47 protein-coding genes and 7 pseudogenes (2 of these 54 only partly in view) are annotated in these 57,671 nt (G+C 69.0%); 23 read left to right on the top strand and 31 right to left on the bottom strand.

What is annotated here, in order from left to right; translation table 11 throughout:
- The 3 genes from ACWY4P_RS47085 to ACWY4P_RS47095 form a co-directional block, all read right to left on the bottom strand.
- Positions 1-1,330, bottom strand: partial view of a phage tail protein gene (locus ACWY4P_RS47085; RefSeq protein WP_456206949.1) — the beginning only. It extends 3,032 nt beyond the left edge of the window; 1,330 of the gene's 4,362 nt are visible here — the first part of the coding sequence; its start codon is at positions 1,328-1,330; the stop codon falls past the left edge of the window.
- A gap of 697 nt (positions 1,331-2,027) precedes the next feature.
- Positions 2,028-3,086 (bottom strand): helix-turn-helix domain-containing protein, encoded by a 1,059-nt coding sequence (locus ACWY4P_RS47090; protein WP_456206950.1) that lies wholly within the window; start codon positions 3,084-3,086, stop codon positions 2,028-2,030.
- A 550-nt stretch (positions 3,087-3,636) separates the two neighbouring features.
- Positions 3,637-6,597: an AfsR/SARP family transcriptional regulator gene (locus tag ACWY4P_RS47095; protein ID WP_456206951.1), complete on the bottom strand. Its 2,961-nt coding sequence runs from the start codon at positions 6,595-6,597 to the stop codon at positions 3,637-3,639.
- 170 nt (positions 6,598-6,767) lie between these two features.
- Here ACWY4P_RS47095 and ACWY4P_RS47100 point away from each other — a divergent pair, with 170 nt between their 5' ends.
- From ACWY4P_RS47100 to ACWY4P_RS47110, 3 genes are read left to right on the top strand one after another with little or no spacing between them, the layout of a single operon-like run.
- Positions 6,768-7,676 carry a hypothetical protein gene (locus ACWY4P_RS47100; RefSeq protein WP_456206952.1) on the top strand — a complete coding sequence of 303 codons (909 nt, stop codon included), beginning with the start codon at positions 6,768-6,770 and terminating at the stop codon, positions 7,674-7,676.
- Between the two features lie 18 nt (positions 7,677-7,694).
- Positions 7,695-9,911: a protein kinase domain-containing protein gene (locus ACWY4P_RS47105; protein ID WP_456206953.1), complete on the top strand. Its 2,217-nt coding sequence runs from the start codon at positions 7,695-7,697 to the stop codon at positions 9,909-9,911.
- Positions 9,908-12,019, top strand: coding sequence for an outer membrane protein assembly factor BamB family protein (locus tag ACWY4P_RS47110; RefSeq protein WP_456206954.1), 2,112 nt, complete (start codon positions 9,908-9,910; stop codon positions 12,017-12,019). The genes ACWY4P_RS47105 and ACWY4P_RS47110 overlap by 4 nt, the downstream gene beginning before the upstream one ends.
- A 288-nt stretch (positions 12,020-12,307) precedes the next feature.
- On the opposite strand, the gene ACWY4P_RS47115 is transcribed toward ACWY4P_RS47110, so the two are convergent.
- Positions 12,308-12,544 carry an NAD(P)-dependent oxidoreductase gene (locus ACWY4P_RS47115; protein ID WP_456206955.1) on the bottom strand — a complete coding sequence of 79 codons (237 nt, stop codon included), beginning with the start codon at positions 12,542-12,544 and terminating at the stop codon, positions 12,308-12,310.
- Between the two features lie 2 nt (positions 12,545-12,546).
- Here ACWY4P_RS47115 and ACWY4P_RS47120 point away from each other — a divergent pair.
- Positions 12,547-12,687 (top strand): annotated as a pseudogene (locus ACWY4P_RS47120) (integrase core domain-containing protein); the annotation flags it as partial.
- An 81-nt stretch (positions 12,688-12,768) separates the two neighbouring features.
- On the opposite strand, the pseudogene ACWY4P_RS47125 reads toward ACWY4P_RS47120, so the two are convergent.
- From ACWY4P_RS47125 to ACWY4P_RS47180, 12 genes and pseudogenes are all read right to left on the bottom strand, one after another.
- Positions 12,769-12,839: pseudogene (locus ACWY4P_RS47125) on the bottom strand (cell division protein SepF); the annotation flags it as partial.
- A gap of 154 nt (positions 12,840-12,993) precedes the next feature.
- The gene (locus ACWY4P_RS47130; RefSeq protein WP_456206956.1) at positions 12,994-14,142 is read right to left on the bottom strand and encodes a Glu/Leu/Phe/Val family dehydrogenase; all 1,149 of its coding nucleotides are present in this window, start codon (positions 14,140-14,142) and stop codon (positions 12,994-12,996) included.
- Between the two features lie 275 nt (positions 14,143-14,417).
- A complete protein-coding gene (locus ACWY4P_RS47135; RefSeq protein ID WP_456206957.1) occupies positions 14,418-15,350 on the bottom strand; it encodes an ornithine cyclodeaminase family protein in 933 nt (310 codons plus the stop codon).
- A complete protein-coding gene (locus ACWY4P_RS47140; protein ID WP_456206958.1) occupies positions 15,347-16,474 on the bottom strand; it encodes an aminotransferase class I/II-fold pyridoxal phosphate-dependent enzyme in 1,128 nt (375 codons plus the stop codon). Before ACWY4P_RS47140 ends, ACWY4P_RS47135 begins: the two co-directional genes overlap by 4 nt.
- 46 nt (positions 16,475-16,520) lie before the next feature.
- Positions 16,521-17,510 (bottom strand): aldo/keto reductase family protein, encoded by a 990-nt coding sequence (locus ACWY4P_RS47145; RefSeq protein WP_456206959.1) that lies wholly within the window; start codon positions 17,508-17,510, stop codon positions 16,521-16,523.
- Positions 17,507-19,594 carry a molybdopterin-containing oxidoreductase family protein gene (locus ACWY4P_RS47150; RefSeq protein WP_456206960.1) on the bottom strand — a complete coding sequence of 696 codons (2,088 nt, stop codon included), beginning with the start codon at positions 19,592-19,594 and terminating at the stop codon, positions 17,507-17,509. The genes ACWY4P_RS47145 and ACWY4P_RS47150 overlap by 4 nt, the downstream gene beginning before the upstream one ends.
- On the bottom strand, positions 19,591-20,517 hold the full coding sequence (dapF, locus tag ACWY4P_RS47155) for a diaminopimelate epimerase (RefSeq protein ID WP_456206961.1): 927 nt from the start codon (positions 20,515-20,517) through the stop codon (positions 19,591-19,593). Before dapF ends, ACWY4P_RS47150 begins: the two co-directional genes overlap by 4 nt.
- Positions 20,518-20,537: 20 nt before the next feature.
- Complete coding sequence (locus tag ACWY4P_RS47160) at positions 20,538-21,239, bottom strand: 2OG-Fe dioxygenase family protein (RefSeq protein ID WP_456206962.1); 702 nt, start codon at positions 21,237-21,239, stop codon at positions 20,538-20,540.
- 18 nt (positions 21,240-21,257) lie between these two features.
- Complete coding sequence (locus ACWY4P_RS47165) at positions 21,258-22,313, bottom strand: iron-containing redox enzyme family protein (protein WP_456206963.1); 1,056 nt, start codon at positions 22,311-22,313, stop codon at positions 21,258-21,260.
- A 268-nt stretch (positions 22,314-22,581) separates the two neighbouring features.
- Entirely contained in the window at positions 22,582-23,595 is a 1,014-nt protein-coding gene (locus tag ACWY4P_RS47170) for a DMT family transporter (protein WP_456206964.1), read from the bottom strand.
- A 506-nt stretch (positions 23,596-24,101) separates the two neighbouring features.
- On the bottom strand, positions 24,102-24,326 hold the full coding sequence (locus ACWY4P_RS47175) for a helix-turn-helix domain-containing protein (RefSeq protein ID WP_456213293.1): 225 nt from the start codon (positions 24,324-24,326) through the stop codon (positions 24,102-24,104).
- Positions 24,221-24,931, bottom strand: a complete 711-nt coding sequence (locus ACWY4P_RS47180; RefSeq protein ID WP_456213294.1) for a type II toxin-antitoxin system RelE/ParE family toxin — start codon at positions 24,929-24,931, stop codon at positions 24,221-24,223. Before ACWY4P_RS47180 ends, ACWY4P_RS47175 begins: the two co-directional genes overlap by 106 nt.
- 143 nt (positions 24,932-25,074) lie before the next feature.
- Here ACWY4P_RS47180 and ACWY4P_RS47185 point away from each other — a divergent pair, with 143 nt between their 5' ends.
- A complete protein-coding gene (locus tag ACWY4P_RS47185) occupies positions 25,075-25,998 on the top strand; it encodes an alpha/beta fold hydrolase (protein WP_456206965.1) in 924 nt (307 codons plus the stop codon).
- A 156-nt stretch (positions 25,999-26,154) separates the two neighbouring features.
- Here the strand turns inward: ACWY4P_RS47185 and ACWY4P_RS47190 are convergent, their stop codons facing one another.
- Both ACWY4P_RS47190 and ACWY4P_RS47195 read right to left on the bottom strand, forming a co-directional pair.
- Complete coding sequence (locus ACWY4P_RS47190) at positions 26,155-26,727, bottom strand: TetR/AcrR family transcriptional regulator (RefSeq protein WP_456206966.1); 573 nt, start codon at positions 26,725-26,727, stop codon at positions 26,155-26,157.
- 458 nt (positions 26,728-27,185) lie between these two features.
- Positions 27,186-27,584: pseudogene (locus ACWY4P_RS47195) on the bottom strand (winged helix-turn-helix transcriptional regulator); the annotation flags it as partial.
- 45 nt (positions 27,585-27,629) lie between these two features.
- Between ACWY4P_RS47195 and ACWY4P_RS47200 the strand changes: the two are divergent.
- Positions 27,630-27,770, top strand: a pseudogene (locus tag ACWY4P_RS47200) (aromatic compound degradation protein PaaI); the annotation flags it as partial.
- A gap of 279 nt (positions 27,771-28,049) precedes the next feature.
- On the opposite strand, the gene ACWY4P_RS47205 reads toward ACWY4P_RS47200, so the two are convergent.
- From ACWY4P_RS47205 to ACWY4P_RS47225, 5 genes are all read right to left on the bottom strand, one after another.
- Positions 28,050-29,117, bottom strand: a complete 1,068-nt coding sequence (locus ACWY4P_RS47205; protein WP_456206967.1) for an alkene reductase — start codon at positions 29,115-29,117, stop codon at positions 28,050-28,052.
- A 367-nt stretch (positions 29,118-29,484) separates the two neighbouring features.
- Positions 29,485-29,736, bottom strand: a complete 252-nt coding sequence (locus tag ACWY4P_RS47210; RefSeq protein WP_456206968.1) for a hypothetical protein — start codon at positions 29,734-29,736, stop codon at positions 29,485-29,487.
- A 49-nt stretch (positions 29,737-29,785) separates the two neighbouring features.
- Positions 29,786-31,678 (bottom strand): propionyl-CoA synthetase, encoded by a 1,893-nt coding sequence (locus ACWY4P_RS47215; RefSeq protein WP_456213295.1) that lies wholly within the window; start codon positions 31,676-31,678, stop codon positions 29,786-29,788.
- Positions 31,679-31,862: 184 nt separating this feature from the next.
- A complete protein-coding gene (locus tag ACWY4P_RS47220) occupies positions 31,863-32,903 on the bottom strand; it encodes an alpha/beta hydrolase (protein ID WP_456206969.1) in 1,041 nt (346 codons plus the stop codon).
- Positions 32,904-33,117: 214 nt separating this feature from the next.
- On the bottom strand, positions 33,118-34,131 hold the full coding sequence (locus ACWY4P_RS47225) for an NADP-dependent oxidoreductase (RefSeq protein ID WP_456206970.1): 1,014 nt from the start codon (positions 34,129-34,131) through the stop codon (positions 33,118-33,120).
- 232 nt (positions 34,132-34,363) lie between these two features.
- Between ACWY4P_RS47225 and ACWY4P_RS47230 the strand changes: the two genes are divergently transcribed.
- The gene (locus ACWY4P_RS47230) at positions 34,364-34,837 is read left to right on the top strand and encodes a winged helix-turn-helix transcriptional regulator (protein ID WP_014173802.1); all 474 of its coding nucleotides are present in this window, start codon (positions 34,364-34,366) and stop codon (positions 34,835-34,837) included.
- Between the two features lie 35 nt (positions 34,838-34,872).
- On the opposite strand, the gene ACWY4P_RS47235 is transcribed toward ACWY4P_RS47230, so the two are convergent.
- From ACWY4P_RS47235 to ACWY4P_RS47245, 3 genes and pseudogenes are all read right to left on the bottom strand, one after another.
- Positions 34,873-35,412 (bottom strand): CGNR zinc finger domain-containing protein, encoded by a 540-nt coding sequence (locus ACWY4P_RS47235; protein ID WP_456206971.1) that lies wholly within the window; start codon positions 35,410-35,412, stop codon positions 34,873-34,875.
- A 41-nt stretch (positions 35,413-35,453) separates the two neighbouring features.
- Entirely contained in the window at positions 35,454-36,152 is a 699-nt protein-coding gene (locus ACWY4P_RS47240) for an SDR family oxidoreductase (RefSeq protein WP_456206972.1), read from the bottom strand.
- 281 nt (positions 36,153-36,433) lie between these two features.
- A pseudogene (locus ACWY4P_RS47245) lies at positions 36,434-36,613 on the bottom strand (integrase core domain-containing protein); the annotation flags it as partial.
- A 431-nt stretch (positions 36,614-37,044) separates the two neighbouring features.
- Here ACWY4P_RS47245 and ACWY4P_RS47250 point away from each other — a divergent pair.
- Entirely contained in the window at positions 37,045-37,266 is a 222-nt protein-coding gene (locus tag ACWY4P_RS47250) for a hypothetical protein (protein ID WP_456206973.1), read from the top strand.
- A gap of 413 nt (positions 37,267-37,679) precedes the next feature.
- On the opposite strand, the gene ACWY4P_RS47255 is transcribed toward ACWY4P_RS47250, so the two are convergent.
- The gene (locus ACWY4P_RS47255; protein WP_456206974.1) at positions 37,680-38,213 is read right to left on the bottom strand and encodes a GNAT family N-acetyltransferase; all 534 of its coding nucleotides are present in this window, start codon (positions 38,211-38,213) and stop codon (positions 37,680-37,682) included.
- Between the two features lie 225 nt (positions 38,214-38,438).
- On the bottom strand, positions 38,439-39,329 hold the full coding sequence (locus ACWY4P_RS47260) for a helix-turn-helix domain-containing protein (protein WP_456206975.1): 891 nt from the start codon (positions 39,327-39,329) through the stop codon (positions 38,439-38,441).
- A 135-nt stretch (positions 39,330-39,464) separates the two neighbouring features.
- On the opposite strand from ACWY4P_RS47260, the gene ACWY4P_RS47265 reads away from it, so the two are divergent.
- Positions 39,465-40,484 carry an NADP-dependent oxidoreductase gene (locus tag ACWY4P_RS47265; protein ID WP_456206976.1) on the top strand — a complete coding sequence of 340 codons (1,020 nt, stop codon included), beginning with the start codon at positions 39,465-39,467 and terminating at the stop codon, positions 40,482-40,484.
- A gap of 11 nt (positions 40,485-40,495) precedes the next feature.
- Here ACWY4P_RS47265 and ACWY4P_RS47270 read toward each other — a convergent pair.
- Positions 40,496-40,726, bottom strand: a pseudogene (locus ACWY4P_RS47270) (ISAzo13 family transposase); the annotation flags it as partial.
- Positions 40,727-40,966: 240 nt separating this feature from the next.
- On the opposite strand from ACWY4P_RS47270, the gene ACWY4P_RS47275 reads away from it, so the two are divergent.
- The gene (locus tag ACWY4P_RS47275) at positions 40,967-41,299 is read left to right on the top strand and encodes a hypothetical protein (RefSeq protein WP_456206977.1); all 333 of its coding nucleotides are present in this window, start codon (positions 40,967-40,969) and stop codon (positions 41,297-41,299) included.
- Positions 41,300-41,613: 314 nt separating this feature from the next.
- Here the strand turns inward: ACWY4P_RS47275 and ACWY4P_RS47280 are convergent, their stop codons facing one another.
- The gene (locus ACWY4P_RS47280) at positions 41,614-42,669 is read right to left on the bottom strand and encodes a nucleoside hydrolase (RefSeq protein ID WP_456206978.1); all 1,056 of its coding nucleotides are present in this window, start codon (positions 42,667-42,669) and stop codon (positions 41,614-41,616) included.
- A gap of 631 nt (positions 42,670-43,300) precedes the next feature.
- Between ACWY4P_RS47280 and ACWY4P_RS47285 the strand changes: the two genes are divergently transcribed.
- The 13 genes and pseudogenes from ACWY4P_RS47285 to ACWY4P_RS47345 all read left to right on the top strand — a co-directional run.
- Positions 43,301-44,338 (top strand): TIM barrel protein, encoded by a 1,038-nt coding sequence (locus tag ACWY4P_RS47285; protein WP_456206979.1) that lies wholly within the window; start codon positions 43,301-43,303, stop codon positions 44,336-44,338.
- A complete protein-coding gene (locus ACWY4P_RS47290; protein WP_456206980.1) occupies positions 44,335-45,243 on the top strand; it encodes a transketolase in 909 nt (302 codons plus the stop codon). The genes ACWY4P_RS47285 and ACWY4P_RS47290 overlap by 4 nt, the downstream gene beginning before the upstream one ends.
- Positions 45,240-46,193 carry a transketolase family protein gene (locus tag ACWY4P_RS47295; RefSeq protein ID WP_456206981.1) on the top strand — a complete coding sequence of 318 codons (954 nt, stop codon included), beginning with the start codon at positions 45,240-45,242 and terminating at the stop codon, positions 46,191-46,193. Before ACWY4P_RS47290 ends, ACWY4P_RS47295 begins: the two co-directional genes overlap by 4 nt.
- Positions 46,193-47,662, top strand: coding sequence for an FGGY family carbohydrate kinase (locus ACWY4P_RS47300; protein WP_456206982.1), 1,470 nt, complete (start codon positions 46,193-46,195; stop codon positions 47,660-47,662). Before ACWY4P_RS47295 ends, ACWY4P_RS47300 begins: the two co-directional genes overlap by 1 nt.
- Positions 47,659-48,333 (top strand): DUF2291 family protein, encoded by a 675-nt coding sequence (locus ACWY4P_RS47305; RefSeq protein WP_456206983.1) that lies wholly within the window; start codon positions 47,659-47,661, stop codon positions 48,331-48,333. Before ACWY4P_RS47300 ends, ACWY4P_RS47305 begins: the two co-directional genes overlap by 4 nt.
- Positions 48,334-48,356: 23 nt before the next feature.
- Complete coding sequence (locus ACWY4P_RS47310) at positions 48,357-49,904, top strand: sugar ABC transporter ATP-binding protein (RefSeq protein ID WP_456206984.1); 1,548 nt, start codon at positions 48,357-48,359, stop codon at positions 49,902-49,904.
- Positions 49,897-51,057 carry an ABC transporter permease gene (locus ACWY4P_RS47315; protein WP_456206985.1) on the top strand — a complete coding sequence of 387 codons (1,161 nt, stop codon included), beginning with the start codon at positions 49,897-49,899 and terminating at the stop codon, positions 51,055-51,057. Before ACWY4P_RS47310 ends, ACWY4P_RS47315 begins: the two co-directional genes overlap by 8 nt.
- A gap of 82 nt (positions 51,058-51,139) precedes the next feature.
- On the top strand, positions 51,140-52,105 hold the full coding sequence (locus ACWY4P_RS47320; RefSeq protein WP_456206986.1) for a substrate-binding domain-containing protein: 966 nt from the start codon (positions 51,140-51,142) through the stop codon (positions 52,103-52,105).
- Between the two features lie 159 nt (positions 52,106-52,264).
- Positions 52,265-53,197, top strand: coding sequence for a sugar-binding transcriptional regulator (locus ACWY4P_RS47325; RefSeq protein ID WP_456206987.1), 933 nt, complete (start codon positions 52,265-52,267; stop codon positions 53,195-53,197).
- 76 nt (positions 53,198-53,273) lie between these two features.
- On the top strand, positions 53,274-53,480 hold the full coding sequence (locus ACWY4P_RS47330; protein ID WP_456206988.1) for a hypothetical protein: 207 nt from the start codon (positions 53,274-53,276) through the stop codon (positions 53,478-53,480).
- 384 nt (positions 53,481-53,864) lie between these two features.
- Complete coding sequence (locus tag ACWY4P_RS47335) at positions 53,865-54,098, top strand: MbtH family protein (protein WP_014173963.1); 234 nt, start codon at positions 53,865-53,867, stop codon at positions 54,096-54,098.
- Positions 54,099-54,113: 15 nt separating this feature from the next.
- Positions 54,114-55,499, top strand: coding sequence for a hypothetical protein (locus ACWY4P_RS47340; protein ID WP_456206989.1), 1,386 nt, complete (start codon positions 54,114-54,116; stop codon positions 55,497-55,499).
- Positions 55,500-55,601: 102 nt separating this feature from the next.
- Positions 55,602-57,239 (top strand): annotated as a pseudogene (locus tag ACWY4P_RS47345) (non-ribosomal peptide synthetase); the annotation flags it as partial.
- Positions 57,240-57,463: 224 nt separating this feature from the next.
- Here the strand turns inward: ACWY4P_RS47345 and ACWY4P_RS47350 are convergent.
- Positions 57,464-57,671, bottom strand: partial view of a BTAD domain-containing putative transcriptional regulator gene (locus tag ACWY4P_RS47350; protein ID WP_456206990.1) — the 3' end only. The gene runs 860 nt beyond the window's last position; only the last 208 of its 1,068 coding nucleotides appear in the window; the start codon falls outside the window, past its right edge; it ends in the stop codon at positions 57,464-57,466.

A 57,671-nucleotide genomic window follows, 5' to 3' on the forward strand; every position in this document is an offset into this window, starting at 1 on the left:
GCTGGGTGCCCTTGTCGTCCACGGACTGGGTGAGTTCGTCGAACTTGTCGGTGAACTCGGCGGCCGCCTGCTGCCCGATGGACCGCAGATCGGCCGGGAGCTTGCGCACTGCGGCCTGCAACTCGGTCCGGCCGTCGGCGATGCGCCGCTTCGCCCGGTTCAGCTCGCTGCCGATGGTGTCGGCGACGTCGGAGATGACCTGCCGCATCCGGCGGACGTAGTTGTCGCGGGCCTCTTCGAAGATCTTGTCGGCTTCGGCGGGCAGCCCGGCGAACAGGTCCCGCACCCAGCGCAGTTTGCCCATCGCACCCGAGTACCGCCGGTCCTTGTACTCCTCCATCTTCCGCTTGTGCTCGGCGGTGAACGCGTCCCGCGCCGCCTTCTCTTCTCTGCCGAACTGGTCGTCGACCCGCTTGTCGAGGCCGTCGAGAATCGCCTCGACGTCCTTCTTCATCGTGTCGAAGACGCCTTGCAGGACCGCCGTGACCTGGGCCCGCTTCTCCTCGTCCCGGCTCTTGGCGCCGCCCTTGCCCGCACCGACTTGCTGCCCGGTCCGCACCCGTTGGGCGCCCATTGCGCCCATGGCGGCGGAGCCGAGCCGCTGCGCCTGTGCGGTGGCGGCGCGCAGTTCCTTCTTCTCGTGCCCCCGCACCCGGCCGGGGGCCACCGCGGAGTGCTGCTCGGCGGTCTTCTTCTCGCCCAGGGCGTTCTTGAACGTCGGCTCGTTGGACTCCTTCAACTGCGTCTCGGTGACCTGCGCGTCCGCCATCTGCCGGTCGACCTGGGCAGGCCCTGCGGACATGTCGGTGGCCGACGTCGGCAGCTTGTCCGGTACGGCGTTCGCCGGATTCGGCGTACCCGGGGTCCCGGGGGGCCGGTCCGCGGTCATGGGAACGACCTTCTTGGGCACGGCCGCCGAGGTGTCCGGCGGCGCCGCGGTCGTCGTGGCGATCTGCTCGGCCGAGTCCGCCTTGCCCTCGCCGACCTTGCCGTGCACTTCCGCGCGGACCTCGTCGGCCTTGCCGGAGTCGGCGAACTTGTCGGCCTCGTCCAGGTTCTTGGGCGCCTTTTCGGCGATCGCCTTCTCGACCGCTCTGATGAACGCGTCCTTGTCGAAGTCCTTCGGCTTGGCCTCGTTCATCTTCTCCGCGTTGGCGGTCTTGCCCTGTGCCTCTTCGTCGTCCCTGGGCGGCCGGGCCGCGTCCTGCGCCGCCGTCGCTTCCGTCCTGGGGGGTGGGTGCGAGCTCGCTACCGATTGCTTCTTGCGCCGCACGTCCTTCTTCAGCGTCGCGAACTTCGGATCCGCACCCGGGCCAGGCCGTGCCTTCACGTCAGGCGCGGCACCGGAGGCCGCAGGCGCCGCCTCCACCGTGTCCACCGGTGCCGGCTCGGCCGCAGGCGGCTGCCCAGGGCCGAGCTCAGTACGGCGAGCCTCGGTACTGCGAGCCGCCGCGACCGCACCATTGCCGATCATGTCCTGCCCGGCAGGCGGCAACCGGGCTGATAAAGGCGGAAGCGGCGCTGGTCCACGTCCGCCGGCCAAAGCGGCCGTTACCGCGGCGTTGGACGGAGGGAACTGGGGGCGTGCGGGGCTACGCACTTCCGGCCGATCCTGTGTTGGGACAGGTACCGTCTTCGATGCCATTGGCCGCAGCGCGAGAGCCTTTGGCGGTGGCATCGGACGGAACCCCTCCCACGGCATGTCGGTGCCGACAGGAACTCGGTGTCCTGTTGACACTCCCTGATGAAGGGTGGCAGCACGGGCGTGACGAGACCGTCACTCCCTTGTTTCCGAAGCGTCTCCAGAAGGTCGGAGAAGCGGACGAGTGGGGATGCTGGCGGGTTCCGGACAAGGCCGCGGTCTTCCGCGCCCTGCGCGACTCTCCGTACAAGATGCCACCACTGACATTGCATCGTGGACGCCCCCCGCGGGCGCGTGGCGTGCCTGTACCCGCGGGGGGCGTCGGCGGATCAGAGACCCTCGTGGTGCGTCGTGGTGCGTCGGCGTCAGCAGCGACGCGTGGCCGTCATGACTGGCCCTTGGACATCAGCCGCCACTCGTGGTCGTCAGTGGGAGAGCACGTATAGATGCCCAGACGTGCGTCGTTGCCGCTGAAGTCGGGCTTCTCGCCCCAGACCTCCAGGCACCGCTGATCGCTGGCGTAGTTGTGGATCCAGAACGTCCGGTTGCCGCCCCGGTTCTCGACCCACCACAGCTGGTTGTCCTGGAGCGTGAGGTTGCAGTGGGTCTGGCTGAGCGCGGTCCTGCTCGGCTGGCTGCCGCGTTGGGGCAGGTCCAGGCACAGGCCGCTCTTCTTGTTCTTGATCACGACGAGATTGCGGCCGTTGGGTCCCTTGCCCTTCTGTGCCAGGACGAAGTCCCAGACCTGGTTGTCCGCGTCCCAGTCGTCCAGGCAGTCGTGCTGGAGGACCGCGCCGTCGAGTTTGCCCTTGCCCATGCCGGGCAGGTCCGCGCACCGGCCGGTCGTTACGTTCTTGAGCTGGAAGTTCGTACGCTGCTCCGGGGCGGCGATGGTGTTCCCGACGGCCGTCCGTTCACCGTCGTCGCCTCCGGAGAACGGCAGACTCGCGATGAGCGTGACGGTTCCCAGAGCGGCGGCCGCGGCGACGGAGGCGATGAGCGCGGTGCGGCGCCGGCGGGGGCGCGCGGGGGCGGGCGGCACGGCGCCGCTGACGACTGGTTCGTCATTTTCGCTCGGTTTGCGTGGTTCGCTGCTGGTGGATGCCGGCGCCATTCTCTCCGGGCCCGCCCCGCCCGGCCCCGTTCCCTCCAGCTCTGTTCCGTCCGGACCCGGCCCCCTGCGCGCCCGCGCCGCATCCGCCAGAATCCACCTCCGGTGCAGCTCGACCAGCTCCTCGCCGGTCGCCCGGCACACCCGGGCGAGCCGCTCAACCGGCGCGTAGTCGGCCGGCACCGCGCTGCCATTGCAGTAACGGTGCAGCGACGAGGTGCTCATGCCCAGCCGCTTGGCAAGTGCCCCATAGCTCAGCCCCGAGCGTTCCTTGAGCGCCCGCAGCAGCTCCGCGAACGCTTCCGCGTCCTCGGCGGGCCCGGTGGACCCCATCGACCCTGACACCGTTCCTCCCCTGCCCCGCGTGGCCCGCCGTGCCCCGTTCCCGCATTCCAGGCTCCCTGGATCTCTCCTGGTCAAAGCCCGTTTCCGCGTCCCAGCCTATCCAGTCGCCCGCCGTTCCTAGCGGCTGGGATGGATCACCCCACACACTCCGGTCGTCCAAGCACCCTGGACTGTGGGGCTCGAATAATCGTTGCTCGGGCGGTGCGCACGCTGTACAGCAAGGACACGATCACGGAAGACATCATCCCAGCGGACTGACCGCTACCCTGCCTACCTGCGGCGATGACCTTTCGAGCGGCACAGGCATGCGCACCGGCGGCGGCACAACTTACCGATCCCAGCACGCGCAGCGCCCGACCGATCATGCGGTCCCTTCCACTCATGCCGGCGCCGGGGAAAGTGGCGCGAGCCTGATAATGCCCTTGGGGACCCGTCTCCCGGACTGCCATGGGGTGTGCGAGGGCGCGACGCGCTACGCCGTAGGTCTGCTCCAGACCTACGGTCAAGAGGTCTGGAGCAGACCTGCGCGGGTGCGCCGCTACCTCGTGTTCGGGTCGTTCACGGACGCGGAGGAGGGACACCTCCGCTCCTCGGCTCCGGTCAGGGAGTGGGCGATGTGGAACTGCTGCCGTGCCTCGGCACTGCGGCCCGCCGCCGCGTAGGTGTTCCCGAGACGGCGGCGGACCTCCGCCTCCAGCGGCGTGCTTGTGTGCTCGGTGAGCGTGGACAGGGCCTCGTGGTGGAGGGCGACGGCCAGGCGCAGGTCTCCCTGACCTTGTTCCGCGGCGCCGAGCAGGGACAGGCTCCCCGCGAGCAGTTGCAGGTCCGCGACCTCCCGGGCCAGGTCGGCCGCCCGTCTCAGCAGGCTCCTGGCCTCCACGTGCCGCCCGAGCGCCAGGTGGGCCTCGGCGGCGAAGCCCAGGGTCTTGCTGATCATCCTGGGCCGGCCGATCTTCTCGGCGAAGGCAAGGGAGGTGGCGTAGTACGCGAGCGCCTCCTCGTGCCGCCCCTGTTGGTCGAAGATGGCGCCGAGGTTGCAGTTCGACATCCCGGCCAGCCAGTCGTCGCCGAGTCGGGCCGCGAGCTCCACCACCTTGCTGAGGTGGGCGACCGCCTCCGCGGTGCGGCCCATCGCCCGCTCCGTGGCGCCCAGCCCGGCGATCGCCCGGGCCTGCTCGCGCAGGTCGCCCTGGCGGCGGGCGAGGCGCAGCGCGTCGGCACTCCAGGCGTGCCCCTGTCGGAAGCGTCCCTGGTAGATGTCGGCGATGGCCATGCAGTTCCGCAGCGAGGAAGGCATCCGCTGGTCGGCGGCTACGTCCGCGCAGCGCAGCGCGACCTGCAGGGCCGCCCGGCACTCGTGGAAGCGGCCCTGACGGACCAGGTGGTCGACCAAGCTCTCGGCGATCCAGCAGGCCAGGTCATGTTCCCCGGCGGCGGCGTAGGCCACCACGTCGACCAGTTCACCGCCCGCGGCGTCCAGCCATGCGGCGGCGTCCAGCCAGCGGGGGAAGGGTGAGCCGGAGACGTCCGGGCCGGTCGGAAAACCCTCGGGACCCCAGTCGCTGGCGATCCGGCCGGCGGCTGTGTAGAGGTGCAGCACGGCGGCACGGTCCGCGGCGGCCTCTTCGGGCGCCGCGGCGGCGAGGCGGCGTGTGTGATCCCGTACGAGGTCGTGCAGCCGGTAGCGGCCGGGCTGCGGCTGCTGCAGCAGACTCGCGTCGACCAGGCGCTCCAGGAGATCCTCGGTGTCCTCGCGGGAACGGCCCAGCATGACGGCAGGGGTGAGCGGGTCGAATCCGGCGGTCGGCGAGAGGCCCAACGCGCGGAAAGCCCGCTGCAGTTCGGGCGCGAGCTGGTCGTACGACATCCGGAAGGCGGCCTCCACGCTGCGGTCATCGGCCCGCAGCTCGCCGAGCCGGCGCGCGTCGTCCGACATCCGGTCCACCAGGTGGGCCAGCGTCCAGGACGGGCGGTTCTGCAGCCGGGCCCCCGTGATCCGCAGCGCCAGGGGCAGACCGCCGCAGCGCTGGGCGAGTTCATGCGCGGCCTCTGGTTCCCGCTCGGCGCGCGCCTCACCCAGGAGGTGCGTGAGCAGCGTGACCGCCTCGCCCGTGCTGAGGGGCTCCGCGGTGAGCCGCAGGTCGGCGTCGAGTCCGGACAGACGCTGCCGGCTGGCCACCAGCACCCTGCTGCCCGGACCGGCGGGCAGCAGGGTGCGCACCTGCTCCGCGCTGCGGGCGTCGTCCACGACCAACAGCAGCCGCAGGGAGCTGGTGGCCGCGCGCCAGGCCGTGACCAACTCGTCCAGGTCGTCCGGCAGATCGCCGTCGGCGCCCTTGGCGGCGCGCAGCAGCCGGTGCAGTGCCCGCTGCGGGCGGAGGCTCTCGTGTGCGGCGCTGTGCGCGTGCAGGTCCACGAACAGGCAGCCGTCCGGGTACTGGTCGCGGAGCGTCCAGGCGGCGCGGACCACCAGCGCGGTCTTGCCAACGCCCGCCGTGCCGTCTACGGCCGCCACCGACACGGCCCCGTCGGGCACGGGCGCGGTGAGCAGGGCGAGTTCCGCCTCGCGGCCGACGAGGCAGGCGGTGTCGCCGGGGAGTTCGTTCCGCCGCGCCGGGGGTTGATGGGGTGCGGGCGCCGACCCGGCCGCGCGCTGCCGCGCCGCCTGGCCGAGCAGCAGCAGGTCGTCCCGGCGCAGGACGCCCTGGTGTACCCGGCGCAGTTCCTCACCGGGCTCCACCCCCAGTTCGCCGAGGAGCCGATCCCGTGTCTCCTGGTAAGCGGTGAGCGCCTCGGCCTGCCGGCCGCTGCCGTACAGCGCGCGCATCCGCAGGGCGGCGAGCGGCTCGTCGTACGGCTCCGCCGTGGGCGCGGCCATGAGGTCGTCCAGGGCATCCGTATAGCGGCCGAGGAGCACCAGGCACTCCACCCGCTGTTCGTGGAGTGTGCGCCGCTGCTGGGCAAGACGCTGCCGCGCCGTGTCTGCGAATGGTCCCGGCAGGCCGGGCAGCGGCTCGCCGCGGAACAGCCGCAGGGCTCGGGTGCAGTGGTCGAGGGCGGTGGCGGGTTCGCCCGCGGCCTTCGCGCGCCGGGCACCGACGGCCTGTTCGGCCAGCTGACCGATGTCCGTCCGCGCGCGGCCCGGCACGAAGCGGTAGCCGCCGTGCTCGCCGCGGATCAACGACTCGGCAGGCCGGGCTCCGGGCACGTCCAGTGCCTTGCGCAGCGGGTAGACGTAGCTCGGCAGGACCCGGCGGCCCGTCCCCGGGGGCTCGGTTCCCCATACGTCATCGAGCAGTTGCTGGTGGGTGACCAGTGTCTCCGTACGCAGGATCAGCGCGGCCAGCACCGCCTGCCGTCGTACGGGGCCGATGTCAATCGGCGTCCCGCCCCGGCGGGCTCTGACCGGGCCGAGCAGGTCGATCCGCAGCCGTCCCGTCGCCTCTGCCGAATCCGCTCCCGAATCCGCCGGAACCGCGCCTACCTCGATGTCCCCCATGGTCCCGCAGTCCCCCAAGTCCCTTGCTTCAGCAAGATTTCATCGGCATTGCATCGCCTTCCGAAAGGGTTTTGCAAGTTGTGCCGGGCCCCGGTGCGCCTTCGCTCCGGCCCGGTCGACGGGACGGGCCCTGCCGGTCCCGATGGCGAGAACGGAAAGCGAGCTACCCCGTGAGTAAGACCCCGCGGTCGGACCCCCGGCAGGGCTCCGGCGAGACCGGCCCCACCCAGCCGCTCCCTCAGGGAATGCCGGGGTGGGGTCCTGCGGCGCAGGCTCCGGGGCAGGTGCCGCCCCCGTCGGGCCAGGCACCGCCTCCGGTCCCGCCCCGGTCGCCGGGCACGCCTTCGGCCTGGTCACAGCCGGTCCCGGCGACGCCGCCGCTAAGCGGTGGCCCGGGCTCGGGGCGGCCGCGCGGCGCCCGTACGCGGCCCTGGCTGATCGGTGGCGGTGCGGCCATCGCCGTGGCCGCGATCGTCGGTGTGGCCATCGCCATGTCAGGGGGTGACGGCGAAAGCGCTGCTGAGGGGAAGCAGTCCGGCGCTCCGGGCGGCGCAGCCAAGCCGCAGGCGCCGACGGCGGGGAAATCGTTCACCAAGGTGCCCGAAGGGTGCCGGCTGATCAAGGCGTCCACCATCGCGCGCATCGCACCGGGAACCGAGTGCAAGCCGTCGCAGTTCGACAACGCCACCATGGCAGCGATGATCACCAGGATGCCGAGCTGGGACACGCCGTTCGGCTCGGGCGGCGGGCAGCTGCGCCTGGAGGTGAACCTCACGGTCGGCCCGTCGGCGAGTGGCATGTTCGACGTGCACAAGAAGAGCGCCCTCGGGGCCTTGAAGAAGGTGCGCACGATCACCGACTCCCGGTCGCTCAGCGGGCTCGGCGAGGACGCCTACGTCGTGCATGGTGTGGACAAGGATCCCTTCGACCTGGCGGAGGCTCAGGTGATCGTCCGTGAGGGCAATGCCGAGTTCACTGTGAGCCTCTCCTACGACACCAGGGACTCCGGCAGGAACCAGCAGCAGGCCGAGGACGCCGTCGTCGCCGCCGCGCGCGACGTACTCGGTTCGCTGAGCTGACCCGCGTCCACGATCACGGTGCACACACCGGCGCACGGCGGCAGCGACCCCACGGTCCCGCAGCCGCACACGAAAGTCTTCCAGTCGCACCCGACGGTCCCGCAGCCGCAGGGCCCGGGCCGGATCGGCCCCTACGAGGTCTTCCAGCTCCTGGGCGAAGGCGGCATGGGCCGGGTCTTCCTCGCCAGATCACCGGGATCGCGCCTGGTCGCCCTGAAGGTCATCCGGCCCGAGTACGCCGAGACGCCGAACTTCCGCGGGCGTTTCCGACGCGAGGCCGACGCCGCTCGGAGGGTCAGCGGGTTCTACACCCCGCCGGTGCTCGACGCGGATGCCGACGCCCCGCAGCCCTGGCTGGCCACCGCGTACATCCCCGCGCCGTCCCTGCATGATGTCGTGCGCCACTTCGGCGTGCTGCCCGAGCCGGCCCTGCGGGCCCTGGGCACCGGCCTCGCCGAGGCGCTGCTCGCGATCCACGCCGCCGGAATCGTCCACCGCGACCTCAAGCCCGGCAACGTACTCGTGGCAGAAGACGGGCCCCGTGTCATCGACTTCGGCCTCAGCCGGGCGGCGGACGCGACGCAGGTCACCCGGACGGACGCCGTGATCGGGACGCCCGGGTTCATGGCCCCCGAGCAGATCGTGTCGAGCCGCGAGGCCGGACCGGCGGCCGACGTCTTCTCCCTCGGCTGCGTCCTGGTCTTCGCGGCCACCGGCCGGGGCCCCTTTGGCACCGGAAACACGGCCGAGATCCTCTACCGGGCCGTCCACGCCCCGCCACTGCTGGACGGCGTACCCGAAGCGCTGCGTCCGCTGGTCGCGGCCTGCCTGGACAAGGCCCCCACCCGCAGGCCGCCCACCGGCGCGGTGCTGGCCGCGCTCGGCCCCGCCGAACCGTCCGCGCTGCTCACACCGGGCCTGCGGGACGACCTCGCCACACGCGAGGCGCACGCCGCCGTCCTGGTGGCCGCACCCCCCATGCCCGTGACCTCGCTGACCACGGCGGACCCGAGCAGGCCGAGCCGCCGCCGCTTCGTGTGGATCACCGTGGCCGGTGGCACCGCAGCGGTGGCCGCGGGCGCCGCGGTCGTGGCCGGGCGGCGGTCGGAGCCCGGCCGCACCCCGGGCCGCGGCGGTGGCGCGGGCACCACGGTCCGGCCCCGGGCCAAGGTGCCCGCGGGCCCAAAGCCGCGGTGGTCGAGCCCGCTGCGGCAGGTGGAGAACGGCCAACTACGTCTTCTCGGCTCCACGTTGGTGCATTGGGACAAGCAGACCGCCATCGCCTACGACACCACGACCGGAAAGGAACGCTGGACGGCCAAGGCCCGCATACCGTCCGACGCCTCCAGCGGGCCGGACTGGCTCACGGTCCGGGGCTCGACGCTGTTCGGAACAGCCTGGGCGGGTGAGCGCGGCTACCTGCTCGGTGTGGACGCCAAGGGTGACCTGAAGTTCACCCACACGGTCACCGAGCAGAAGGACACGGAGTCGTACGCCGACCAAGTCCAGGACGTCCTCTGCGTCGCCGGCTCAGTCGCCGTCGTCAGCACCAGCGGCAATCAGGGCTACAGCGTGTGCGCCGTGGACCTCGCCGAGGGGTCGGTGCTCTGGTCCCGCACGGTGAACGGCTCCGACTTCCAGGCCATCGCCGACGGCCGCCATTGCTTTTTGCAGGACAACGGCAACGTCCACAGAATCGAACTGCGTTCCGGCGAGGTCCGCTGGACGGTCCGAGACGTCATCAAGCCCGGCGCCTACCCGAGACTGGCCACCGACGGCAACGCGCTGCTGGTCACCCACGTCAAGGTGCGCGCGTTGAGCACTGCCGACGGTGGCGACCTGTGGACCGCCGTCAACGAGACGACGAACCTGAGCCCCACCACAGTCCAGGGCAACCGGGCCTACGTCGCGGACGGCCAGGGCACCGTCTTCGCCCTCGACCTGCGCCACGGCAGCCAGCTGTGGCACACCCCGAGTCCGCTGCCCCTCGACCCCTGGAGCGCACGCGCCCAGGGCCCCTCCGTCACCGAGTCCCTGGTGGCGCTCTCCCTGTTCGGCGCCGACACCCCGGGCTTCATCGTCCTGCGCGCCTCGGACGGCAAACCGCTGTGGGCGCACCAGGCATCCGGGGCCGAAGCCAGGAACAAGAAGTCCTGGTCGGTGCAGGCCTCCGGCACGACCGTCTACGCCGCGTCCGACACCGCCCTCTACGCCTTCCGGAGCCCCACCCCATGACCACGCAGGGCGACGCCATCACACACATCGGACCGTACCGGGTGATCCGGGAACTCGGCGCGGGTGGCATGGGCCGCGTCCATCTGGCCGCGTCGCGCAGCGGCCGTGCCGTCGCCGTCAAGGTCGTACGCCCCGAACTGGCCGCCGATCCCGGCTTCCGGCGGCGCTTCAAGGCCGAGGTGGACGCCGCCCGCGCGGTCGGCGGCGCCTTCACCGCGCCCGTCGTCGACGCCGACCCCGAGGGGCCGCAACCGTGGCTCGCCACCGCGTACATCCCCGGCCCCTCGCTCACCGACGCCATCGGGGCCCACGGGCCCATGCCCGAGGCCACCCTGCGCGTGTTCGGCGCGGGCCTGGCCGAGGCGCTGGCCGCCATCCACCGCGCCGGACTGGTCCACCGCGACCTCAAGCCGTCCAACATCCTGCTCACCGCCGACGGGCCCAGAGTCATCGACTTCGGCATCAGCCGGGCCGTCGACGGGACCGTGCTCACCGCAGAAGGCCAGATCATCGGGTCGCCCGGCTTCATGTCGCCCGAACAGTCGACGGGAGCCGAGCTCACCCCCGCCAGCGACGTGTTCGCGCTCGGCGCCGTGCTTGCCTTCGCCGCCACCGGCGCCCTGCCCTTCGGCACCGGCGCGGCGCACGCACTGCTCTACCGCGCCGCCCACGAGGAACCGGAGCTGGACGGCGTCCCGCAGGCCCTGCTCGGCATCGTCACCGCCTGCCTCGACAAGGACCCCGCCCGGCGTCCGACCGTCGCGCAACTGCAGGGCCGGCTGCGCCCGGCGACCACCGCGGGCTGGCTCGGCGCGGTCGAGCTGCAGGTGACCGCGGCGCAGCGCAGCCTGCGCGAGGAGGTGCGCACTCCGCTGCTCAGCAGGCGCCGGGTGCTGGCCGGCGGCGCGGTGCTCGCCGTCGCCGCGGCGGCCACGGGCACCGCGCTGATCCTCCGGTCGCGCGACGGGGACGCGACCGCCATCCCCGAACTCTCCTGGACCACGGACCTCCCGCAGCCCGGCATGTCCCTCCTCTCGGTGACACCGTCCACCCTGCTGTGCGCCGGGGAGACCTCGGGGGTCTGCGTCGACCGGGCCAGCGGCAAGCCCCTGTGGAAGGACCTCAGCGGCCAGAACACCGACGTCATCGCCGACAACAAGCGGGTCTACACCGTACGCACCGACGGGAAGGTCCACGCGTTCGACGGCCGCTCCGGGAAGGAGCTGTGGACCGCGTCCCCGACCGGGGCCAGCGCGCCGGAGATCGAGTTCGGAGACGGCCCGCTGCTCGTGACCAGAAGCAACGGGCGCCTCCATGGCATCGACGCGGCTACCGGTGAGGTGCGGTGGCAGACGCCGGACATGGGCGGACCCACGGTCGTCGGCGCCACCCGGGCCGGCCATCTGATCGTCTGGGGCCGCGCGTCGAACACGTCCACGACCGCGATCCTCAACGGATACACCGCCATCGCGTCGGACACGGGCGACCGCCTGTGGTCCAAGGACCTCGTCACCCTCTATCCGCCGTCCGAGGGCGAGGTGCTCTACGCCATCGACGGCGATATGCGGCTGCTCGCCCTCAAGCCGGCCGACGGCGACACGCTCTGGAGCAAGCCCACCGGTCTCCCACCGACGAACAGTGCGATCCTCGGCTGGCAAGGATCCCTGGAGCTGCGCCAGGGGGCCCTGTTCTGCTACCCGGCCACCGGAGCCGCCGGCGCGACCGGCGGGCTGCTCGCCGCCTTCGACCCAAAGACGGGCAAGACCCTGTGGAGCGTGCGGACCGCGGCCCGGGGGATGCGGGGCTACGACCGGTCCGGTGACACCGTCTGCTACCTCGACCAGGTCCTGCACGCCGTCGACGCCCAGACCGGGGCGAAGCGCTGGACGGCAGGCTCCGGCCTCGGTGAGCTGCAGTTCCTGGGCGCCCTACGCGACCTCTTCCTCCTCGCGGGAGAGAAAGGGCTCTACGGCTTCGACGCCGGCACCGGCCAACAGGTCTGGCACCACCCCGTCAGCGGTGGCTCCGGCTCCTGGTCGGCGTTCCCCACCGACGACCACGTCTTCGCCAGCTGGTCCGGCAAGCTCTTCTGCTTCTCGGTGTCCTAAAGGTCTATCGGCGCTACCGGGCCGTACTGAAGACCGACCTGCCAAGCCCTGAGGGGTGTCTTTACTGCCGTACGGTGGCTGACCAGGTGCTTTGCGAGCACCAGAGCGTGGGCATGATCACTGATCGTGGGCCTGTGAGTGCTTTACTTGATCTTCCGCCGGCTGCTGGGCTGCTTCCTCCTGTTGGGCCGTTCGGCTGCCGCTCGACCTGCCGGAGAAGCACGGCGACCTTATGACGAAGTGCGTAATGACACCCTTCAGGTGTCCGGGCTGGAGCAGGTGTATGAGTCAGTAGAACTCGACGGTGTCGACGGTGTTGATGAGAGGCTGGTGCTCGAAAATCCGTCGCGCGTTGGCGACAAACAGGTCGATGATGCGTTTGCCCTCGTCGATCGTCAGGGCCGCCGTGTGCGGGCTGATGAGAACGTTGGGCTGGTTCCAGAGAGCGTCGTCTGGTGACAGCGGTTCATTGGCGACTACGTCAAGCGCCGCGAAGCCGAGGTGTCCGGTCTGCAGCGCTTGCACCAGTGCGGACCGGCAACGGCACAGCCGTCATCCCGACACCGCCGCAAAGCCCCCGGTCCAACGCGTTCGCGGAACGATGGATACGCACAGCCCGCGCCGAATGCACCGACCGCCTCCTCATCACCGGCGAACGACACCTGCGCACGGTCCTCGACCAGTACGCCGAGCACTACAACGCGGGACGGGCCCACCGCAGCCTCGGTCTGATCGGAATGTTGACACCCTTCAGGCGCCGCCCGCGGCCCGGTCAGGACGGCCATGCGTCGCTGCCACGCAGTGGGACAACCTCGGCCAAGCCCTCCTACTGCTCTTCGGTGGGATCACTGGATGCTTCACGGGATGTGCGCACCCCGCGAGTGTAGGGACCATCAGGCCGAAGACCGCAGGATCGCCACGCATTCGAGTGATGTGTCGAACGGATTGGCCAGACATCGGCAGGACAGCGGTGCTCAGGCGAGAGGAATCCGTCCCCTGCTCCGCATCGCGGTGCGGACGCGTTCTTCGGCCAGGGTGCGGCCCGCGGTGTGCGGGGTGGTCTCCCGTCGCCGGGCTTCGTCGAGGACGGTGACGGTGTTGGCTCGCAGTCTGGTCGAGATCGTTTCGAAGATGGTGGTGGTGTCGGGACGGAAGCCGGAGTAGCGGGAGTCCATGGCGAAGGCTGCTGCGACGACGCCTCCGGCGTTGGCGACGAAATCGGGGATCACGGCGATGCCGCGCTCGGCGAGAAGGAACTGGGCTTCAGGGGACGTGGGCAGATTCGCGCCTTCGACGACGAGCCGGGCCTTGATGTGCTGCGCGGTGGTGCGACAGATGACGTCCTGCAGGGCGGCGGGCACGAGGATGTCGCAGTCCACGGTGAGCTCGCTGCCAAGGGGCAGGGGGGTGCCGTGGTAGTGGCGGGTGACGAAGCGGTCGCCGTGCTCGTCGCGGGCCGCAAGGAGGTCCGCGACGTCGAGGCCGGTCGGGTTGTGCAAGGCGCCGTGGGCTGTGGAGACCGCTACGACGGTGGCGCCGAGTTCCGCGAAACGCTGGGCGGCCGCGCTGCCGACGGCGCCGAAGCCCTGGATGGCGACGCGGGAACCGGCCAGGGGCAGTCCCAGGTGCTGGGCCGCGGCGTCGGTGGCCTCGGCGACGCCGTAGCCGGTGACGCCGAGTTTGTCGTAGGCGACGCCGCCGAGGTGTTCGGGGGTGCCGACGGCGGCGCCTCGGTCACCGAGTTCGTCCTGGATGATGGCGGCGTCGCTCTCGGTCAGCCCCATGTCCAGGCCCATCACGTACTCGCGGGGGACCTCGTTGGACAGTGCGCGGGCGAACGCGCGCAGGATCGCTTCCTTGTCGCGGGAGGCGGGGTCGGCGGCGATGCCTGCTTTGGCGCCGCCGTAGAAGAGGTCGACGCCGGCCCACTTCCAGGTCATGACGCGGGCCAGGCGGGCCACTTCGCCGACGGTCACGGTGGGGCTCATCCGGGTACCGCCCTTGCCCACACCCCGGGCGGTGTTGTCGATGACCAGGACACCTTTCATGCCGGTGCGTCGGTGGGAGACGACGACGATCTTCTCGGGGCCCCAGTCGTCGACGAGGGAAAGTGCATCAGTCACGGAAGGTCCTTGTCAGCAGAGATGTCAGCAGAGGTTCAGGCCGGGGAGGCGTTGGCCGGGGGTAGTACGCGGGCGATGAGCTGTGCGACATGTGTGCCGGTGCGGTCGGTCTGCTGGGCGATCTGGGTGCGGCAGCTGAAGCCGTCGGCGAGGATGTACGTGTCCGGGGCGGCCGCGCGTACAGCGGGCAGCAGGCCCGGTTCCTCACGCTTGGCGGCGACGCATCGTGACCCGATGGCCGGGGACGTCGTCAGGTTCCGGTCACCTTCGCGCGCTCACGGGGACCCGTCGACGGCGGCAGCGGCCACCACCAGGTCCTGCCACGCCATGCCCATGCCCTTGAACAGCTTCGGCCGCCGGGGCGCGACGTCCACGGCTCCGCGCACGAGTTCGGACAGGTTGCCCGCGATCACCCCGGTGTCGACGTCGCCCGAGCGCAGGGGGATCAGGAGGTCGCCCGCCTCACGCAGCGCCGCGGTGCGCGCCTCGACGATGACGGTGGCGCGGGCGACGAGGGCGCCGTCCACCTCGCGGGCCGTCGGTTCGTGCGCTCCCATCGCCACGACGACCGCGTGGTCCGCGACCGCCGCGGCGGGGAACAGCGGCGTCCGCGCCGTCGTACAGCAGGCGACCACGTCGGCGGTCGCCACGGCCTGCGGTGGGACGGCCTCCGCGGGCAGACCCGCCGACCGGCAGCGCTCGACCAGTTCGGCCGTCTGCTCCGGACGGCGCGCGACGACTCCGACCGAGGAGATGGGGCGTACGGCCCTGACCGCCTCCACGTGGCCCCATGCCTGCGGTCCGGCTCCGAAGACGACGAGCCGTTCGGCGTCTGCGGCCGCCAGGTGGTCCACGGCCACGGCGGAGACCGCGGGCGTCCGCAGCAGGGTCAGGGCGGAGCCGTCGATCAGGGCTGTCGGGCAGAGCGTGGCCGCGTCCATGAGGAGGTAGGAGGCGACGATGCGCGGCAGGCCGCGGGCGGGGTTGTCGGGCGCGACCGCGGCGAGCTTCACCCCGACGTACGAGGACGACGTGGCGGGCATCAGCAGGAGCTGGCCCGCCTGGACGTCGAGTACGGTGCGCGGGACGTCCGCTTCGGGGTCCAGCCCGGCGCGCAGGGCCCGGTCCAGTGCCGCGATTGCCCGTGGCATGGGCAGGCGGCGCGCCAGTTCCTCGGCGTCGATCAGGGGCAGTTTTGTGGGGTTCACGCGCTCAGTTCCTTCAGGACGTGCGAGGTCTTCTCCAGCGCCGCCGCCAACTGGGCCGGTTCTTGCCCGTAGGTGAACCGTAGGTGGTGCTCGGTTCCGAAGTGGGCCCCGGCGCCGACCAGCACCTTGCCGCGGGCGTGCAGGGCCTCGGCGACGTCGGTGCTGGGCAGGTCCAGGTGGTAGCGGACGAACGCCAGGGAGGTGGCCTGGGGCGGCACGACCGAGAGCAGGTGGTCATGGGAGTCGATCCACTGCTGCATCTGGGTCCAGCTCTCGCGCAGGAAGCCGCGGTAGCGGTCGAGCAGCCGGACGCAGGTGGGCGGCGCGAGCGCCAGTTCCGCCAGCGCCATCGCCGTCCCGGCCGCGGAGAGGGTGGCGTACTCGTGCCGTTGGCGGAGCTGCGGGAGGAGCGCGGGTGGTGCGATCAGCCAGCCGAGGCGCAGCCCCGGCATGCCGAACGCCTTGGAGAGGCTGCCGACGCACACGACGCGGTCGTAGCGGCCCCAGAAGGTGGGGCTGAGCTCGTCGGTGTGGAGTTCGGTGCCGCGGTGGACCTCGTCGGAGAGGATCCAGGCGCCGACCCGGTCGGCGACGGAGACGATCGCTCGTATCTCCTCTTCGGTCAGGACGGTGCCCGCCGGGTTGTTGGGGGTTGTCAGCACGATGGCCCGGGTGTTCGGGCGGACCGCGCGGGCCAGGGCGTCGACGTCGGGTCGCCAGCCGCGCTCCGGGTCCAGGGGGACGTCGTCGACGTCGGCGCCCCGGTTCTGGGCCGCACCCCAGACCTGGCGGTAGCCGGGTGACATCGTCACTACGTGGTCCCCGGGGCGGACGAGGGTGTCGACAGCGACTGTGTTGGCCTCGGCCGCCCCGACGGTGACGATGACCTCCGATGCGTGGTCGGTGCTCCCGGCGTGCCAATGGGCGATCTGCGCGCGCAGGTGGTCGGTGCCGCACGTCGGCGGGTAGCTCAGCTCGCTGTCGAGGAATCGGCTCAGCGCCTGTTCGTCGTCGACCAGCTCGCGCAGCCGGATCGGTCGACAGCCGCTGTCGGCCAGGCTGTATGTGACGGTGGCTCCCCGCTTCTGCAGCCACTCGAGCAGTTCGAACGGGAGGAAGGTCATGGATGTCTCCAGGTGCTCGGCGGAATGGAGGCGGGAAGGGCGGGCTCTATTCGGCGCTGTCCACCTTGGCGGGATCGCGTTCGACGACCGGGCCGAGGACGGTGTCGATGCGCTGCATTACCGCCGGGTCGATGCGGACGCCCGCCGCCTTCGCGCTGTCACAGACCTGCTCCGGCCGGGAGGCGCCCACGATGGCCGCGGCGACGTTCGGGTTCTGGAGCGTCCAGGCGACGGCGAGCTGGGCCGGGGTCAGGTCCAGCTCCCGAGCGATGGGGGCCAGCTGCTGCACCCGCTCCAGCACCTCGTCGCGCAGGAAGGTCTTCACCCAGCGGGCACCCGCCTCGTCCGTGGCGCGCGATCCCGCGGGCGGCGGCCGTCCGGGCAGGTACTTGCCGGTGAGCACGCCTTGGGCGAGGGGTGACCAGACGATCTGGCTGAGCCCTTCCCGTTCGCACAGGGGTACGATCTCCGGTTCGATGACGCGCCAGAGCATCGAGTACTGGGGCTGGTTGGAGACGAACCGTTCCAGGCCGAGTTCGCCGGTGAGCTTCACGGCCCGGGCGATCTGGTCGGCGGTCCACTCCGAGACGCCGATGTAGAGGACCTTGCCCTGCCGCACGAGGTCGTCGAAAGTCCTGAGCGTCTCCTCCAGCGGAGTGCGCTCGTCGAAGCGGTGTGCCTGGTACAGGTCGACGTAGTCGGTCCCGAGCCTGGTCAGCGAGCCGTTGACGGCCTCGGTGATGTGCTTGCGGGACAGGCCGCCGTCGTTCGGTCCGGGGCCGGTCGGGAAGAACACCTTGGTCGAGATCACCAGGGACTCGCGGCGCCGGCCCTGCAGCGCCTTGCCGAGCACGGCCTCGGCGGCCGTGCCCGCGTACATGTCGGCCGTGTCGAAGGTGGTGATGCCGGCGTCCAATGCCGCGTGCACGCACTCCGTGGCCTGGCCGTCGTCGATCTGGGCGCCGTGTGTGACCCAGTTGCCGTAGGCGATCTCACTGACCTGGAGCCCGCTGCGGCCCAGTCGTCGGAACTTCATCCGCCGTCCTCACTGCTGTCGTCCTCGCTCCGGGCAAGGGGCGTGATCCGTACGCGGTTGTCGTGGAAGACCGCTCCGCCGCCCATGTCCGCGTCCCGTTCGTCGACGGTGGCGTTGGGGCCGGAGCCGCCGGTGAACTTGAGCCAGTGGCCCTTCGTCGTCATGGCGACTCCCGGGCGCACCACGTCGTCGATCCTGGCCAGGGCTTCGAAGGCGCCCCGTTCGTTGCTGATCCGAACGCGGTCGCCGGCTGCAATGCCGCTCGCCGCGGCGTCCTCCGGGTGCAGTACGACATACGGCGGGCCGGCCCGGCGGCGCAGTTCGGGTTTGTTCCCGAAGACGGTGTTCAGGAAGAAGTGGTTCGCGACGGAGAGGAGGACGAGGGGCAAGGACCGCGCCCGTTCGGCGTCGTCGGTCTCGCTCGCCGGAACGTATCCGGCCACGGCGTCGTGGCCATCCGCCCGGGCGGTCTCCGAGACGAACTCCAGCTTCCCCGAAGGGGTGGGGAATCCGGTCGCGAAGGGCACGAATGTGTCCGGGTAGGCGAGCCGGGCCCATCCCTTGGTGCGCAGCGTGTCGACGGTGATACCGGCCAAGGACGGGTGCGGGGAGTCGAGGAGTTCGCTCGCCAACTCTTCGTCGCCGGCGTAGAGCGCGGGTTCCGTCAGCTCCATGGCCCGGGCCAGGCGTCGGAAGGTCTCGGTGGTGGACAGGCACTCCCCTGGCGGAGCGACCGCCGGTTCGTTCCAGTTGACGTACAGGTGGCCGTAGCCGTCGTGCACGTCCAGGTGCTCGGTTTGCATGGTGGCGGGCAGCAGGATGTCGGCGTAGTCAGCGGTGTCGGTCTGGAAGTGGTCCATGACCACGGTGAAGAGGTCTTCGCGGGCGAGGCCGCGGCGGATCCGATTCTGGTCGGGGGAGCTGGCCAGCGGGTTGGCGCCGTAGACGACCAGTGCTTCGACGGGCGGATCGTCCACCTCCAGCAGTCCTTCGGCCAGCCGCGTCATGGACAGGGTGCGCACGGGGTGGCGCAGCAGGTCGTCCCGGTAGAGGGCTTCGCGGTTCGCGCCGAAGTAGCCGTCGGTCGAGTAGAGCAGTCCGCCGCCGGGCCGCTGCCAGTCCCCGGTGACGGCGGGCAGGCAGGCAAGGGTCCGCAGGGCGGCGCCGCCGCCGGCGTGGCGCTGGATGCCCTGCGACACCCCCAGGGCGGTGGGCCTGCTGCGGGCGATGCGCCGGCCGAGTCGGACGATCTCCTCCTCGGTCACGCCCGTCTCCCGCGCCGTGCGTTCGGGATCGAACTCCAGCACCCGCTTCCGGAACACCTCCCACCCCACGGTGCGGGCGGCCAGGTACTCCCGGTCCTCGGCGCCCTCTTGGAGCACGACGTACAGCAGGCCCAGGGCGAGCGCGGCGTCCGAGCCCGGGAGGGGCGCGATGTGTTCGTCGGCCTGGGCCGCCGAACGGCTGCGGATCGGGTCGATGACGACGACGTGTGCGCCGTTCCTGCGCGCGCGTTGGATCACCTTCCACAGGTGGTGGCGGCTGGTGAGGGGATTGCTCCCCCACAGCAGGACCAGCCGGGAGTACGCCAGGCTCTCCGGGTCGATCCCCGTACTGACGCCGAGGGTGTACCGGAGGCCGGCGAGACCGGCGATGGAGCAGATCGTCATGTCGTGGCGCGAGGCACCCAAGACGTTCCACAGCCGGCTGCCGGCGCGCCCCTGGAGCCCCTGGAGGAAGCCGAGGGTGCCGGTGCCCTGGTACGGCCAGATCGCCTCGCCGCCGTGGCGTTCGATTGTCTGCTTCAGCCGCTGGGCGATCTCGTCGAGGGCGCTGTCCCAGCTGATGCGCTCGAACCGGCCCTCCCCCTTGCGACCGACGCGCCGCAGGGGGTGGAGCAGCCGGTCGGGGGCGCGGGTGTGCTCCAGGAACTGGTTGACCTTCACACACAGGGTGCCCCGGGTGTAAGGGTGTTCCGGGGTGCCGCGCAGCGCAACGGCTTCGCCGTCCCGGACCGTCACCTGCCAGCTACAGGCGTCCGCGCAGTCCAGCGGGCACGCCCCGGGGACCTGTGTGACGTTCATGTGCCCCTCCTTCCCGACGGCTCGTCGAGCATCGTGCCCCGCTGGGCCAGTTCCTTGAGCAGGGACCGTGAGAGCACTCCTGTCATCACCTCCTGCGCGGTGCCGGCCGAGCTGATCCGGCCGTCCCGCGCCACGCTCACGTCGACCTCGCCACCGGGCATGCGGACCGTCACGTCGGGGCCGACGAGGCCGCGTGCGCGTGCCACGGCCGCCGCGGCGCACGCGCCGCTGCCCGACGCGGGTACGGGGCCGGCGACCCGCTCCCAGACCGCAATGTCCAGCGTGCGGTCGTCGTGGACACGCACGAACTCCACGTTGGTGCCCTCGGGGTGGCGGGGGTGCCAGGCCAGGGCGGGGCCCAGGCGCTGCACCAGCTCACCGTCGATCGCGTCGCTGAGGACGACGGTGTGGGGAACGCCGAGGTGCAGGTCGGTGACGGTGACCTCGTCGCCCGGTCCGGCGCCTGCCAGCGGGACGACGGTGGTTGCCGCGCCACCGTCGTCCGTGCCCCCGCCGGTGGTGAAGCGCGCCCGACCCATGCCCACGGACACCCGCCCGTCGGTGACGTCCGTGATCCGGACCTCCGCGTCGCCGCCGGGCGTGCGTACGGTGAACGGTGTCCCCGTACGCCACTCCTGCACGTAGTGCTCGCCGAGGTACAGCGCGAACATGCGCAGCCCGTTGCCGCTCATCCCGCACTCGCTGCCGTCCGCGTTGAAGATGCGCAGCGGTGCGGCGGTGCCGGGCCGGGGCGTATCCAGCGGTCCGAAGAGCAGTCCGTCGGCGCCGACTCCGCGGTGCCGGTCACAGAGCAGCCGGACGGCCTCGGGGACGGGCTCCGTGCCCAGGGCCGTACCTCCGCCTCGGGGGTCGACGATCAGGTAGTCGTTGCCGAGCGCCTGGTACTTCACGAAGTCGCCCATGAACCGGCCGCCGCGGCGGGTCAGTTCAGCGGGCGGTCGGCGAGGGCCGCCGCTTCGTACTCCTCGCCGTACCACCCTTTTTCCCAGGTGGAGTAGGCGACGATCACGATGTCCCGGTGGCCGGGGCCGCCGTCGGCGGAGGTGACGTCGGTGGCTTCGTGCTTGATCGCCTTGTCGTCCAACAGGACGGCCTGCCCCGCCGCCAGTGTGCCCGTCCAGACCGGCGCGTCGGCGTCCGGCAGCCACAGGCGGGTCTCGCCTCCGGCGACGTTGTTCCGCCGCAGCACGGCGATCATGATGTACTCGTGTCCGTCGCTATGCACGCCCTCCGGGGTTATCGGTGCGCAGCGCTCGCTTTCGGCCCTGCTGCGGTTCTGGTGGATGTTGATCTGCCAGTCATGGCTGCGGTCCAGATCGAGCGCGTCCGCGCCGATGGTGACCAGCGGGGTGAAGTCGACCTCGATCGGCTCGTAGGGGCGGCGGATGCCGCCGGCCACGTTGTTGTACCTTTTGGAGATGATGTAGTCGCGCTGCGGCAGCTTCTCGTAGATCCAGCCCCGGTCGCTTCCGGGCTCCGGCGACAGCTGGTACTGAGTGAACCGCTTGTAGCGTGTGCCGTTGCCCATGAACGGGTCGAGCGGGACGTTGTCGTAGCTGTCCAACGTCTCCGGTGTCGCCGGAGGCAAGTCGATGATCGAGAACCCCTGAGAGCCGATTGCCATGGCACTGAGCCCTTCCTGTCAGACCGGTCGGTGGGTGGCGAGATCGGGCATGCGTTCGTCGAGGTAGCGGGCGGAGGAGTTGAGCCGCCACAGTGTTCCTCGGGCGATCGCCCGCCGCATGCGCTCGGAGGTGGCGGCGGGGACGACCACGTTGTGGAACCAGCCGGCTGCGTGCCGGGAGTCGACGGTGATGTGCAGCTTGTGGTACACGATGCCGACGTCGGGCAGCCCGAGCCGTTCCCAGGCGTGCACGACGTGGACGAAGCGCTCGGGCGCCAGCCATTCGGTCATCCCGAGGAATCCGACGGCTTCCGGATACAGGTGCCGGTACCGGCACAGGAGCACGGCGAGGTTTCCCGACAGCAGGGCGTTGGCGGTGAGTGACCGCTCCAGTTCCTGGGCGGGAATATCGAAGACCCGGAAGATCTGATTGAAGAGATGGGTGTGCACCTGCGAAGGGTCACCATTTCCCATCTCGTCCCAGAAGTTTTCGGCGATCTCCATCTTCGCGTCGCCGCTGGTACCGACCTGCATCGTGGCGAGAAGATCGTCGAATCGACCGTCAACGACCGATTCCTGGATCACGTAGTTCCGTAGATCGTCCGCCGTGGCATGATGGCGGATGAATTCCCGGTAGTACGGGTGCTTGTACACGCGGTGTTCACGCGCGGACTTCTTCAACCAGGACAGGTACGCGGACGGCTCGGTGGGTGCCGCGTCGAGTGCGCCCGACTCCAGCTCGGCGTCCTCGGCGGCCGCGGTGGCCTGCTCCAGCAGGCGAAGCACCTCGTGGACGAACGTGGAGCCTTCGGCAGTGGGTCCCTCGGGGAGCTGGGTGGAGAGCCCGTAGATACGGGAGAGCAACAGTTGCTGGCCGTAGAACGCCGTCGGATCACCGGCTGCCGACCGTGCGTTGAGATCACTGACGGCCGCCCGTAACGCCGCCCGTTCAGCGATGGTCACTGATGCGTCGAGATCTTCTGCCGGACGTTTCAGCAGCGAGGAGACTTCCTCTACCACCGGATAGGCGTCCACACCTGATTTCTGATCTAGTAAGTGAGCTTCTGTACTCACACCGCCTCCTGCCGTATGTCGGATCCCCATGCCAATGGCATGGCCACCCATGAAAACCTAATGCCCAGTCATCTCAGGAGCCACATCGCATTGGGAGGTTGGCGAGAAGGTAGGGGTTGACACACCTTGTATGGGGATGCGATCGCGGCGAAATGACATGGCGCAACACTCATCGACGAACCCGACGAACCTGATGAACCCCACGAAAGGGCAACGGGCGGTGGGCCGAAGGGGCCCACCGCCCAGGTGCATTACCGCGCCCGCGCGATCACTCCTCGGTCCGTGTGGACGGCTGGGGAGCGTGCCTGGCGCGGCCCCGGTCCGGGTCAGGACTCCTTCGGGAGCGCGGTTGTCCGGATCCCTCGCGGGCCGCGAGGAAGAGCACAGCGAAGAGCAGCAGGGCCGTGCCGGTGAGGGCGATCGCGTTCAGCCGCTCGCCGAAGACCAGGACGCCGATGGCCGCCGCAGTGAGCGGATCGACCAGGGCGACCACGGAGGCCGTGGTCGCCCGGACCACCCGGAGGCCGATGAAGAGCAGGATGTACGCCAGCGCCGTCGGCACCGCCCCCAGATAGAGGATCAGGCCAAGGGTCCACGCCGGCCGGTCCATGTCGGGCACCAAGCCCTCCCACACGGCCATCGGTAGGAGACAGAGCATGCCCACGGTGAAGCCGGGCAGCGTGGACTCGAAGGCGCCACTGGCGTTGTCCCGCCCGGCGAAGCGGCCCAGCAGGGTCACACCCGCGTAGCCGGCGGCGGAGAGCAGTGCGTATCCGATGCCCAGGAGGGGATTGGGACCGGTGCTCCCCTCGGCTCCCCCCATCAGCAGCGCCAGGCCGGCAACGCCGCTCACCACCGCGGCAGTTCCGGCGGCGCCGGTGCGCTCGCCCAGGGTCAACCGGGCGCCGGCGGCCACCAGTACCGGGCCCGAGCCCAGGGTCGCCACTGTGCCCACGGCCAGTCCGGCCTGCTGCACGGAGGCGAAGTAAGCGGACTGGGCCACCGCCATCCCGAAGCCCGTGATCAGGGCCCGCCTGGGGTTCGCCGCGAACATCGCGCGCAGCGAGGACACCGTTTCGGGCCGCCTGGCCCGCCAGACGGAGTGGGCCGCCAGGAGCAGCCCGAGTCCGGTCAGGAACCGCCAGAAGGAAACAGCGACGGGACCGATCCCGCCGACGTCGTACATTTCGGTGGCCACAGCACCGCCGGTGCCCCAGGCCGTGGCCGCGATCGCGACGTAAAGGGCGCCCCGCCACACGGGCAGGGCGGAAGAGGACTGCAAAGGAGGTCTCCTCGGTCGATTGCCAACACGAAGTCTTCGTGGGCAACCCACGCAGCAACCCCGGCATCCCGGGACGGCTGTGTGACTGCCCGCCTCAGGCGGCGGGCGGCGGAGGCGTCATCAGCAGATACATGCGGGCATCCTACCGGCGGGAGATGCAGGTGTCCCGGGATGCGCTGCATCCGGCCGGATACGGTCGATCTGGCCGCAGACAGCGGCCGCGGCCTCGCTGACCTCGGCCAGCGGCGGCGGGCCCACCAGCGAAAGGCTCCGAGCCGTCGGCCGACATCGGACCGCACTCGACAGCCTGAACCGGCAGGCCCCGGCGCCGCATCCGCTGATCATGTGACTTACAGCGAGCGCCGTCACGGCACGGGGAGAAACGATGGGGAGGGGCGGGACGGGTGGCGTTCCTGACCGACGAACAACGCCGTGCCGCCTGCTGCCGGCGCGACGCCTTCGCTGCCCGGGTCGCCCCGAGGTGGTCATGTTGCTGGGGCTTGTGGTCAGGCTGCGTGGCCGATGGTGATGTGGAGGGGCCGGCCCAGGGCGGTTGCCACGCGCAGCAGGGTGCGGGTGGAGGGGAGGGTGAGGCTGGTTTCCGGGCGGGCGATGGCGGGCTGGGTCATTCCGGCGCGGCGGGCGAGTTCGGTCTGGGACCAGCCCAGTTCGGTGCGGCGCTGGTAGACGGTGCGGCCGATTTCGATGGCCAGCCCGGTTTCGTCGTAGATCTGCTGAGCCTGGGGGGTGAGACCGGTCTCCTCGTCGGCCAGTTCCTTGGCACGGCGGGTCTTCCACGCGGAGTCTTGTGGAAGACGGTCAGCATGACGATGCGCCGGGCGGGGGCGAGCCAGTAGGTGATGCGTTGTTCGCGGCGGTGCAGGGAGAACCGTAGTTCGCGTAGCTTGCCGCCCAGGTGGCGGGTCTGGGGTTCGCCGAGTGTCTCGGCGTGGTCGGCGAGGAAGTCGGCCGGCTTCATCACGCGCAGGTAGTCGGCGGGTGGGAGCGAGTCCAGCCACTGCTGGACTTCTGCTTCAAGGCCGGTGTCGACGAGGATCGCGTGTCGGCCCCGCGACGCGAAACCGAGAGTTGTCGCACGCTGAGGGAACAAGTGCCGGCCCCAGATGAGTGGGGCAGGTCTTCGGTGACGAGGTCCTCGCCACCGCCATTGTGCTGGAGCCCGTCGGCGATCGCCGACGGGCTCCAGGTCCGGCCCACGGCCGTCGAGGGCACGAGCACCTGCTCTACGACGTGAAGGGTCGAGACCGCCGGCAGAGCCGATTCGCGATTCCGGCGATGATGTCATCTCGTTCGGCTCACCTACTTGCCGCCACATGGGATTACGGTCATAATTTAATCGTCGACGTGATGCCGAGGGGCTCGACCGCTCACGGTTCCGACTCCCACGGCCTTTGAGCGTCGACCCCGCAGACTGCAGCCGCGGCCGGGAGGTGCAGGTAGCCGCTCTGTGCCCCCTCCATGAAGGAGGGGCCGGCGCGCGCTCGCAGAAACCCCCACACCGAAGGACGCGCGACCGTGAATGATTCACAAGAAGTACGAGGCGACGTGGTGACGTCGTACAAGAACGCACCGACCCGCACCACCATCGCCGGGGGAGTGACCTTCGCCTATCGCGAGCTCGGTCCCCAGTCCGGCGTCCCGGTGGTCTTTCTCACCCACCTCGCCGCGGTCCTCGACAACTGGGACCCTCGGGTCGTCGACGGCATCGCAGCCAAGCGCCGGGTCATCACGTTCGACAACAGGGGCGTCGGCGCTTCCACTGGTTCGACGCCGCGCGCCATCCAGGCGATGGCGAAGGATGCCGTCACCTTCATCCGGGCGCTCGGGTTCGAGTACGTCGATCTTCATGGCTTCTCGATGGGCGGCATGATCGCCCAGGTGATCGCGCAGACCGAACCGCAACTCGTCCGCAAGCTGATCCTCACGGGTACCGGTCCTGCGGGCGGCGAGGGCATCAAGAACGTGACCCGGTTGTCCCATCTCGACACCGTCCGAGGACTGCTCACCTTTCAGGACCCGAAGCAGTTCCTCTTCTTCACCCGCACCGCCAACGGGCGTCGGGCCGGGAAGGAGTTCCTGGCCCGGCTGAAGGAGCGCACCCACGACCGGGACGAGGCGATCTCCCTCAGGTCGTATGGTGCCCAGCTCAAGGCGATTCACCGCTGGGGGCTGGAGCAGCCCCACGATCTCTCCGTTGTCCACCAGCCTGTACTCGTTGCAAACGGTGAGAGCGACAGGATGGTTCCGTCGAAGAACTCGGCCGACCTGGCGCGGCGAGTGCCGAATGGTGAGCTGGTGATCTATCCCGATGCCGGTCACGGCGGCATCTTCCAGTTCCATCGGCAGTTCGTGGAGACGGCTCTCACGTTCCTCGAACGGTGATAGGCGCGAAGTGCGGCCGTTGCTTGTGCGGATCTTCCAGCTCTTCAGCCGGGCGAAGACGTGGTCGACGGTCACGCCTGCCTCTCGGCTGGTCGGCACGAGGCGAGGTTGGAGAAGCCTCCCGGTGACTCTGGGGGCGGCCGTGAACTGTCCCCCTCAGCGCATGAAGGTGAGGGCGTTCTCGATTCCCTGTTCAAGGACCTCATCGGCGAACTTGCGGTCGGAGAGAGCACGGGACAGTTGCAACGCCCCCACCATCATGGTGAAGAGCCCGATGGCCTTACCACGAGCGGACTGCGGATTCTCGGGTGCCAGGCGGGCGGCGATCTCTTCCACGATGTCCCGCGCGCCGTCGGTGTAGGCCTGCTTGGGCCCGTCCCCGCAGCGGCCGATCTCGTCGAGCAGGGCGGCGGACGGGCATCCGTCGCTGGGGTGGTCCCGGTGCTCAGGCGACAGATATTCGCGAACCAGGTCTTCGAGTCCCTGGCGGCCAGGCCGCAGGGTGCTGTACCTCGTGATCTGCGTGCGCAGTTGGTCGGCCACGACATGGGCGACGAGATCGTCCTTGGAGGCGAAGTGGGCGTAGAAGGCTCCGTTGGTGAGCCCGGCATCCGACATCAGCGTGGAGATGCCCGAGCCGTCTATGCCGTCCTGCTTGAACCGGTGGCCGGCCTTCTCGATGATCCGTTGCCGCGTCACCTGCTTGTGCTCCTTGGCGTAGCGCACCACAAGCTTCCTCCATTCGTTCCGTAGGGCCGTTGCCTCGCATCCAAGCCTAATCCATGGCCTGACGCACGTAATATTATGATCGGCAGGCAATTTCGGTTGTCGACCTGCGACGACCCTTCAGAGTCGGGGCATGCCGTGAGTGACGTTCCGGAGTTCGGCCGGTGCGACGACAGCAGTCACCTGGACCCACGTCTCCGCGCGAGGACTGCGGTTCGCCTCCGTGCGTTGCTGCACCCCGGCCCGCGAAGCCACTCCGGACGGATCTTCGGTGCTGCTGGACGCCCATGCCCTGGCGGTCGGCGTGCTGGTACGGCCCAGTCTCCTCGGTACCGGCGCTCGTGCCTGCTCGACGCACTGTGGTGAATCCCCCCAGGGTCGCCTGCGGGGCATGCTCGTGATCGAACCGGGGGCGACTGATGTACCACCGCCGTTCGGCCCGCGAGTCCCGGACCGATGGCTCACGACTGGAGACGGGCGCCAGGTCCCAGCCGGGCGGTGACGTCCCCAGGGGCGAGGGCTGAGTGCTCCGCGGAGCACTCGACGACGACGCGGACCGGAGCATCGCAGTCGGTGTGGCGAACGTCCAGCACGGGGCCCTCGGGGCCGAGGGCGTACGTCTCGCCCCACTGGCTCAGTGCCATCAGGACGGGCCACAGGTCCCAGCCCTTGCGGGTCAGGCGGTACTCCTTGCGGGAGCGGCTGCCCGGCTCCTGGTAGGGGGCGGTCTTGAGGACGCCGGCCGAGATCAGCTTCCGGAGGCGGTCGCTGAGGACGGCCTCCGACAGGCCGATGTGGCGGTGGAAGTCGTCGAAGCGGCGGACTCCGTTGGCGGCGTCACGCAGGATCAGCAACGTCAGATCCCGCGATTCTGGCGCAAGCCGCCGGACGCATGGCAGGCATCAATGCGCGCCATCGGTACGATTGTCAGCAAGGGTCGTCAAACCGCCCTTGCTTAGGCCAAGTTGGTCGACGCGAACGACCGTCTGTTCGCCCACGCCACCAGTAGCTGCATGCTCTTCCCGGTGCCGCCCTCTCAAGGGTGAGGCTCAGCGGCGACCGGTGAATCGGACCTGACCTCCGATGCGCCGATGTCTCATCCCTCCCCCCATTTCATCCCTCCTCGCTGCCGACCGGCGGTGGTTGATGTCTGTGCGGTGATGCCGGACTCCCTTCGTCCACTGCGCAGAACGCCGGGTACGACGTGAAACGGCTGCGGCGCACGTCGGTGGAGCCCCTAGCTCTTCGGTTCGCCGGGCCGCCGTGCGCCGCAGCTGTGTTGAGGTGCCCGAAGCCAGTGGTTCCCTCGGGCGCCGGGCCCTTCGTCAGGCGGCGTAGGTGGGGTAGTCGGTATAGCCGGCCGCGCCGCCGCCGTAGAAGGTGTTGGGGTCGGGGGTGTTCAGGGGTGCGCCGGAGCGTACGCGCTCGACGAGGTCGGGGTTGGCGAGGGCCATGGTGCCGACGGTGATGACGTCGGCCAGGCCGTCTTTGATGTCCTTGGCGCGGGTGGGGATGTCGGCACCGGCCCGGTTGAGGATCAGTGTGGTCGGCCACAGCTTGCGGAGGGTGAAGAGGAGTTCCTCGTCGCCGCCGTGGCCGATGTGCAGGTAGGCGAGGTTGAGCGGGGCGAGGGCGCGCAGGAGGTGCGGGTAGAGCTCGTGGGGGTCGCTCTCCGCGAGGTCGTTGAGTTGGAAGGGGTTGCCGGGAGAGATCCGGATGCCGGTGCGGTTGGCACCGATCTCGTCGGCTACGGCCGTGGCGACCTCCACCGCGAAACGGATGCGGTTGTCGAGGGAGCCCCCATATTGGTCGGTGCGCTGGTTGGCGCTGGGGAAGAGGAACTGGTTGACCAGGTAGCCGTTGGCCCCGTGGATCTCGACGCCGTCGGCGCCGGCCGCGATGGCTGCCGCGGCGGCGCGCCGGAAGTCGTCGACCGTCGCGGCGACCTCGTCGGTGGACAGCTCGCGCGGCACCGGCATCTCCTGGAGCCCGGACGGGGTGAACGTCTGGCCGGCCGGCTTGATCGCGGAGGGGGCCACCGGCTGCCGGTGGTGGGGGGTGTTGTCCGGGTGGGCTATGCGCCCGGCGTGCATCAGCTGGATGACGATGCGCCCCTCGGCCTTGTGGACGGCGTCGGTGACCTTGCGCCAGCCGGCGATGTGTTCCTCGGTGTAGATGCCTGGGGTCACCGGGTAGCCCTGGCCGTCGGCGGAGGGCTGGGTGCCCTCGGTGATGATGAGCGCGTGCGAGGCGCGCTGGGCGTAGTACTCGGCGTTCATGTCGGTCGGTACGCCGTCGGGGGTGGCCCGGCTGCGGGTCAGGGGGGCCATGGCGAGCCGGTGCGGCAGGGGGATCTCTCCGACGACGGTCGGGTTCCATAGGGCGTTCAGCATGGGTGATTCCTCGGGTAATGGGTGATGGAACGCTAAGAGGTGGGGGCGGACACCGTGTGGGCGTGGTCGACGGGGGTACCGGGTTTTCCTGCTTCCGAGCCCGGTAACGCACCCGTCATGACCCCTACCGGCCGAGCCGCTGTGGGCGCGATCCATGGAATTATGTTCATAATACTATGCGTGCGGGGCAGGCGGTCACAAGTGGGGTCCCTGGGGTGGCGGTGACGGCCGGTGCGGGTCTGGGCCGCACCGCAGGCCACAAACGAACGCCTCCCGTAATACCAGGACAGTCCGGGGCAGCAGCCTGCTCCGATGTGAACCGACACCCCGCCCGGCGGCAGCGTGACTTCTACGGGGCAGCGCCCGCTCAAGCCATCGCCGTCGACACCCCCTGTGTCCTGGCGGCGGGTGGTGCCCTGGCCTCAGTCGTATCAAGGCCACGCTCAAGAAGATCCACACGGGCAGCGATGTGCCCGGGCAACGCCACTGGCGCCAGTTCGGCGACGACCTCGTACTTCCACACCTCCGGAAGCTCGCTGCGCAAGTGCTGCCGCACCACGCCGACCAACTGATCTCGCTCGGGGTGCGAGGCCCCGAGCGAGATCACTGAGGAAGACATGGGCGTCGGTTCCCACCGCTCGCCCTCGGCCAGGCCGCGAGTCAGCCGTTCACGGGGTGTGACCGGGGCGGCGGCGGAGAACAGGGCGCAGGACCTCGATGACGCCGGGGTCGTCCACTGTGGAGGGGATGGGCTCGTCGTGGCCGTCGGCGATGCCGCGCATCGTCTTGCGCAGGATCTTTCCCGAGCGGGTCTTGGGCAGGGCGGCTACGACCGAGACGTCCTTGAGGGAGGCGACGGCGCCGATGCGCTCGCGTACGAGCTGGACGAGTTCGGCCTCGACCTCGCTCGGTTCGCGGTTGACGCCGGCTTTCAGAACGACGAAGCCGCGCGGCACCTGTCCCTTCAGGGCGTCGGCGACACCGATGACGGCGCATTCGGCGACGTCGGGGTGGGCGGCCAGGGCCTCTTCCATGCTGCCGGTGGACAGGCGGTGTCCGGCGACGTTGATGACGTCGTCGGTGCGGCCCATGACGAAGACGTAGCCGTCGTCGTCGATGTGGCCGCTGTCGCCGGTGAGGTAATAGCCGGCGTAGGCGGAGAGGTAGGAGGCGACGTAGCGGTCGTCGTCCTGCCAAAGAGTGGGGAGTGCGCCGGGTGGCAGGGGGAGCTTGACGACGATCGCACCGTCGACGCCCGCGGGCGCCGGCTCGCCCGAAGGGTCGAGGACGCGGACGTCCCAGCCCGGCAGCGGGAGGGTGGGGGACCCGGGCTTGAGGGGAGCCGCCTCGATGCCCACGGGGTTGGCGACGATGGGCCAGCCGGTCTCGGTCTGCCACCAGTGGTCGATCACCGGGATGCCCAGAAGATCGCTCGCCCAGTGATAGGTCTCGGGGTCGAGGCGCTCGCCGGCGAGGAAGAGGTGGTGCAGGCCGGTCAGGTCGTAGCCTGCGGCGAGCGATCCCCGCGGGTCCTCCTTGCGGATGGCCCGGAATGCGGTAGGTGCCGTGAACATGGTCTTGACCCGGTATTCGGCGGCAACGCGCCAGAACTGGCCCGCGTCCGGGGTACCCACCGGCTTGCCTTCGTACAGGACTGTCGTGGCGCCGACCAGCAACGGCGCGTAGACGATGTACGAGTGCCCCACGACCCAGCCGACATCGGAGCCGGTGAACATCGTCTCGCCCGGGCTCACGTCGTAGACGGCTCCCATCGACCAGTGGAGGGCGACCGCGTAGCCGCCGCAGTCACGCACGACTCCCTTGGGTTTTCCGGTCGTTCCGGAGGTGTAGAGGATGTAGAGGGGATCCGTGGCGGGGACGGCAACGCAGTCGGCCGGCGGTGCGGCGGCGACCAGGTCGCCCCAGTCGAGATCGTCGGGCCCCAACTCGGCCAGGTTCTGCGGACGTTGCAGGATCACACTCTTTTCCGGCTTGTGAGCCGCGAGTTCGATCGCCCGGTCGAGCAGGGGCTTGTACGCGAGAACACGCTTGCCCTCGATGCCGCACGAGGCGGAGACGACCACCTTGGGAGCCGCGTCGTCGATGCGGAGGGCGAGTTCGCGCGGGGCGAACCCGCCGAAGACGACCGAGTGCACCGCGCCGATACGTGCGCACGCCAGCATCGCGATCACGGCCTCTGGGACCATCGGCATGTAGATGACCACACGATCGCCGTGCCCCACGCCGAGCTGCGCGAGTGCTCCGGCGAAGGCCGCCACCTCGTTCCTCAGCTGCGCATAGGTGTAGGTGCGCCTGGTGCCGGTCACGGGTGAGTCATAGATGAGCGCGCGCTGTTCGCCGCGGCCGGCTTCGACGTGCCGGTCGACCGCGTTGAAACAGACGTTGAGCCGCCCGTCGGGAAACCAGCGGTAGAAGGGTGCGCCCGAGGAGTCCAGGGCGCGTTGCGGGGTGACATCCCAGTCGATGCCCTCGGCCGCCTTCAGCCAGAAGCTCTCCGAGTCTTCGGTACTGGCGCGGAAGACATCCTCGTACGTTCCCATCGCGCACTCCTTTGTGGCATCGAGGGGCAGGCGTGTGGCGGCGTGCAGAACGGTGCCGAACACAAGTACCGCATGTCGGCCGACATGGTCGAGCAGGATGCCGGAGACCAGCGGCCTGGTCACCGGCATCGTGGTGGTGCAGCGGGCCCGGCCGACAGGCCCCGCCTTCAGATTTTGGTTCCGCTCACGCGCCGAGATGCCGACGGAGCCACTGGCCCATCTGCTGGATGGCCTGGTCGACCTCGGGTACGCGTCCCGCGCCCAGGACGAACGAATACTGTCCTTCGGGCAGAGGGTGTACCTGGGAGGTGACGTTGAAGTCCGCGAGTCGGCGGCCGAGCTGGGCGCCGTCGTCGGCGAGGGTCTCGTACTCGCCGTAGTGGACGATCGTGGGCGGCAGGCCGGTCAGATCGGCGTTCACGAGGCTGATCTGCGGGTCGTTGAAGTCCACTCCGGGCTCCTGCAGCCAGGCTCCTCGGAACAGCTCGAGCGTGTTCCTGCTGAGCATCTTGTCGTTCTCTTCGTTCTTGTCGACCGCGGCGTTCTGCAGGGTGAGGTCGGTCCACGGTGAGACGCTGGCGATCGCGCCTGGGGTCGCCTCGCCCTTTGCGAGCAGGCGCAGCGGCAGCATCACGGCGAGGGTGCCGCCGATCGAGTGGCCCGTGCTGCCGATGTTCCGCGGCTCGTAGCCCTGGGAGAGCAGCCATCGGTAGGCGGTCTCGGCATCGTCGAGCTGTGCAGGGTGGGGGTGTTCGGGTGCCAGGCGGAAGTCGACGACGAGGGAGCGGGCGCCGGCCGCCTTGGCAATATGGCCGGCGGCCTTGCGGTCCGAGTGCATGGAGGCGGTGACCGACCCGCCGAAGTGGAAGTGGAGGAGTGCACGGTCGGGGTGGGCGTCTTCGGGGATGCACCAGAGGGCGGGGACGCCGTCTGCGTCGACTTCGGCGTAGGTGACGCCTTCCGGTTCGGTCGAGGCCCGGTGGTTCGTCTCGACGATGTCGCGGATGACGGCCAGGTCGAGGCCCGGTGTCGACGACGACGCGGCGAGGGTGGTCTCGTCACTGACCGTCTCGTCGCCGGCTTGCGCTCTCCCGGCCGGCCGCGCGGCGAAATCCCGGTGTGTCCACAGTCCGTCCGTCCGTCCGATCGTGTGCCCGTGTCGCCGTCGTGCCGCGGGGGTCGCTTGCCTGCACGACCTGCGCGGGCAGGGGCGGTACCGGTGCACTGTGGCACGGGAGGACGGGCATGTAGGGCCTTGACCATGGCTCAGGTTGACGTTGAGCCGCGTGGCGCGCTGTGCCGCGAGCGTATGACGTCACGGATGGCACCGAGATGCCTACAGCAGCGGGCCTCCGTGAAGGTGGTCGCCATAGGATCGCCGACGGCGTCGTCGCCTTCTTAGGTGACCGCCGGGCGGAAGGCCTGCGGCCGACCTGATCTCAGTCGCTGTCGGGCACCATCGAGACCACGACCTTGCCGGCCTTGGTGCGCCCCTGCTCGACGTACGCCATCGCCTCGAGGGTCTGGTCGAACGGGAAGGTCCTGTCGACGACCGGGCGGAGCTTCCCGCTGTCGTAGAGGGCGCCCAGCTTGCGCAGTTGGGAGCCGTTGGCCTGCATGAAGAAGAACTGGTAGCGCACGCTCAGCGCCTTGGCCTGCTTGCGGATCTTGCGACTGAGCGTGTTCATGACGGCACCCATGAACGAGGGGGCGCCGATCTGCTTGGCGAACCCGGCGTCCGGCGGGCCGACGACGCCGATGGCCAGGCCGCCGGGCTTCAGCACCGTCAGAGACCTTTCGAGGTTCGCCCCGCCCAGGGAGTCCAGCACCAGGTCGTAGCCGGACAACACCTTCGAGAAGTCTTCCTTGGTGTAGTCGACGACGACATCGGCGCCAAGGCTCCTGACCAACTTCTCGGTGTCGGTGTGCGTCGTCGTCGCTACCGTGGCGCCGAGGTGCTTGGCGAGCTGGATGACTGTCGACCCGAGGCCACCGGCACCGGCGTGGATGAGCACCTTCTGACCCGGCTCGACGCGGGCACGGTCGACGAGGATCTGCCAGGCGGCCAAGGCCACCAGCGGTACCGCGGCTGCCTCTTGGAGGTTGAGCGAGGCCGGCTTGGGCGCGACATCGTCCTGGTCGATTGAGATGAACTCCGCGAAGCCTCCGATCCGCAGGTCCCGCGGACGGGCGTAGACCTCGTCGCCGACTTTGAAGCCGTGTACCGCGGAGCCGACCCGCGTCACGACGCCCGCCACGTCGTGTCCGAGTGCAAATGGAAGCTTGTACTTCAGGAGTTGCTTGAACTCCCCGTTGCGGACCATTTTGTCCAGCGGGTTGATGCTGGCCGCGCTCACTCTGACCAGGACGTCGCGGTCCCCGACGGTGGGCTCAGGCACCTCTGCGGCGCGCGCGCCGTCCTTGCCGTACTTCTCGACGACGAAGGCCTTCATATCAGCCGCCCTTCTGTGTGATCTTCTCGGTGGTTTTCTCGGTGGTCGATGTGATTGTTCGGGCAGCGGGTGGACCTGGGAGGTGGCGTTGACGTCCGCGAGGCCCGCTTCGCGTGTGCGGCCGGGTCGATGTACGGTCATGACGTTACTGGCTGGGTATGGAAAAGTAAACTCAGGTGAGGTTAGAATCACCCCCATGGATGCGTGGACCGAAGCTCTTCAGGACGTCGGCATGGACCCCCGTCTCGACCGGGACGTGTCGAACTGCTCGATCGCGCGGACCCTTGAGGTCGTGGGTGAGAAGTGGACGATCCTGATCCTCCGCGAGGTCTGGTACGGCTCGTCCCGCTTCAGTGACTTCGAACGCGTCCTCGGCTGTCCTCGCAACCTCCTCGCGACACGGCTCCGGATGCTCGTGGAGGAAGGGATCCTGGCCACCGAGACCTACAAGGAGCCCGGCTCGCGGAGTCGGCCGAAGTACGTGATCACCCCCAAGGGCATGGATCTGGTCCCAGCCGTGATGGGGCTCCTGCAGTGGGGCGACCGATACCGCGCCGACCCGGAGGGGCCCGCTGTGCTGGCGCGACACCGCGCATGCGGCGCGCACGTCGACGTCCAGGTGCGCTGCGAACGAGGCCACTCCGTGCAGGCGGAAGACATCGAGAGTGTCCCCGGCCCTGCATTTCGTATGAAGCCCGCCGAGTGAGCTGAGCGCGGTTGCGTCAGGCGATCGGCGCGAAATCAGCGGCGGTTGTGGGCGGGGGAGCGGTCCAGGAAGCGCAGGGCGCATGTGTCCGCGCCGCAGATACATACGCGCCGGATCTTGGCGGACAGGAGCAGATCGACGGCGTTCTGGGCGACGAGTGCCGGCGCGGCCGTGGGGTCGGCGGCGAGGCTCGTGGTGCCGGCGGGCTCCAGGCATCCGTCCGTGACGGCGATTCGCAGGGCCGTCCGGGGCCTCCGCTGCCGATCGGTTGAGCAGCTTGACGTCGGCGGATGAGGCAGCCGGCCGTCGGCGACCGCGAGCACGGCCCGGTCGACCGCCTCGCGCAGCTGTCGGCCCGACGCCAGGACGGTGGCATCGGCGGGGTCCGGGGCGCCCGGCGTGAGCAGGCCGGCCTCCTGAAGCCAGAGGATCAGTTCGCCCGAATTCCGGAGCGTCGGCGCTGCCGCGCCGAGCCGGTTGCTTGCGGTGCTGTGTCCTGGCGTTCCCTCGGCAGAGGTGCCTGGCGATTGAGCAATGGGTGCGGATGCCGGTGCTCGGCGTGCGACACCGAGCACCGGTATGTACCGGCTTGTGCGGATTCCTGGGCGGCTGCCCCTCAGGGGAGCTGCGGGTAGAGCACGGAGACGCCCCCGGACAGCGCGGCCTGCGCCTGGCGGGCGGCGTTGTCCGCGAGGATCTCGTAGGTGCCGGCGGCGATGCCGTCGACGGCGATCCGGGCGATGTCGGCGGGGTCGGACTTGGCTGCGTCGACTGCCCGGACCATGTCGGTGTCCATGTAGCCGACGTGCAGTCCGGCCACTTGGATGCCCTGGCCGGCGAGCTGCACGCGCAGGGCGTTGGTGAGCGACCACTCCGCGGACTTGGCGGCACAGTAGGCGCCGATCTCCGGGAAGCTGACCCAGGAGAGGCCGGACAGGACGTTCAGGATCGCCCCGCCGCCGTTGGCTGCGATCTGCGGCGCGAAGCTCCGGGCCATCGAGAGGGTCCCGAAGTAGTGGGTGTCCATCTCCAGTCGGATGTCGTCCAGGTCGGCTTCGAGCAGGTCGGCGCCGGTGGCCGACCCCGCGTTGTTGATCAGGACGGTCACATCGCCTGTGGCCTCGGCGGCGGCCGCGACGGAGGCTGGGTCGGTGATGTCGAGCGCGATCGGCATGGCACCGGGCAGGTCGACCTGGTCGGGATTGCGGGCGCCGGCGTAGACGGTGGCGCCGCGGTCGAGCAGTTCGGCGGCGAGGGCCCGGCCGAAGCCCCGGTTGGCTCCGGTGACAAGGGCAGTGCTGGTGGAGAGGTTCATGGAGAGTTCCTGGTGAAGTAGGAAAGGCGTGCTCATCGGATCGACCGCGCCGGTGGTGTTCCCGGTCAGCCGCAGGTCAGGCGGTCGGGCCGGTGTGGTGACCGTCGGGTGCGGGTCGGGCGGTGGGGCTTGGGTGAACTCGAAGGAAGACCAGGGCGCTGGTGGTGTGGCCTGACCAGGAGAGCTGTCGGCCGAGTCGTCAACAGTGAGGACTCAAGGTCGTTAAATTATGCTCGTAATGCTAAGTGGTGTGAGTCGGTGATCGCAATGGGGGCGATGGCCCGGTCGCGGATCACACAGCGCAACGATTCGTGGCGCACGCCCACCTCAAGGTCGAGGTTGCGGGCCTGCTGGGCTGTCCACTGCGCGGTCGGATGAGCGGTGACGCCGGTGATGTGGAGGCGGCGTGTGCCGTGCTGGAGGAAGACCAGCGCGTAGCCCCGGCGGGGATCCACCAGGTCGAACTCGTTGGACCGTGGGTTTTGCGGCGGCGCTGGGATGACGGCCCTGCCGTTACCCGCGAAGACGGCGTCGAACACGGACCACGGTCTCCTCATCACCGGTGAACGACACCTGCGCACGGTCCTGACCAGGTACGTCGAGCACTACAACGCGGGCCCATCACGTCCTGGCCCACGTCTTCAGCGCCGCAGCAATCAACCTCCACCGCATCGACGCCCACCTGACCGGACGCCCCATCGGCGCCACACGCCGCACCCACTTCGCCGACCTCGACCTCAACCTTCGACCCCGCAGGAGGACACGCACACGCCACCCATGAATCGGGCGACAGAGTCCCGCAGGGTTGGCGATCGGAGTCCCGGCGGTGTCGGCATGTGAGATTGGTACCTCGGGCCACAGGGGTAGGTCCGGTTGGCGCATACTGATGACAATGACAAAGTCAAGTGTGCCCCAGCGCCGTCTGCCCGCCAGCCCCTTCAAGGCGCAGGAATCGCCACCCGAGAAGCACTTCGTCGTAGCGGACCGGGTGACGCACGATGCGTACGGCCTCGGTCGGGTCGTCGGGATCGAGGAGGGGATCGCGGTGCTCGTGGACTTCGGTTCGCGACGGGAACGGATCACGAGTCCGTACGCCAGGATGACCGTACTGTGAGGGTGCGGTGTTCGGCTGGGGTGGAGCGGGTGGTCATCCTCTTCCCGACGTCGGGATGCCCACTTCTACAGGTCGACTCTGCTCAACATCCCGCCATGAAAGGGAGGCTTCTCATCAGCACGAACTCGCCATTCTCCGTACCGGAACCGGCGCCCTATCGATCCACGACGGAATCGCCGCTTCCCGCGAGGAACCCCTTCCAGGCCCCGGACTTCCGGCCGGTTGTATCTGGAGACTCAACTGTCACGGCGGCGGAGCCGGCCACCCGGGAGTACCTGAGCAAGCCCTTCTCTCCGTCGACGTAGTCGCCACCGGCTGGTGTGTGCGCCAGCGAACCGGCATGGCCGGTCGCCGGTGTTCGCGGAGGCCGGTTTGGCGCGAGGATGAGGGGCGGCCGTGGTGGGTCGGTGGGTTCATGCGGCGAACTCGGTGAGATCGATGGTGTAAACGCACAATGCAGAGCCGTACGCCGGGTGCGTCGTTTCGCGTTCAGGCACCATGCCGAGCTTGCGTATCACGTTCTGGGACGCGTCGTTACCCACCCGGTTGATGCTGATGACGCGGCCCAAACCGCGATCCTGGAGTGCGAACTCGAGCGTGGCGTGGGCGGCTTCGGACGCGTATCCCTGGCCCCAGAACTGCCGCCCGAGCCGCCAGCTGATCTCCACGGCGGGCAGCACCTCCGGCAGGAAATGGGGCAGGGACAGGCCGGCGAAACCGGCCAGTTCGCCGGAGGCCAGCAGTTCGACGGCGAAGAGGCCGAAGCCCTCGTCATCCCACTCCTCCTCCCAGTGCTCGATGTCCGCCGCCGTATGGTCCAGGTCGTGGACCGAGCCATCGCCGATCCAGTGCATGACCTGCGGGTCCGCGTTGATGTCCGCCATGGGGGCGATGTCGTCGTCGTGCCAGCGGCGGAGGATGAGGCGGGGGGTGCGGATCTCGGTCATGGCATCCATTCTGTCGAAGACGGGGCCGCGGCGGTAATCGGATCCCGTCCACGCTGCCCGTCCCGCTCGATACGCGCAACAAATGGGAAATCAGCGAAGACCATTCTGAGTGATCATGCTCCGGCTGCTGCCCAGGCTGCGAGGACGGCGCGGGTTTCTTCGGGTGTTGCCTGGTAGCGGGCTCGGGGCCGAAAACCCCAAATGAGATGACGTCTAATGTCAAGGTCAATGATCCTGTTGTCTCGCTGCAGGATGGCGTCCCCGGGAGGAGCTGGTCTCCCTGGCCGGCTCGGTCGGCGTCAATGTGGACGAGGCCAGGAGCATCAGTTTGTCGGCGTCTGCAGAGCCGGGCTGGGCGTGAAAGAGGATGAGATGGGGCCCGTCTGTCCCGCTGATCTCGAGCCTCTCGCGGTTGAGTCGCAGTTCGCCGACCTGCGGGTGGTCGAATCGGATTGACGCACCGCGCTGCGCGCCCACGTCGTGACGGTTCCATAGGGCACGGAAGCGAGGGCTCGCCAGGGACAGCTCCCCGACGAGCTCGATGAAGCGACGATCCTCCGTGTCGACGCCGACGGCACGGCGGAGGCTGGCGATGTAGCACTCGGTAGTGCCGTCCCAGTCGAGGTGGAGAGTCTTCTCGGCAGGATCGAGGAACACGTCGAGCAACTGGTTGCCTCCCACCGAGAGGCGGGGCGAGAGCGCGATGGCCAGGGGATTCGCGGCCAGGATGTCGAAGTGGCGGCCTTCCACGAAGGCGGGGTGCGGCAGCGTCGACAAGAGCTGGACAATGCCGGCCGGTACGGTCTCCCTGCGAGGTCTGCGCCGCGTCGGTCGGGGCTTGTCCGCGACGAGGCCCAGCAAGTACGTCATGCTCTCGTCGTCGAGCTGGAGCACGCGTGCGATGGACTCGAGAACCTGCACGGAGGGATTGCGGTCGCGTCCTCGTTCGAGGCGCAGGTAATAGTCGACGCTGATGCCTGCCAGCGTGGCGACCTCTTCGCGCCGCAGACCGGGCACCCGCCGCCCACCGAGATCAGCAAGGCCTGCCTGCTGGGGCGAGACGAGCGCGCGGCGGGCGCGGAGGTACTCACCCAGGTGATTCGGCTTGTCCGTCATGTCCCCAAGGTAATCGGCGAAGACACAGGCGAGGGGGCCCTGTCACTACCTGGTTCGCGAGGGCACTGGCTCAGCCCCCGCACCCACGTTTCTCTTGGCTGACATCACTTGTCCGACACCAGGAGAGGAACTTCCATGAGTACACAGGTGAATCGTCAGATCGTCCTTGCGGCACGGCCGCATGGAGACCCGAAGGAAAGTGACTTCGCCATTGTCGAGGGGGCCCTGCCGGTTCCGGGCGACGGTCAGGTGCTGATGCGAAACGTGCTGCTCTCGCTGGACCCCTACAACCGCATCATCATGGGTAACGCGAACAGCGACCAGCCCTCCATCGACATCGGCGATCCGATGTTCGGCTTCACGATCGCGGTCATCGAGCAGAGCGGCAACCCCGGCTTCGCGGTCGGTGACTACGTCGCCAGCATGTCCGGCTGGCAGGACTACGCAGTGTCCGACGGCTCGGACCTCAGGAAGATTGATCCGGAAGCGGCGCCACTGACAGCGAATCTCGGGGTGCTCGGGATGACGGGTCTCACCGCGTGGGTGGGACTGACCAAAATCATCAACCCGAAGCCGGGCGGCACCCTTGTGGTCACGGCCGCGGCAGGTGCCGTCGGCACGGCTGCGGCTCAGATCGGCAAGCTCCGGGGATACCGGGTCGTGGGGGTCGCCGGCGGCCCCGAGAAGTCACGCCACCTACTGGTGGACCTTGGCCTGGACGCCGCCGTCGACTACAAGGCACCCGACTTCGCCGAGCAACTCGCCGACGCCGTGCCTGACGGGATCGACACGGTCTACGAGAACGTGGGCGCCTCCATGTTCGAGGCACTGTTGCCCCACCTCAACCTCAAGGCCCAACTTGCGGTAGGCGGCGTGATGGCACAGATCACTCGGACGCGGGCGTTCGAGGGACCAGACCGCCTGCCGGACCTGTTGAGGGCTGTGGTTTACAAGGACCTCACCGTCCGCGGCTTCTCCGTACCCGACTATTTCGACAGCTATCCGGAATTCCTCGCCGACCTGGCCCCGGCGGCGGCACAGGGCAAGCTGCGCTACGCCGAACACATCATCGAAGGACTCGAGAACATCCCCGCCCTGTTCCCGGAGATGTTCCAGGGCCGCATCATGGGCAAGATGATCGCGAAGATCAACTAAGGGCTTGCAGATCATTGACACGTCGCCTTGATCTTGCTGTTGGGGTCGCTGTCCAGGGCGATGAGCCGGGCCTGGAGAGTTGTGAGGGCGGCGGGTGGGGTGGTGGCCGGCGGGACGCTGATGCCGTGTGTATCGAGCAGTCTCCTGATCTTCGGCAGGGTGCGGTGCATGGCGGTCCGGCTGCTGTTGAACAGTACGGCGAGGGGTTCCGCGGCCAGGTTGACGCGCAGGTGGAGCACGGTGACCTGTGGGGTTCCAGAACACAGCCACCTGCGATGACCTGCGTTTCTACGTCGCTCGCTCGTATTCGTTGATGAGGCCGCCGAGGCACTGTCGGCGCTTGATCCGCGCATGGGAAAAGCTGGACGTACTCAGTCAGCGCGGTGCGTAGGTGACGTCGGCCGAAGATGAGCATCCGGTCACTGACCTCAGAGCGGACGGTACGTACGAATCTCTCCGCGGACAGTCCACGGTCCGTCCGGATGGCCGGTCACTCCGAGGACATGCACGTACCGGGTGCCGGGGGCTTCGTCATGGAGATCGCCACCCGACGCGTCCGACTCCTCATCACCGGCGAACGACACCTCCGTGCCGTCCTCACCACGTACGCCGAGCACTACGACACCGGACGGGGCCACCGCAGCCTCGACCTACGAGCCCCAGACGACCACCCGAGTGTCATCCCCCTGCCCGCTGCCGTAGTCCGACGGCGACAGCTACTCGGCGGCCTGCTCAACGAGTACCACACCACGCCACCCCGACGACTTCTCCATCCACAAGAAACACCCAGCTCAGCGGCCTGCTCGGAATATTGACACCCTTCAGGGCGACCGGACTTGATGCCCCGCGGCATCAGCGTCTCCAACATCGCCCACTGCGCGTCTGTCAGATCTCCCCGAGTCATGAAACGTGATCATCGCGCGACCTTGATCCACTTCTGAAGCACGCCCTAGCCCACCTGCGGCGATGACTTTTCGAGCGGGGCAGGGTGTGTTCCTGTTGGTCTGCGGACCGCCAGCTATAGGGTCCCCTGGGCGTGGGGCGCCAAGGCCCAGGGGTGTCACGCCCCCGCCGCTCGCGGCCGGACCACAACCCTTGGCGCCCCACACCGTCAAGGTGAAACGAGCTGTCAGGAACTGTAAAGCAGTTCCAGTTTGGCAAAGAAATCACCGAACATGAGTCGCGTATCGACGCCCGTGTAGACGCGGATTTTCCGGCCGGAAGAGCGCGCGGTGTAGGTTCCATCCGCGTTCAGAGTCGGTGCATACCTGGTGGTGTATGGACTGGTGTAGGTGGCGGTCGCTTCCCACGGCGATGTCAGGGCGGTGAGCAGGACGAGTGGTGAGTCGCCGAGTTGGTAGACCTCACCGAAGTTCAGGGTCTTTGACATCCTCTCGTAGAACGCGAGCTGGTACTCCCAAAGCCAGCGGCCGATCGCCCCAGCGGGAGCGACATAGCGTTGCAGTTCGAAGTCCGACACCATGCACATTCCATACACATCCGATGGGATCTGCCAGATCGGAATCGTCGAATCGTTGAACAGCACTTGAGCGGCGATCGGGTCGGTCGAAAAGTTGTACTCCTTACCGCCATCCGGGTAGGACGCTCCCCCGATCCAGACCAAAGTCGCCTTGTCGGCGATCTTCGGCTCCATCAGATAGGCGCTGGCGACGTCGGTCAGCGTCCCACCGGCTGTTATGTAGAGCGGCAGCTTGGTGTCCGTACGCATCGCCTCGGCAACGATTGCCTCCGCTCCGGCGGTCACGATCGGAGTCTTCGCGTCCTTGAGCTTGTCGTTCGACCCGGCGCACGCTTTCACGTCCTTGCGGCCCATCAAACGAAGTACCTTCACGGCGTTCTCGTAGGCATGCTGCGCCTGGTGCTCGGCTTTGTCGAACGGGTCCGTCGGCAGCAGAGCATGCGCCCCAATGACCTGCCGCACCTCGGTGGATGGTGACAGGACGTGATGGACAAGAGCGAACAAGCCGTCGGGGTCGGCTCCGAAATCATTGCTGATGATCGTTCGCGAACGCGGTCCGGCAGGCGGTACGAACCCCTGACCCTTCGCCCCGCTTGGGCCCGGCGACTTCGCGGTTGCCATTCCCTCGCCGAGTGCCAGTGTCGCACCGGCAACGCCTGTCGCAGTAGCACCATGCACCAGGAAACGCCTTCGACTGCTATCCATTGCTTCCCTCTTCCCATTGCTTTAACCGCGGCTCGAGGCGAATGGCGCGTCGTGCACCCTCCGCTCATCGTCCGGCGCCGCCCGGTGGCCGAGCGATACCACGAGGCCGGCTGATTTGTCTGGGCCAGGATGGTTGAGTTGCTGATTCTTGAGCGACGGGACAGCAGTCGGACCGCGTCTCATTTCCTTCGCGGTGAAAACGGCCGACAGCGTGCTCTTCCCGCTCAGAGGGGCGTCGCCGATGGAGGCGGGACGGCGGTTTCCATGCCGAGTGGACAGAATTCCGCATCGAGCGCGAATGCGCATGCGGCCATGCGAGCCGGCTGCCTTTTCGCTCCGTATCGTCCGCCGCTTTCGCCTGCTCGGCTGGCGAGCATTAAAGGGGACGTTCGCGAGTCTGGTCAAGTGCCGTGTTCTGCCGCGCAGTACACAGGCTCCGGCCGGCGGGGCGATGGCGTCGGAGGTCTGTGCGGCGATGAGGCGCCGCCCAGGCGGCGGGCTTGGGCGCGCTGCACTACGAACCCGTGGCCACGGCCCGCCCGACGGGGACAGGTGAGGCCGCTTCAGCTGCCACGGATGTCGGGAGGTCAAAAGTCTTGACGTGCCTGACACTCGCTCTTAACTTGAGCGCATGTCCAGTCAACAACGCATAGGCATTCATGAAGGGGTTGGCGGCGAGCCGGTCTACGGGGCCGGTGTCTGGCACTTCGCCACCTATGTCGACCGCTATGCCACCGATGGATACGGCGATCCGCGCACCATCCTCGAAGCCATCAAGCTGGCCGGAGCCGTCGGTGACCTGTCCGTCCTCGACCTGAACTGGCCCTTCCCGCCAGGCGACATCAGCACGGCCGAGGTACGCCAGGCACTGGCGGAGCAGAACCTGCGTGCCATCGCCGTGACGCCGGAGTTCTACACCGGCAAGTTCGCCAAGGGCGGTTTCACCAACCCCGACCCCGCCATCCGCCGCCAGGCCATCGACCTGGTCGCCGCCTCGGCTGAAGTCGGTCGCGACCTCGGGGTGGAGTACGTCAAGATCTGGCCCGGCCAGGACGGTTACGACTACCCCTTCCAGGCCGACTACACCGATCTGTGGGGCAAGTCGGTGGAGGCCCTGCGCGAGCTTGCCCAGGCCTTCCCGGATCTGAAGTTCGCGATCGAGTACAAGCCGCGAGAGCCGCGCAACCGGATGGTCTTCTCATCCGTCGCACGCACTCTTCTCGCGATCCAGGACATGGGCGTGGACAACGTCGGAGTCCTTCTCGACTTCGGCCACTCGCTGTACGGGGGCGAGACACCGGCCGAGGCCGCACGCATGGCCATCGCCCGCGACAAGCTCTTCGCCATCGATGTCAACGACAACTTCCGTGGCTGGGACGACGACATGGTCGTCGGCTCGGTACACCTGCTGGAGACCTTCGAGTTCTTCTTCGCACTGCACGACGCGGGCTGGCAGGGCGTCTGGCAGCTGGATCAGTTCCCGTTCCGTGAGGACCCGGTCGAGGCCGCGCGCACCGGCATCCGGACCATGCGCGCCTTCCATCAGGCGCTGGGTTACCTCGACCGTGACGAGTTGGCCGCCGCCCAGTCGGCGCAGGACGCCCTGGGCGCCCAGCGCATCGCGAAGCGGGCACTGTTCCGTGCGCTCGCGGAAAGTGAGTCCGTGTGACCGTCACAGTGGAGACCGCGGCTCCGCTGCAGCCCGATGAGGCCGCGGCCGGGACCTACCGCCGGCGCAGCGAGCGGCTGCGCGAGGCGTCGCCGGCCGAGGCCGCCGCGGAGCTCGCCGAGATCTCGGCCGCTGTCCGACGTGACATCCTCACCACGATCCAGGCGGCCGGCATGGGCCATGTCGGCGGTGACCTGTCGGTGACCGATCTGCTGGTCACGGCCCTGTGGGGGACCTTGCGGATCGATCCGACCGCGCCCGGCCACCCTCAGCGCGACCGCTTTGTGCTCAGCAAGGGGCACTGCGCCGCGGCCCTGTACTCGACGCTGGCTTCCTGCGGTTTCTTCCCGCGAGCACGGCTGAGCGGGTTCATGGCGCCACTGTCGCCGCTCAACGGCCATCCCGCCAGGCTGAAGGTCCCCGGGGTGGAGACCAACACCGGTCCGCTCGGGCACGGCTTCCCCGTCGCCACCGGTTGCGCGCTCGGGGCGCGGCTGCGCGGCGAGACATGGCGGACCATCGTCGTGCTCGGCGACGGAGAGATACAGGAGGGCAGTAACTGGGAGGCCGCCATGACGGCGGCACACTACCGGCTGGCCAACCTGACGGCCGTGGTGGACCGCAACCGTCTGCAGCAGGGTGCCCGCACCGAGGACACCAATTCCCTGGAGCCCCTGGACGAGAAGTGGGCGAGTTTCGGGTGGGAGGTGCGCGTCATCGACGGACACGATCATCAGGCGATCAAGGAGGCGTACGCGCCGTCGACCACCGGCCGGCCCGTCGCGGTGATCGCCGACACCGTCAAGGGCAAGGGTGTTTCGTTCATGGAAGACCGCGTCGAGTGGCACCACAAGGTGCCCACGGACGAGCAGGTCCGTCTCGCGCTCGAGGAGCTGAATCGATGACCGCCGTGGCCGCACAGGTCGCCACGTTCGACTGCCGGGCGGACTTCGCCGACGAGCTCTCCACGCTGGCCCGTGCCGACGAACGGATCGTCGCCGTGTGCAACGACTCGGTCGGCTCCAGCAACCTCGTCGCGTTCCGCGAGGAGTTCCCCACCCGGCTGATCAACGTCGGCATTGCCGAGCAGGATCTGGTCGGTGTCTCGGCAGGTCTCGCCAACGCCGGATTCATTCCCTTCGTATCCGCCGCGGCGCCCTTTCTGACCGGCCGTGCCCTGGAACAGATCAAGGCCGACGTGGCCTACAGCAACCGCCATGTCATTCTCTGCGGGCAGAGCCCAGGCATGGCCTACGGTGAACTCGGCCCCACCCACCACTCCATCGAGGATCTCTCCTGGATGCGTGCGGTACCCGGGCTCGAGATCATCGTGCCGGCGGATCCGTCGGAGACCCGATCCGCGGTGCGCTGGGCCGTCGAGTCGGGCAAGCCGACCTACATCCGCATTCCGCGGTTCAAGGTCCCCGCCGTCACCCCCGAGGGCACACCGTTCGAAGCCGGCCGGGCCACTCGCCTCGTCGACGGCACCGACATCACCGTGATCGCTGTGGGAACGATGGTCTCGCGCGCCGTGGACGCCGCCGGAATCCTCGGCCGGCAGGGCATCTCGGTTCGTGTGCTCAACATGACGTTCGTCGAACCGCTGGACGACACTGCCGTGATGGCCGCCGCCCGGGAAACCGGGGCCATCGTCACCGTGGAGGAAGGACTGCTCTCCGGTGGCCTGGGCGCCGCCGTCGCCAGGACCGTCGCCGAACACCACCCCGTTCCGGTGCGCATGCTGGGGGTGCCCGCCTTCGCCCCGACCGGCAGCGCGTCCTTCCTGCTCGACCACTTCGGCCTCAACGCCGAAGGCATCGCCGGTGCCGCGCGCGAGGTCCTTGGACGGGCGTGATGAAGCCACACGTTCTTGCCATCGACCAGGGCACCAGCTCCACCAAGGCGTTGCTCCTGGATTCCGTCGGCGACGTCGTGGCCCGCGCCAGTGCGCCCCTGTCGCAGTCCCACCCGGGCCCTGGCCTGGTGGAACAGGACGCGTCGGAGCTCCTGACCAGCGTGCGCACCGCGGTCGCCGACTGTCTGAAGGACACCGACCCGCGCACCGTGGCCGGTATCGCGCTGAGCACACAGCGGGAGTCGGTGGTGTTGTGGGACGCGGTGACCGGCCGGCCCGTCGCCCCCCTGGTCAGCTGGCAGGACCAGCGCGGCTCCGAGCGCGCGGCGCGGCTCGACCGCGCGGGCATGAGCGAGGAGATACGGCGACGGACCGGGCTCCCGCTCGATCCGATGTTCTCCGCCCTGAAGATGGCCGCGCTCCTCGACCAACACGACCCATCGCGCACCCGCAGCGGCGCGGGGGCGTTGCGCCTGGGCACCGTGGATGCCTTCCTCCTCCACACGCTCACCGGGAACCTGGTCACCGAGATCGGCAACGCCTCCAGGACCCAGCTGCTGAACCTCGCAACGGGTGACTGGGACGACGAACTGCTCGACATGTTCGGCATCCCGCGCGCGGCGCTGAGCCGGATCGTCGCCTCGAACGGGCCCTTCGGCGAGCTACAGTCACTCGATCCGCTTCTCGACGGCACTCCGATCCTCGCGGTGATGGGAGACTCGCACGCCGCGCTGTTCGCACATGCCGGCTGGCGGGCAGGAATCGTCAAGGCCACCTACGGCACCGGCTCATCCGTCATGACGGTGACCGGCTCTCCCGAACCGGCCGAGCGGATCTGCAGCACGATCGCCTGGTCCACCGGCCGGCCCACCTTCGCCTTCGAGGCCAACATACGCTCCGCGGGGCGCACCATCACCTGGCTGGCGCAGCTGCTCGACACCTCGCCGGATGAGCTCGTCGAGCTCGCGGCCGGTTCAGGAGCGGGCGATGTGACGCTGGTGCCGGCCTTCGGCGGCATCGGAGCGCCCTGGTGGGATGCCCAGGCCGTACCCGTACTCGCCGGATTCGACCTGGGCACCGGCCGCGGCCAGCTGTCGCGCGCCGCCCTGGAATCGGTGGCCCACCAGATAGGTGATGTCACCGCGGCCCTGCCCGGCCTGCGTCAGGTCGTCGCCGACGGCGGTCTGAGCCGCAGCGACGCACTCATGCAGCTGCAGGCCGACATCTCGGATGTCGCCGTGGCCCGCACCCGGCACCACGAGCTGTCCGCCGCGGGAGCCGCCCAGCTGGCCGGACTGGGCCTCGGCCTGTGGACGACCAGCGAGCTGGACCAGCGTGCCGACAGCGACCTGCAGGTTTTCACACCCACCTGGGACGAAGCGCGGCGCCGCACCGCCGTTGCGAGATGGCATCGGCGTCTCGCGGCCGCCCGCGACCTCGGGGCACGCGGAAAGCAGAGGATGTCATGACAACAGCAGACCTGGCAGGCGCGGAAGGGAGTACGGCGGGGCGCCGCAACTGGCTGACACTCGGCCGCGGCTCCCTCATCGGTCTCGCGCTTCTCGTCATCGCCATCGCGGTGACCACGACCTACCGCTCGGGCAGCGAGGCCAAGGCCGGCGGAAAGCCCGAGTTCAACCCCGCGAAATACGCGGCCGACACCTACGAGCCGAAGGTGGTTCCGGCGATCAAGAAGAATGCCGTGGACATCACCACCCTGCACAAGGCGATGGCGGCCGACCCCGAAGCGGCCGGCCGGCGATACGGGCACCGATCGGGCACCGGACCGTACAGCTACGCCATCACCCTGACCGGAACCGCCGGCGCGGCCCGAAGCGGCCTCATGCCGGTCACCGTACACGGGCTGAGCAATGCGCGTGTATCCGTGCAGATCGGACCCGCGATCAATGGCACCGCACTGCGCGACGCGCCCGGCTTCATCACGTTCGGCCAGTTCACCAACCAGGTCGAGTACGCCGACGCGGCGACCGGGCTGAACGCCGCGATGAAGGTCAAGCTGCTGAAGTCCTTCGACGCCTCGTCGGCCAAGGGCAAGAAGATCACGGTCACCGGGGCCATGACACCGCTGACCGCCGATGTACTGACCATCACGCCGATCTCGATCGAGACAGCGTCATGACCGCGGCGGCCCACTCTCCCCTCATGGCACAGGCGCCGATCGCGCCCGTCCTGCGGGCTGTCGGGGTCACGAAGGTGTACGGCGGGACCCAGGCGCTCAAGGGGGTCTCGCTGGACATTGTCGCGGGACGCACCATGGTGCTCTTCGGCGAGAACGGGGCCGGTAAGTCGACGCTGATGAAGATTCTCAGCGCCGTCGAGTCCCCGAGCACCGGACACATCGAACTCGACGGCCGGGCCGTGCGGTTCGGCAGCGCCCGGGACGCCGCCGACCACGGTGTTTCGATCATCCATCAGGAGCTCAGCCTCTGCCCGAACCTGAGCATCCAGGACAATCTGTTCCTCGGCCGTGAGCGCACTCGGCACGGCGGCGCCCTGGTGGACCGCGCCGCACAGCGCGTGCTGGCTCACAAGGTGCTGGGCCGACTCGACAGAACACTCGATCCCGAGCTGCCGGTCGGTGAGCTGCGCCTGGGACAGCAGCAACTGGTCGAGATCGCCCGCGCCCTGCTGCAGAACGCCCGCGTGCTCATCATGGACGAACCGACGTCGGCGCTCAGCGCGCCGGAGGTGGACGTTCTCTTCCATGTGATCCGCGAGCTCAAGGCCGAGGGCGTCGCGATCGTCTACATCTCGCATCACCTGGAGGAAGCGCTCAGCATCGCCGACGACGTGGCCGTCCTGCGCGACGGGAGCATGGTCGCCACCTCACGCGCCGAGGATGTCGACCTGGCGTGGATCGTGCGCATGATGGTCGGCCGCGACCAGGACGATCTCTTCCCGGCGCGCGAGCCGAAACTGGGGCCCGCCGCGCTGGAGATCCGAGGACTCTCCGTCGCCGACCCCGCCAGCCCGGGCCGGCTCGCGGTTGACACCGTATCCATGACCGTGCGAGCGGGCGAGACGGTCGGCATTTACGGACTCATGGGCAGCGGCCGCACGGAACTGCTGGAGTGCCTGGCCGGCCGGCTGCCCGCCGCCTCGGGCGAAGCCCGGCTCCATGGTGATCCACTCGTCGGCAGCATCCGTCGGCGCATCCGCGGCGGACTGGTCCTCGTCCCGGAGGACCGCCAGCGCGACGGCCTGGTGCCCTCCATGACGGTGGGCCAGAACCTGTCCCTGGCCGCGGTGACCAGGTTCATGCGCAGACTGTTCGTCAATCGCCGTGAGGAGAACGAGGCCATCGCCTCGGCGATCGCCGATGTGACCGTCAAGACCTCCGGTGCTGACGCGCCCATAGGCTCGCTCAGCGGCGGCAACCAGCAGAAAGTCGTCATCGGCAAGGCGCTGATGACCGGCCCCCGCGTCCTGCTGCTGGACGAACCGTCCCGCGGTGTGGACGTGGGAGCCAAAGCAGACGTCTTCACGTTGATGGCGCAGCAGGCGGACCGCGGCCTGGCCGTGCTCTTCACCACCTCCGAGGCCGAAGAGGCGCTGCACATACCCGACCGCCTCCTGGTCCTCGTCCGCGGCCGGCTGGTCGCCGATCTACGGGCCGGTGAGATCACTCGTGACCGCCTGATGAGCCTGGCCGACGGAGCCGACACCACCGAAGAGGCCCAAGATGACTGACACCCTGACCAAGGACCGCGAAGCGGTACTGCGCCAGCGCCATGCGGCAGCGGCACAGGCACGACGGCTCAAGACGCTGGACTCGATATTCGAACTGCGCGCCTTCATCGCGCTCGCGGTCCTGATCGTCGTCTTCAGCCTGCTGTCCGATTCCTTCCTCACGGTCGACAACGTCATCACCATGACCAAGCACGTGGCCATCAACGCCATCCTCGCCCTGGGTATGCTGCTGGTCATCCTGAAAGGCGGCATCGACCTCTCGGTCGGATCGACCGTCGGCCTGTCGGGCGTGATCGCCGGCGAACTGCTCCAGGGCCTCCATCTGAGCTTCCTCGACGTGGTCGCCTACCCGCAGGTCTGGGCCGTCGTCATCATCTGCATCGCCGTCGGCGCCCTGGTCGGCGCCATCAACGGCATCCTCATCACCCGCCTGAATGTGGCTCCGTTCATCGCCACCCTCGGCATGCTGTATGTGGCACGTGCCACCGCACTTCTCATCTCCGGAGGCACCACCTACCCCGATCTGGCCGGCGACTCCAGCACCCACAACACCGGCTTCGACTGGCTCGGCCAGGGCCGCCCCCTCGGCCTCCCGGTAGCGGTCTGGATCATGATCGTGCTGGCCGTCCTCGTCACGGTTCTGCTGCGCTCTACAGCCTTCGGCCGCTGGCTCTACGCCACCGGCGGCAACGAGCGCGCCACCGAACTCAGCGGTGTTCCCGTCAAGCGCGTCAAGACGATCGTCTATGTGATCTCCGGAGCGTGCGCCGCGATGTCCGGGCTCATCATCGCCTCCGAACTCACCTCCGCCGCCCCGCAGTCCGGGGAGACCTTCGAACTCAACGCCATCGCCGCGGTCGTCATCGGCGGCGCCGCCCTCTCCGGAGGACGAGGCAACGTACGCGGCACTCTCGTCGGGGCCTTCGTCATCGGCTTCCTCGCGGACGGCCTGGTGATTCTCGGCGTCTCGACGTTCTGGCAGATGCTCATCAAGGGCGCCGTCATCATCGTCGCCGTCATCCTCGACCAGAGCCAGCAGCGCTTCCAGCGCCGCAGGGCCGCCGAATCGGCCATCGCCGCGGGCGTTGGCGACGAACCAGGGAAATCCGAAGCCTCACCGCGCGTCACGTCCGACGCCTCGGCACCCAGCTGACCACCGCTCCTTCCCGGCACCGTTCCGCAGGCACCCCACCCCGCACCAGGAGAGCAGCATGTTCCACCGAAACCGAAACCGCATGGCCAAGAGCGCCGCCGCCCTTACCGCAGGGCTCCTGACGCTGACCGCGTGCGGGGCATCCGACGACTCGTCCGACTCGGCGTCATCGAACGGCTCGTCGAAGGGCAAACTGATCGCCATCATCACGCCCTCCGCGGACAATCCGTTCTTCAAGGCCGAAGCCGAGACGGCGCAGAAGAAGGCGAAGAGCCTTGGCTACAAGACATCGGTCGCCTCACACGACGACGATCCCAACAAGCAGAGCGAACTGATCGATGCCGCGATCTCGCGCAAAGCGGCGGCCATCATCCTGGACAACGCCGGTGCCGACGCGTCGATCGGTCCTGTCCGCAAGGCCACCAAGGCCAAAATCCCCGTCTTTCTCATCGACCGGGAGATCAACCGGACAGGCATCGCGAAGGCCCAGATCGTGTCGAACAACGCTCAGGGCGCGCAGATCGCCGCGCAGGAGTTCGTCAAGGCGGTGGACGGAAAGGGCGACTACGTCGAGCTCACCGGCAAGGAATCCGACACCAACGCGGGGGTACGCTCCAAGGGATTCGCCGATGTCATCTCCCAGTACCCCGACATGAAGAGAGTGGCCCGGCAGACCGCGAACTGGGATCAGCAGGAAGCCTTCAGCAAGATGGAGACCATCCTGCAGCGCTACCCCAAGATCCGCGGAGTCATCACCGGCAATGACACCATGGCGATGGGCGTGGTGGCCGCCTTGAAGTCCGCCAAGCGCAAGGGCGTTGTCGTCGTCGGCTTCGACGGGAGTCCGGACGCCATCGCCCAGATCAAGGCCGGGACTATGCGCGCGACGGCGCTTCAGCCGGCGTCCCTCGGCGCTGAGCGAGCGGTCGAGCAGGCGGACAAGTTCGTGAAGACCGGCAAGACCGGGCAGCCCGAGAAGCAGGCCATCGACTGCGAGCTGATCACCAAGGCGAACGCCGACCAGTTCGGGGTCTTCGCCAGGCGCTGAGCCCGCCCTTCGGCGGGTCCCGCCGACAACAGCACGTGTACAGCCGCGGCGATAACATGTCGGCCGGCGGCGATGTGCGGCCAGGCACCTGACCCGCACACCGGAATTGAGCAGGATGGAGACACAGTGGCGGGAGCGTCCACTCCGAGCCCGGACCACTTGCGGCTGCTGGTCAAGGTGGCACGTATGTACCACGAACGTGGAGTGCGGCAACCTGAGATATCCGCACACCTCAACATGTCCCAGCCCCGGATCTCCCGCCTTCTGAAGGAAGCAGCCGATCGCGGTGTGGTGCGCACCGTGGTGGTTTCTCCCGAGGGTGTGCACGCTGAGCTCGAAGACGCCCTCGTGGAACGATACGGGCTGCGTGACGCCGTCGTGGTGGAAGTGGAGGGCGCGGGGGTCGACGTGATCCCCGCTCTCGCCGCGGCGACCGCCACCTACCTCGACGCCACGCTCAAGGGAGGCGATGTCATCGGCATCTCGTCCTGGAGCGCCACCCTGCTGGAATCAGTCAAGGTCATGCGTGCCAAGACATCGTCGACGGCGCAGGAAGTCGTGCAAATCGTCGGCGGATCCGGCAGCCCGGAAGTGCAACTGCACGCCACCAGGCTCACCAGCCGTCTGGCGGAACTCACGGGAGCGCGACCGGTGTTCGCCCCGTCGGCCGCGCTGGTGGGCAGCCGGGAACTGCGAGACCTGTTGTCGAAGGAGCCGGCCATGGCGGGGGCCATGCGAGCATGGTCGCGTCTCACGCTGGCCGTTCTCGGCATCGGCACCCTCGAGCCCTCCCCGTTGCTGCGCCGCTCGGGCAACGCCATCACCTCTGACGATCAACGACAGCTCAGGGAACTGGGCGCGGTCGGCGACGTCTGCGCTCGGTATTTCGACGTCGACGGGAATGCCGTCGACGCTCCGTTCAACGACCGTCTGATCGGCATCGAGCCGGACCGGTTGCGCACGGTGGAACGACGCATCGGGGTCGCCGGCGGCCTGAACAAGGTGGCGGCGATCCGGGGCGCGGCGCGCGGTGGGTGGATCAACGTACTGATCACCGATGTCGAGGTGGCGCGAGACCTTCTGACCGACTGAGGGAACAGGCTGCCCAGCGGCTCGTCACCTGCGCCGTTCATGGTGTCTCAGGCCGATCGGGTTCGGCAACTGCTGGGTGACCGCCGGACTGGTGGTGCAACTGCCCTTGCTGTCCCGTCCGGTGTGCCTGCCGGTCCTGGCCCGGCTGTGGCAGCCACGCCACACCGGAAAGCTCGCGTATGCGCGGGAGATGGCTGAACTGATCGCCGCACGGCATCCCGAACGGATCGTGCGCATCGTGGGCGACGCCGCCTACGTCGGCGAGCATCCGCGCGGTCTTTGACGTGGACGAGCCGGCTGAAGGTCACCTCGGTGCTCCACGAGCTCGCCCCGCCCCGCACGGGGAAGATTCGCCATCTGGTACACGCTGCACGGACACGCACCTGCGGACACCGCCGAACACCGGGCCCGTGCACGGTGGTACACCACCAAAACCGAGCCGTCATGCGCCCGACAGGTATGAGCTCGCCACTCATCGAGGCCGGCCACCGGATCGGAGACAGGGTGACACGGCGCGGCAGCGGCGCGTGCCGGGGGCGGCTCGTGGGCGCCGGAGACGAGCTGACCCCCGTGGCGTTAGCGCCGACGTTAACGATCAGTTATCGCCCCTGGCTAGGGTTTTCCGTGATCAATTCAAGACGCGCTTGCGGCGGGTGGAGGAGTAGATGTGAGCACGAATCCATTTGACGACGAGGGCGGCCAATTCTTCGTTCTGGTGAACGACGAGGAACAGCATTCTCTGTGGCCTGCCTTCGCCGAAGTTCCGGCGGGCTGGAAAACCGCGTTCGGCCCGGACAGCCGTCAGAACTGCGTGGGACATGTCGAGCAGAACTGGACCGATCTGCGGCCGAAGAGCCTGCGCGAGTCCATGGCCGCCGACGTGGCGGTGCGCCGCACTTGATACGAGGAGAAGCCCTTGTCCACTGAGCAGACCACCACTGAACTGCCGCCGACGCACAACGAGCGCGGCGTCATCGCCGAACACTACTATTCACTGCAGAGCCTCGGCGCCATCGAGGCCGCGCGCGAGGCCATGCGGGTCGAACCGGCCACCAAGGAAGCGCTGCTCGTCGGCCTCTACCAGTCGGCCGAAATCGCGCTCCACAACCTCGCCGACCTCCTCGACCGGGCCGGCAACCACCTGGTCAACCACGACATCGACCAGTGCGTGACAAACCTGCACTGGGTGCGCAGCTTCCACCGCGTGCTGGTCCGCCTCAGCCATGACGCGCTCCGCATCAGCGGCGACTGGAGCGGTGAAGCACCGCGCTGGCCCATCGACACGACCCCGGGGTACGGCGAATTCCTGCCGGCGCTCCAGCGTTTCGACAAGACGCTCACCCAGTTGGTCGAGGAAGACGGACTGGACGTGCGGACAACGATCGCCGAGTCCTCGCTCGAAAACCCGGGATACGGCATCCTGCACTGCGCCCGTATCGCGAATCACGACGCCCGCGTGTGGAGCACGAACCTGTCCAAGGCGGCACACCCCGCGCCCGGCGTCGCAACGGACCTGCTGCTCGCCTCGGAACACCTACGGCACGCGGTCCACGAGCACCACCTGACCGGCGATACCTACTTCACGCAGTTCCGGGCGCTCCACCAGATACCCGAGCTCCTGGTGCGGGAGATGAACGACCGCATCGAGATCGCGACCCGCAGCGCGCGCGAAGGCGGCATCGCCACCGCCGTCGAGCTGCTGGACGGCGTGGCCGAGCTGTACGCCGTGATCGAGGCGTGCCTGCCGCCGATCGTCGACAACCTGAGCACCCACGACTACCACCAGATCCGGGAAAACCTCGGCCTGACCAGCGGCAGCCACTCGGTCGGCATGCGCTTCCACCTCTTCACGGACCTGTACGAGCAGTTCACCCAGACGCTCGTGGAGCTGGCGGAGTCCGGCAACGACCACCCGCTCCTGCCGCGCCTGCGACGACACGCCGTCGACCTGCGCGTCTTCATCTTCGCCTGGCGCGATATGCACCTGCACCTCCCGCGCAACAACCTCGGCGGCAACGAGACCAAGTCGCTCACGGGCGCCCCGGACGCGGTCCGCACCGTCCGCAAGATGCGGGACAACGCGACGACGGCCGACCCGCTGGCGCGCTGCACCAAGGAGAACCACCCGACGAGTTCCGCCGGTCCGCTCGCCGACTACCTCGACGGGCCGGAATCGTCCGACACTCTGCTGCTCGCCGTGACCGGCAAGGCCACGCAGTCCAACTTCCCCGACGTGCAGGAGCGGCAGAACTTCTTCTCCCAGCGCACACCGTTCACTCGGCCGCCCCGCCGCGACGTCTAGCACGGGGGAGGACTCAAGGTGCACGGAGTGATCCCCGAGCTGTTCGGGCGTCAGGTGGCCGCGCGGCCGGGGTCGGTCGCGCTGGTGTGCGGCGGGGAGTCGGTGTCGTACGGGGAGCTGGACGCGCGGGCGAACCGGCTGGCGCGGGTGCTGGTGGACCGAGGGGTGGGTCCCGAGTCGGTGGTGGGGGTGGCGCTGCCGAGGTCACCGGAATGGGTCGTGGCCGTCCTGGCGGTGGTGAAGGCGGGCGGCGCGTACCTCCCGGTGGACCCTGACTATCCCGCTGAGCGGATCGGGTTCATGGTGACGGACTCCGGTGCGCGCATGATGGTGGGGAACACGGCGACGGCCGGGGAACTGCCGCGGCTCGCGGTGCCGGTGCTGCGCCTCGACGACCCGCGGACCGCCACGGAGGTCGCGCAGGCGGATCCCGCCCCCCTGAGGGATGCGGACCGGCGGGCCCCGCTGTCCGTGGCCAACACCGCCTACGTCATCTACACCTCCGGTTCCACTGGCCGCCCCAAGGGTGTCGCGGTTACCCATGCCGGGCTGGCCGGTCTGCTGGCGACGCAGGTGGAGCGGTTGGCGGTGACGTCGGAGAGTCGGGTCCTGCAGTTCGCTTCGCCGAGTTTCGACGCGTCGGTGTGGGAGTTGACGACGGCGCTGTTGTCGGGTGCTGTGCTGGTGCTCGCGGACCGGGAGGCGTTGGCGCCGGGTGAGCCGTTGGTGGGGACGGTGGCGGTGTACGGCGTGACGCATGTGCTGCTGCCGCCGCCGGTGCTGGCGTCCTTGCCGGCGGGCTCGCTGTCGAGCGTGCGCACGCTGGTGGTCGGGGGTGCGGCGTCGTCGGCGGATCTGGTGGCGGCGTGGGCCCCGGGTCGGCGGATGGTGAATGCGTACGGTCCGACCGAGACGACCGTGATCGCGTCGATGAGCGGGCCCTTGACAAGCGACGGCCGCACGCCCCCCATCGGCGGGCCGGTCACCGGCACCCGGCTCCATGTGCTCGACGATGAACTCCGGCCGGTGCCGCCCGGCGAGGACGGTGAACTGTACGTCAGCGGGCCGGGGTTGGCACGGGGATACCTGGGCAGGTCCGGGCTGACGGCCGCCCGCTTCGTGGCCTGTCCGTTCGGCGCGCCGGGCGAGCGCATGTACCGCACCGGGGACGTGGTCGCCCGGACATCCGACGGCGATCTGGTGTTCCGAGGGCGCGCGGATGACCAAGTCAAGATCCGCGGATTCCGGATCGAGCCCGGTGAGATCGAGGCCGTGCTGGAGAGCCATCCGGCAGTGGCACACGCCGTGGTCGTCGCCCGCGAAACCCCCGCGGGGCCGCGACTGGTGGGGTACGTCGTTCCGCACCGGACCGTGGAGGGCGGCCACGCCCAGGACCTTCCGTACGGCGAGATCGACCTCACACACGGTGTGGCCGCGGCGGACTTGCGCACGTACGCGGCGCGGCGCGTCCCGGACCACATGGTGCCGTCGGCGATCGAGGGGCTGGAGGCGCTGCCGCTGACGGCGAGCGGGAAGGTGGACCGGGCGGAGCTGCCCGACCCGGTGTTCACCCGTGGCGCCTATCGGGCGCCACGCACGGCGGCGGAGATCGCCCTGGCGGACACGTTCGCCGAACTGCTCGGGCTGGACCGGGCAGGCGCCGACGACGACTTCTTCGCGCTCGGCGGCGACAGCATTCAGGCGATCCGGGCCGTGACCCTGGCCCGCGAGCGCGGCGTGGAAGTGAGTCCACGGCAGATCTTCGAGCACCGGACCGTGGCGGAGCTGGCCGAGGCCGTGGCGGCCGGCAGTCGGCGGGACGGCGCGCGTCGGCCGCTCGAGGACGTACCGGCTCTGGAGGCGCTCGCCGCGCACGCGGCGCGGCCCGGCGCGGGCGGCCTCACGCCCTCGGACACGCCGCTGGTCCCGGTGGAACAGGGAGAGATCGAGGAGTGGGAACGGCGCTACCCGGGCCGCAGATCGGCGAACAGCTGGCCGTCGGGAAACCGCGTGCGCAGCTGCCGGGCGACGAAGGCCGCCAGCGAGGTCTTCCCGACCCCGGGCGGCCCGCACAGCGTCACCACGGGCATGGCCGTGTCCGTGTCCCGCGCGCCCAGCAGTTCGCCGATGACATCCGCTTCGGCGGCCCGGCCCACGAAATCGGGCACGACG

The organism is Streptomyces sp. LZ34 (genome assembly GCF_053890475.1).

Coding starts and splice junctions, on each gene's coding strand:
- ACWY4P_RS47265 (WP_456206976.1), top strand. CDS start 39,465: ATGAGTACACAGGTGAATCGTCAGATCGTCCTTGCGGCACGGCCGCAT.
- ACWY4P_RS47095 (WP_456206951.1), bottom strand. CDS start 6,597: ATGGGGGACATCGAGGTAGGCGCGGTTCCGGCGGATTCGGGAGCGGAT.
- ACWY4P_RS47110 (WP_456206954.1), top strand. CDS start 9,908: ATGACCACGCAGGGCGACGCCATCACACACATCGGACCGTACCGGGTG.
- ACWY4P_RS47315 (WP_456206985.1), top strand. CDS start 49,897: ATGACTGACACCCTGACCAAGGACCGCGAAGCGGTACTGCGCCAGCGC.
- ACWY4P_RS47205 (WP_456206967.1), bottom strand. CDS start 29,117: ATGCTGAACGCCCTATGGAACCCGACCGTCGTCGGAGAGATCCCCCTG.
- ACWY4P_RS47285 (WP_456206979.1), top strand. CDS start 43,301: ATGTCCAGTCAACAACGCATAGGCATTCATGAAGGGGTTGGCGGCGAG.
- ACWY4P_RS47140 (WP_456206958.1), bottom strand. CDS start 16,474: ATGACCTTCCTCCCGTTCGAACTGCTCGAGTGGCTGCAGAAGCGGGGA.
- ACWY4P_RS47250 (WP_456206973.1), top strand. CDS start 37,045: ATGACAAAGTCAAGTGTGCCCCAGCGCCGTCTGCCCGCCAGCCCCTTC.
- ACWY4P_RS47180 (WP_456213294.1), bottom strand. CDS start 24,931: ATGTGGCGGCAAGTAGGTGAGCCGAACGAGATGACATCATCGCCGGAA.
- ACWY4P_RS47150 (WP_456206960.1), bottom strand. CDS start 19,594: ATGAACGTCACACAGGTCCCCGGGGCGTGCCCGCTGGACTGCGCGGAC.
- ACWY4P_RS47160 (WP_456206962.1), bottom strand. CDS start 21,239: ATGGCAATCGGCTCTCAGGGGTTCTCGATCATCGACTTGCCTCCGGCG.
- ACWY4P_RS47295 (WP_456206981.1), top strand. CDS start 45,240: ATGACCGCCGTGGCCGCACAGGTCGCCACGTTCGACTGCCGGGCGGAC.
- ACWY4P_RS47145 (WP_456206959.1), bottom strand. CDS start 17,510: ATGAAGTTCCGACGACTGGGCCGCAGCGGGCTCCAGGTCAGTGAGATC.
- ACWY4P_RS47090 (WP_456206950.1), bottom strand. CDS start 3,086: ATGGGGTCCACCGGGCCCGCCGAGGACGCGGAAGCGTTCGCGGAGCTG.
- ACWY4P_RS47255 (WP_456206974.1), bottom strand. CDS start 38,213: ATGACCGAGATCCGCACCCCCCGCCTCATCCTCCGCCGCTGGCACGAC.
- ACWY4P_RS47225 (WP_456206970.1), bottom strand. CDS start 34,131: ATGAAGGCCTTCGTCGTCGAGAAGTACGGCAAGGACGGCGCGCGCGCC.
- ACWY4P_RS47305 (WP_456206983.1), top strand. CDS start 47,659: ATGACAACAGCAGACCTGGCAGGCGCGGAAGGGAGTACGGCGGGGCGC.
- ACWY4P_RS47230 (WP_014173802.1), top strand. CDS start 34,364: ATGGACCCCCGTCTCGACCGGGACGTGTCGAACTGCTCGATCGCGCGG.
- ACWY4P_RS47310 (WP_456206984.1), top strand. CDS start 48,357: ATGGCACAGGCGCCGATCGCGCCCGTCCTGCGGGCTGTCGGGGTCACG.
- ACWY4P_RS47210 (WP_456206968.1), bottom strand. CDS start 29,736: ATGTCTTCCTCAGTGATCTCGCTCGGGGCCTCGCACCCCGAGCGAGAT.
- ACWY4P_RS47320 (WP_456206986.1), top strand. CDS start 51,140: ATGGCCAAGAGCGCCGCCGCCCTTACCGCAGGGCTCCTGACGCTGACC.
- ACWY4P_RS47215 (WP_456213295.1), bottom strand. CDS start 31,678: ATGGGAACGTACGAGGATGTCTTCCGCGCCAGTACCGAAGACTCGGAG.
- ACWY4P_RS47300 (WP_456206982.1), top strand. CDS start 46,193: ATGAAGCCACACGTTCTTGCCATCGACCAGGGCACCAGCTCCACCAAG.
- ACWY4P_RS47260 (WP_456206975.1), bottom strand. CDS start 39,329: ATGACGGACAAGCCGAATCACCTGGGTGAGTACCTCCGCGCCCGCCGC.
- ACWY4P_RS47280 (WP_456206978.1), bottom strand. CDS start 42,669: ATGGATAGCAGTCGAAGGCGTTTCCTGGTGCATGGTGCTACTGCGACA.
- ACWY4P_RS47185 (WP_456206965.1), top strand. CDS start 25,075: ATGAAGGAGGGGCCGGCGCGCGCTCGCAGAAACCCCCACACCGAAGGA.
- dapF (WP_456206961.1), bottom strand. CDS start 20,517: ATGGGCGACTTCGTGAAGTACCAGGCGCTCGGCAACGACTACCTGATC.
- ACWY4P_RS47240 (WP_456206972.1), bottom strand. CDS start 36,152: ATGAACCTCTCCACCAGCACTGCCCTTGTCACCGGAGCCAACCGGGGC.
- ACWY4P_RS47275 (WP_456206977.1), top strand. CDS start 40,967: ATGGCCGGTCACTCCGAGGACATGCACGTACCGGGTGCCGGGGGCTTC.